Annotated in this window: 44 protein-coding genes (1 of these 44 only partly in view); 14 read left to right on the forward strand and 30 right to left on the reverse strand. The window is 62.6% G+C overall.

Annotated elements, in window-relative coordinates:
• Window positions 1-133 precede the first annotated feature (133 nt).
• The 5 genes from DM806_RS27885 to DM806_RS24630 all read right to left on the reverse strand — a co-directional run bounded on the left by DM806_RS27885 (window position 134) and on the right by DM806_RS24630 (window position 7,020).
• Window positions 134-457, reverse strand: a complete 324-nt coding sequence (locus DM806_RS27885) for an alpha-L-fucosidase C-terminal domain-containing protein (RefSeq protein WP_179045881.1) — start codon at window positions 455-457, stop codon at window positions 134-136.
• 173 nt (window positions 458-630) lie between these two features.
• Complete coding sequence (locus DM806_RS24615; RefSeq protein WP_179045785.1) at window positions 631-1,425, reverse strand: Crp/Fnr family transcriptional regulator; 795 nt, start codon at window positions 1,423-1,425, stop codon at window positions 631-633.
• 226 nt (window positions 1,426-1,651) lie between these two features.
• On the reverse strand, window positions 1,652-3,649 hold the full coding sequence (locus tag DM806_RS24620; RefSeq protein WP_179045786.1) for a hypothetical protein: 1,998 nt from the start codon (window positions 3,647-3,649) through the stop codon (window positions 1,652-1,654).
• Between the two features lie 349 nt (window positions 3,650-3,998).
• Entirely contained in the window at window positions 3,999-4,706 is a 708-nt protein-coding gene (locus DM806_RS24625) for a response regulator transcription factor (RefSeq protein WP_179045787.1), read from the reverse strand.
• A gap of 70 nt (window positions 4,707-4,776) precedes the next feature.
• The gene (locus tag DM806_RS24630; RefSeq protein ID WP_179045788.1) at window positions 4,777-7,020 is read right to left on the reverse strand and encodes a GumC family protein; all 2,244 of its coding nucleotides are present in this window, start codon (window positions 7,018-7,020) and stop codon (window positions 4,777-4,779) included.
• A 215-nt stretch (window positions 7,021-7,235) separates the two neighbouring features.
• Here DM806_RS24630 and DM806_RS24635 point away from each other — a divergent pair, with 215 nt between their 5' ends.
• On the forward strand, window positions 7,236-8,684 hold the full coding sequence (locus DM806_RS24635) for a lipopolysaccharide biosynthesis protein (protein WP_179045789.1): 1,449 nt from the start codon (window positions 7,236-7,238) through the stop codon (window positions 8,682-8,684).
• Here the strand turns inward: DM806_RS24635 and DM806_RS24640 are convergent.
• From DM806_RS24640 to DM806_RS24680, 9 genes are all read right to left on the reverse strand, one after another.
• Window positions 8,581-9,312 carry a LuxR C-terminal-related transcriptional regulator gene (locus DM806_RS24640; protein WP_256869481.1) on the reverse strand — a complete coding sequence of 244 codons (732 nt, stop codon included), beginning with the start codon at window positions 9,310-9,312 and terminating at the stop codon, window positions 8,581-8,583. The genes DM806_RS24635 and DM806_RS24640 overlap by 104 nt on opposite strands.
• 327 nt (window positions 9,313-9,639) lie before the next feature.
• Window positions 9,640-10,719: a glycosyltransferase family 4 protein gene (locus DM806_RS24645; RefSeq protein ID WP_179045790.1), complete on the reverse strand. Its 1,080-nt coding sequence runs from the start codon at window positions 10,717-10,719 to the stop codon at window positions 9,640-9,642.
• Window positions 10,716-11,426 (reverse strand): HAD family hydrolase, encoded by a 711-nt coding sequence (locus tag DM806_RS24650; protein ID WP_179045791.1) that lies wholly within the window; start codon window positions 11,424-11,426, stop codon window positions 10,716-10,718. Before DM806_RS24650 ends, DM806_RS24645 begins: the two co-directional genes overlap by 4 nt.
• Window positions 11,423-12,370, reverse strand: coding sequence for an ATP-grasp domain-containing protein (locus tag DM806_RS24655; RefSeq protein WP_256869482.1), 948 nt, complete (start codon window positions 12,368-12,370; stop codon window positions 11,423-11,425). The genes DM806_RS24650 and DM806_RS24655 overlap by 4 nt, the downstream gene beginning before the upstream one ends.
• Window positions 12,371-12,438: 68 nt before the next feature.
• On the reverse strand, window positions 12,439-13,125 hold the full coding sequence (locus DM806_RS24660) for a PIG-L deacetylase family protein (RefSeq protein WP_179045792.1): 687 nt from the start codon (window positions 13,123-13,125) through the stop codon (window positions 12,439-12,441).
• Window positions 13,126-13,127: 2 nt separating this feature from the next.
• Window positions 13,128-14,036, reverse strand: a complete 909-nt coding sequence (locus DM806_RS24665) for a formyltransferase family protein (protein ID WP_179045793.1) — start codon at window positions 14,034-14,036, stop codon at window positions 13,128-13,130.
• The gene (locus DM806_RS24670; protein WP_179045794.1) at window positions 14,008-15,768 is read right to left on the reverse strand and encodes a sugar transferase; all 1,761 of its coding nucleotides are present in this window, start codon (window positions 15,766-15,768) and stop codon (window positions 14,008-14,010) included. The genes DM806_RS24665 and DM806_RS24670 overlap by 29 nt, the downstream gene beginning before the upstream one ends.
• Window positions 15,765-17,009, reverse strand: a complete 1,245-nt coding sequence (locus tag DM806_RS24675) for a glycosyltransferase (protein ID WP_179045795.1) — start codon at window positions 17,007-17,009, stop codon at window positions 15,765-15,767. The genes DM806_RS24670 and DM806_RS24675 overlap by 4 nt, the downstream gene beginning before the upstream one ends.
• Window positions 17,006-18,241 carry a glycosyltransferase family 4 protein gene (locus DM806_RS24680; RefSeq protein WP_179045796.1) on the reverse strand — a complete coding sequence of 412 codons (1,236 nt, stop codon included), beginning with the start codon at window positions 18,239-18,241 and terminating at the stop codon, window positions 17,006-17,008. The genes DM806_RS24675 and DM806_RS24680 overlap by 4 nt, the downstream gene beginning before the upstream one ends.
• A 379-nt stretch (window positions 18,242-18,620) precedes the next feature.
• On the opposite strand from DM806_RS24680, the gene DM806_RS24685 reads away from it, so the two are divergent.
• From DM806_RS24685 to DM806_RS24715, 7 genes are all read left to right on the forward strand, one after another.
• The gene (locus DM806_RS24685; RefSeq protein ID WP_179045797.1) at window positions 18,621-20,609 is read left to right on the forward strand and encodes a polysaccharide biosynthesis protein; all 1,989 of its coding nucleotides are present in this window, start codon (window positions 18,621-18,623) and stop codon (window positions 20,607-20,609) included.
• Window positions 20,593-21,861: a DegT/DnrJ/EryC1/StrS family aminotransferase gene (locus DM806_RS24690; protein WP_179045798.1), complete on the forward strand. Its 1,269-nt coding sequence runs from the start codon at window positions 20,593-20,595 to the stop codon at window positions 21,859-21,861. The genes DM806_RS24685 and DM806_RS24690 overlap by 17 nt, the downstream gene beginning before the upstream one ends.
• Window positions 21,862-21,876: 15 nt before the next feature.
• Window positions 21,877-22,716: a sulfotransferase family protein gene (locus DM806_RS24695; RefSeq protein ID WP_179045799.1), complete on the forward strand. Its 840-nt coding sequence runs from the start codon at window positions 21,877-21,879 to the stop codon at window positions 22,714-22,716.
• Window positions 22,716-24,008 carry an O-antigen ligase family protein gene (locus DM806_RS24700; protein ID WP_179045800.1) on the forward strand — a complete coding sequence of 431 codons (1,293 nt, stop codon included), beginning with the start codon at window positions 22,716-22,718 and terminating at the stop codon, window positions 24,006-24,008. The genes DM806_RS24695 and DM806_RS24700 overlap by 1 nt, the downstream gene beginning before the upstream one ends.
• A 207-nt stretch (window positions 24,009-24,215) precedes the next feature.
• Window positions 24,216-24,764: a polysaccharide biosynthesis/export family protein gene (locus tag DM806_RS24705; protein WP_372859756.1), complete on the forward strand. Its 549-nt coding sequence runs from the start codon at window positions 24,216-24,218 to the stop codon at window positions 24,762-24,764.
• 9 nt (window positions 24,765-24,773) lie between these two features.
• On the forward strand, window positions 24,774-26,039 hold the full coding sequence (locus DM806_RS24710; protein ID WP_179045801.1) for an outer membrane beta-barrel protein: 1,266 nt from the start codon (window positions 24,774-24,776) through the stop codon (window positions 26,037-26,039).
• A 21-nt stretch (window positions 26,040-26,060) separates the two neighbouring features.
• Window positions 26,061-27,482: a pectate lyase family protein gene (locus DM806_RS24715; RefSeq protein ID WP_256869483.1), complete on the forward strand. Its 1,422-nt coding sequence runs from the start codon at window positions 26,061-26,063 to the stop codon at window positions 27,480-27,482.
• A gap of 54 nt (window positions 27,483-27,536) precedes the next feature.
• Here DM806_RS24715 and DM806_RS24720 read toward each other — a convergent pair whose 3' ends face one another.
• Window positions 27,537-28,385, reverse strand: a complete 849-nt coding sequence (locus DM806_RS24720; RefSeq protein ID WP_179045802.1) for an ATP-binding protein — start codon at window positions 28,383-28,385, stop codon at window positions 27,537-27,539.
• 166 nt (window positions 28,386-28,551) lie between these two features.
• Here DM806_RS24720 and DM806_RS24725 point away from each other — a divergent pair, with 166 nt between their 5' ends.
• Entirely contained in the window at window positions 28,552-30,162 is a 1,611-nt protein-coding gene (locus DM806_RS24725; RefSeq protein WP_179045803.1) for a hypothetical protein, read from the forward strand.
• Here DM806_RS24725 and DM806_RS24730 read toward each other — a convergent pair whose 3' ends face one another.
• From DM806_RS24730 to rfbF, 6 genes are read right to left on the reverse strand one after another with little or no spacing between them, the layout of a single operon-like run.
• The gene (locus DM806_RS24730) at window positions 30,163-31,212 is read right to left on the reverse strand and encodes a glycosyltransferase family 2 protein (RefSeq protein ID WP_218647645.1); all 1,050 of its coding nucleotides are present in this window, start codon (window positions 31,210-31,212) and stop codon (window positions 30,163-30,165) included.
• Window positions 31,173-32,117 (reverse strand): NAD-dependent epimerase/dehydratase family protein, encoded by a 945-nt coding sequence (locus tag DM806_RS24735; protein ID WP_179045804.1) that lies wholly within the window; start codon window positions 32,115-32,117, stop codon window positions 31,173-31,175. The genes DM806_RS24730 and DM806_RS24735 overlap by 40 nt, the downstream gene beginning before the upstream one ends.
• A gap of 17 nt (window positions 32,118-32,134) precedes the next feature.
• Window positions 32,135-33,355 (reverse strand): class I SAM-dependent methyltransferase, encoded by a 1,221-nt coding sequence (locus DM806_RS24740; protein WP_179045805.1) that lies wholly within the window; start codon window positions 33,353-33,355, stop codon window positions 32,135-32,137.
• Window positions 33,356-33,379: 24 nt separating this feature from the next.
• Window positions 33,380-34,591 (reverse strand): DegT/DnrJ/EryC1/StrS family aminotransferase, encoded by a 1,212-nt coding sequence (locus tag DM806_RS24745; RefSeq protein WP_179045806.1) that lies wholly within the window; start codon window positions 34,589-34,591, stop codon window positions 33,380-33,382.
• Window positions 34,582-35,736, reverse strand: coding sequence for a CDP-glucose 4,6-dehydratase (gene rfbG / locus DM806_RS24750; RefSeq protein WP_179045807.1), 1,155 nt, complete (start codon window positions 35,734-35,736; stop codon window positions 34,582-34,584). The genes DM806_RS24745 and rfbG overlap by 10 nt, the downstream gene beginning before the upstream one ends.
• Window positions 35,729-36,544 (reverse strand): glucose-1-phosphate cytidylyltransferase, encoded by an 816-nt coding sequence (gene rfbF / locus DM806_RS24755; RefSeq protein ID WP_179045808.1) that lies wholly within the window; start codon window positions 36,542-36,544, stop codon window positions 35,729-35,731. The genes rfbG and rfbF overlap by 8 nt, the downstream gene beginning before the upstream one ends.
• Window positions 36,545-37,049: 505 nt before the next feature.
• On the opposite strand from rfbF, the gene DM806_RS24760 reads away from it, so the two are divergent.
• On the forward strand, window positions 37,050-37,619 hold the full coding sequence (locus DM806_RS24760; protein WP_179045809.1) for an NUDIX domain-containing protein: 570 nt from the start codon (window positions 37,050-37,052) through the stop codon (window positions 37,617-37,619).
• On the opposite strand, the gene glgX is transcribed toward DM806_RS24760, so the two are convergent.
• From glgX to DM806_RS24790, 6 genes are all read right to left on the reverse strand, one after another.
• Window positions 37,600-39,480 carry a glycogen debranching protein GlgX gene (glgX, locus tag DM806_RS24765; protein WP_179045810.1) on the reverse strand — a complete coding sequence of 627 codons (1,881 nt, stop codon included), beginning with the start codon at window positions 39,478-39,480 and terminating at the stop codon, window positions 37,600-37,602. The genes DM806_RS24760 and glgX overlap by 20 nt on opposite strands.
• On the reverse strand, window positions 39,477-40,925 hold the full coding sequence (gene glgA / locus DM806_RS24770) for a glycogen synthase GlgA (RefSeq protein ID WP_179045811.1): 1,449 nt from the start codon (window positions 40,923-40,925) through the stop codon (window positions 39,477-39,479). The genes glgX and glgA overlap by 4 nt, the downstream gene beginning before the upstream one ends.
• Window positions 40,926-40,933: 8 nt before the next feature.
• On the reverse strand, window positions 40,934-42,193 hold the full coding sequence (gene glgC / locus DM806_RS24775) for a glucose-1-phosphate adenylyltransferase (RefSeq protein ID WP_179045812.1): 1,260 nt from the start codon (window positions 42,191-42,193) through the stop codon (window positions 40,934-40,936).
• Between the two features lie 50 nt (window positions 42,194-42,243).
• Complete coding sequence (gene glgB, locus DM806_RS24780) at window positions 42,244-44,403, reverse strand: 1,4-alpha-glucan branching protein GlgB (protein ID WP_179045813.1); 2,160 nt, start codon at window positions 44,401-44,403, stop codon at window positions 42,244-42,246.
• A 19-nt stretch (window positions 44,404-44,422) separates the two neighbouring features.
• On the reverse strand, window positions 44,423-46,891 hold the full coding sequence (locus DM806_RS24785) for a glycogen/starch/alpha-glucan phosphorylase (RefSeq protein WP_179045814.1): 2,469 nt from the start codon (window positions 46,889-46,891) through the stop codon (window positions 44,423-44,425).
• A gap of 108 nt (window positions 46,892-46,999) precedes the next feature.
• Entirely contained in the window at window positions 47,000-48,211 is a 1,212-nt protein-coding gene (locus tag DM806_RS24790; RefSeq protein ID WP_179045815.1) for a serine hydrolase domain-containing protein, read from the reverse strand.
• A 134-nt stretch (window positions 48,212-48,345) separates the two neighbouring features.
• On the opposite strand from DM806_RS24790, the gene DM806_RS24795 reads away from it, so the two are divergent.
• The 4 genes from DM806_RS24795 to DM806_RS24810 all read left to right on the forward strand — a co-directional run bounded on the left by DM806_RS24795 (window position 48,346) and on the right by DM806_RS24810 (window position 55,575).
• Window positions 48,346-48,858 carry an RNA polymerase sigma factor gene (locus DM806_RS24795; protein ID WP_179045816.1) on the forward strand — a complete coding sequence of 171 codons (513 nt, stop codon included), beginning with the start codon at window positions 48,346-48,348 and terminating at the stop codon, window positions 48,856-48,858.
• 55 nt (window positions 48,859-48,913) lie between these two features.
• Window positions 48,914-49,852, forward strand: coding sequence for a FecR family protein (locus DM806_RS24800; RefSeq protein ID WP_179045887.1), 939 nt, complete (start codon window positions 48,914-48,916; stop codon window positions 49,850-49,852).
• The gene (locus DM806_RS24805; protein ID WP_179045817.1) at window positions 49,836-52,268 is read left to right on the forward strand and encodes a TonB-dependent receptor domain-containing protein; all 2,433 of its coding nucleotides are present in this window, start codon (window positions 49,836-49,838) and stop codon (window positions 52,266-52,268) included. The genes DM806_RS24800 and DM806_RS24805 overlap by 17 nt, the downstream gene beginning before the upstream one ends.
• A gap of 97 nt (window positions 52,269-52,365) precedes the next feature.
• Entirely contained in the window at window positions 52,366-55,575 is a 3,210-nt protein-coding gene (locus DM806_RS24810; RefSeq protein WP_179045818.1) for an autotransporter outer membrane beta-barrel domain-containing protein, read from the forward strand.
• A 155-nt stretch (window positions 55,576-55,730) separates the two neighbouring features.
• Here the strand turns inward: DM806_RS24810 and DM806_RS24815 are convergent, their stop codons facing one another.
• The 3 genes in view from DM806_RS24815 to DM806_RS24825 are tightly spaced (at most 2 nt apart) and all read right to left on the reverse strand, a layout consistent with a single transcriptional unit that may run on beyond the window.
• Entirely contained in the window at window positions 55,731-56,342 is a 612-nt protein-coding gene (locus tag DM806_RS24815; RefSeq protein ID WP_179045819.1) for a hypothetical protein, read from the reverse strand.
• A 2-nt stretch (window positions 56,343-56,344) separates the two neighbouring features.
• Window positions 56,345-57,526, reverse strand: coding sequence for a M48 family metallopeptidase (locus tag DM806_RS24820; protein WP_179045820.1), 1,182 nt, complete (start codon window positions 57,524-57,526; stop codon window positions 56,345-56,347).
• Window positions 57,523-57,671, reverse strand: the final stretch of a protein-coding gene (locus tag DM806_RS24825) for a hypothetical protein (protein WP_179045821.1). Its footprint extends 595 nt past the window's final position; 149 of the gene's 744 nt are visible here — the last part of the coding sequence; the start codon falls outside the window, past its right edge — the gene reads right to left on this strand; the stop codon is at window positions 57,523-57,525. Before DM806_RS24825 ends, DM806_RS24820 begins: the two co-directional genes overlap by 4 nt.

Here is a 57,671-nt window from a genome sequence, read left to right on the forward strand (position 1 = left end):
GTTCCGTTGTCGTGGGAAGGCATTAGCAACCGTGGCAGTTAGGCGCAGTGACCAGATGCACCAAGGCCCGATCTTGCCATAAGCCACAGTTTAGCGTGCTTAGCGGAGGCGACAGTTAAGTCCCTGTTGGCGCCTACCGATGTCGATCCTTATCGGCCGCTATCCTGAAGCCCATGGCTATGTTGTGGCCATGGTCACGAGGCACTTCAATCTTAAGCCCATCCCCATCCTGGCTCCAGTTGAGGTCACGTTGACGACCGAGCAGATGGGCTGATTTCACCTTCTCCGCCTTTTTACCCGCAAAGCTCCGAATAGTGAGGATGGTGCCGGCATCAGGCGCTACAAGGCAAAAGGCGTAGACGGCTCCGTCACGCCCCTGCGTAAAGCGGAAATCCCGCTGGTCGAACGAGACCGCATGTTGACGTTCGCCCAGCGCGCCCTTTCTCCAGATATCGATGCTTCATTCTCGGCCCGGCGGCACGAGATGAGCGGATGAAATCTATCGTTAAGGGCGTCACTTCCGAATTCGATGCGGTAGGCGTCAAGGCCCATGCCTTTTCGTCACCACATATTGCTCACCACGCGAACTGCCCAGAGGCCCACCAATGGATGGTACATAGGGCGGAGGCATCATCTGAACAAAGGAAGCGTGTCCTGCCCGCCCGTGCCGGAACGGCTGCGTCGAGCATCCCCCCCATCTCGGGCAAACAGACTATCGACATGCCCGAGATAATGAGGGTTGAACATGCCCATTTTCGCCAACGCTCCAAGGTCGACAATTTCGAGCGAGCGATGGCGCCAATAGAGCAGCCCGGTCGATCGGAGCAAATTGATGCTGCGGTTAACCTGCACCAAGCTCAGACCCGTGCAATCAGCGATATCGCGTTGGGCCATTGGAAAGTCGACCGCCCGCTTCTCCTTCGCGCTTTCGAGCAAAAGCGCGCGCACATAGAGTTCACAGATCAGATGAGCGATCCGCTGTGTGGCACCGAAGCGGCCAATAACGGATATCCATTGGCGCTGGATGGCCTGCACCATGCTCAAATCCCATCTTAACGCCCTTTCCATTCCAGGAAATTGCGTCACTGCCGCCATGAAATCGGGATAGGGGAGTTGCGCGAAAACGACCGGTGAGATGGAGCAGGCGGAATGATCCTGATAGGCGTGCGCGGTATCATGCCCCATTATATCGCCGGGCATCAGTATCTGGACGATCTGCCGCGTCCCATTTTCAAATTGATGATAGCGGCAGGCCCAGCCATCCAGGATAATCCTCACATAGGAAGCCGGATCGCCATCGACATAAATATCCTGCCGCGCCTTAACGTGGCGCAACTGACGTTGCACCACATCCGCCAGCGATTGCGCCTCTTCAGCAGAGACCCCCAGCTTCCACCCCAACTTCCTGACAAACCCATCCAGCACCACAAACCTCCACGGCCTGACTCGCGCCAGACTCGGGCCGTCGGAGAGTTTTAATCGATAAATTCAACAAAGTATCTACACCATTAGGGATAGCCCGCATCCCTAATAGAGAAAAAGCCAGAACGCCCTATACTGGCAGAGAATATATTCTCGTGACGTGCGAAATTGACTTAAATCAATATATCGATCGGTATGATTATCATTATCAAAATCGAATCGTTGCCGATCAAAACATGGGCCGACCGCAGTTATAGGCAGGAATAACGCCAGTCCCCTTTCCGACCATATTATCGTAACGAACGTGGTCCTGCGCCAGCGCGTTCAGATATTCCTCGATATTGGGATAGCCGTCTCCATCGCGATCGTCATTCGCATCCCAGACATGGGGATTGCTGTTCCTGAACTTCTTTTCCCAATCGTCCGGCATACCGTCATTGTCACTGTCCAGTTTGGCCGCACGCTGCGTAAGTCGCGCCCAGCCCCCCGCTTCGGAAACCGTCGATGGCCAGTTCTGGTCGAACAGATAGGGAGCGGTATCGCATGTCCGAACATCGTCGATATACATGGCATCCACATTGTCCCGGCACGCACCATAAAGACATTGGTTCGCGCCAGCGAAGGTCATGACGTCACGAAAGGCTTGTTGCGCCGACGTGACCCGCGCGACGTCGAAGGAAGGCGTGGCGAGGCCCGGCATCAGGGCATAGGTGATGTTCTGCACCACGGTCAGCCCGAAATGGCTGCAATCCTGAATGCCGGCAATGGTGAGGCCGCACACCGAATTGGCGCTGACATGGGCGATATAGCCCGCGCTATTCTGGAATGAGTCCGTCGTCGTCGAACCGAACTGCCCTGCAATGCGCGTCCGCGGCGTCACATTCCCCTTAGAGAAAATATTGAAGCCAAAGGCGTAGCGGCTCGCATTGGCATAAAGGCCGATCAGATAATTGCCATCCGAGGCATTATATTTGGGGCCACGCAGATAGACGTTGTTGAGGTAATTTGCATAGACGCTGCCGAACTGGTTCGAAACCAGCCCTGCCTCGGCAATGAAGTTGTAGAGGACGTTGTTGACCACGTCGAACTGCCCCTTCGCACCTGCCATCGCCGGATTGGAACCCGCGGCAATATTGATTCCACGCTGCTCCCCATGCTGCGAAAGATTATGCGCAATGGTCACACGGGTAGCAGGCTTCAGGAAGAACGTCTTGCAGTGCAGGGACGAAGTATGTCCGGCGTTGCGGCAGATATTCGGTCCAATGATCGACCATTGCACGGTGCAATCGGTACAGGCCATGTCCAGACTTTCGTCGGTCCCGAACATCGTCGACACATGATCGAGTATCTGGTTGTTGGTGCCCGACATTCTGATCGGATCGCCATTCTGGGATTCACGGCCTAGATGGGGGCCGGTGCGCGTCCGCACATGGCGCAAGATCATATGATTTCCGCCGCGACGCGTATCGATCAGCGAATCCACCGGATTATATTTCTGCCCCAGCCGAAACTCGATCCCGCCGGGCGATGTCTGGCCGGCGATATAGATTTTGGGCTGAGTGATGAAAGCCGGCGATTGCAGAATGATGGCGCCGGCTACATCGAACACGCAATAGCGCGGACGATCGGCTGGAATAATATAGGGATTCGTGATTGGTAGCGCCAGAGCACATTCGCGATAGCTGATCTTGCCATCTGCAGGATCAGCGACATCTTCGCGGGTATTGATCTTATATACGACCGCATCCGGACTGCGCACGCTGCTATTCTTGCCAAAGCCGGTTGCGGTGGGAAATGCCAGCGGATGCAGCGCGCGGTCAGGAATGTCTCCGTCATCGGGATTGGCGAAGGCAGCGGCAGTACCCGTTGCCGCAGCTGCTACAGACACAGTAGGAACCATCAGTCCCCGCGTCGAAACGAGCGCAGGCGCAGGCGCCACGGATGAAAGATGGGTGGCAGCTCCTGCATTCTCCACCAGGGCCGCTTCCTTGACCCAGCCATCCGCGCCCTGGGCGAAATCAACTCGCCACCAGCGCTCACCATTTCGAGACAAAGGGCCGTCCACAATGTCCCCGTCTGCCGAGGCTGACTGGATCCCGGCGCCGGTCCTGAGATCGCTCTCCATCAACCAGAAGTTAGTGGTGAGTTTCACTTTCGCGCCGATGTCGATCGCCCCCGCACGAACCCCGACCGCGGTCGCGACTAGAACTGCAATCGTGACAGTCAAGAATATGAGCTTCGCTTTTGAACTTGCAGAACCCCACATTTATTTTCGCCCCCCGGATTTTTTTCGAAAGGCAATATTCCAGCCTGACCCAGAATTATTTTCTGGATCATAGAATTTTCATTGCCCTTTAAAATTCACCCCTTGAAGGCGCAAACCAAAAAACCGCACCCGAAATGAACCCGGCGCGGTTTTATCTCCTGCGAAATTGCAATCAAGTTAACTCATCGCATATTTTCAGTCGATTTGCCTCATAATTTCATTATTACACAAATATATTGTCCGAAAGAACATGTTCTTTCGGACAATATATTTTATTCTTAGTTAGCCAATGTATTATGAATCAGAATATTCAAAGCAAATTACTCGCAATCGCGACCACCTGGGTTCGATTACTCGCACCGAGTCGGCGCATGAGTTCCTTTACATGTGCCTTCACCGTCCGCTCGCTGATCACCAGCCTGCCTGCGATCTCTCGATTGGTCATCCCACGGGCAACGCCTTCAAGCACTTCGCGCTGGCGCTGGGTAAGCCGCTCATCATGGGTGAGCAAGCCGACGGTCGATGCCGCCGGCGGTCCCAGCCCAGGTCCCGCCAGCACGGAACGGGGATAAATGATGCACCCGCGCCCTACGATGCAGATCGCATCCTTGGTCAGTTCGAACGACATTTCACTATTGAGATATCCATCGATACCCAGTCGCAACGCGGCACCGGCATGGTCCGTATCCGTATGCGTCGTGAGGATCAGGATACGCCCGCCGGGCGCTGCGACTTGCAGCGGATCGATCATCGTCGACAGGCTGGCCTGATCGAATGCATCAGAAGCGAGATTGAGCAATACCGCATTGATGACACGACGGTCCCGCAAGATCGTGGTCGCTTCCCACACGCTGGCGGCAGCTGTCACTGACCGGATTTCAGGCGTATCCTGAAGCGCAGCCAGCAGACAATCACGTGTGAGCGAACGGGGGTCAATCACAAGCAGGTGCAACTCGCGGAACGTATCACGCCCCGCAGTCCCCAACCCTCCCTCAATAGCTATCAGATCAGGGGGCAACGGCCTGCCCTTTCTAGAAAAACGGTTGCCTGCCCACCGCTGCCGGGTGGGTCGGGTTATTGCTTCAATCCTACCCCGCACGGCGGCCGATCAACCGCATGAGAGGCGCAAGTCGATTGGGACTCTCCTCCTCGCCATAGGTATATTTGCGATAATGCTGGATGCTGTCGCCGTAGCGAAGCTGCGCATGCTTCCGATATTGCACACGATTGAACGCGGCGCCGGTGATCGGCTCGCCGAACTGCAATATGGCGGACCGCAGAAGATCCGGCGTCGTGCGGCCCCAGCGAAGCACCATCACCGTCTGGTCGGCATAAGGAGCAAGCTCCTGCGCGTCACCTACTGCCAGCACGGGCGGTGTATTGAGGACAATCACGTCATACCGCGCGCGCAAGGCCGCAATCAGCGTTTCGACCCTTGGCGAGGCGATCGCCGCGCCAGGATCGGGTGCCGAGCGAAGCGCCCTTATGCCATGGATGGCAGGCGTCGACGCGCTGGTCAGGATAATCTCGTCAAGCGTGGCGTTGCCGGCGAGATAATCGAGCAGGTCCTTGCCCGACGTACCGCGCTGCAAGGTGCTGCCAAGGCCAGGGCGGCGCAGGTCGAAATCAATCACGATCGCGCGCCGGCCACGGGCGATGGCGGCAGCCGCCAGACCGATGGACAGCGTCGTCTTGCCATCACCCGGCAAGGGCGATGTGACCATCACCACGTTACCGGCGGCGCGACCGGAGGTGCGTGCAAGTCGGCTTTCGATCGACCGCACCGATTCGGCAAAGGTCGAATAGGGGTGATCGATCACGCGCTGATGCGTGGCGATGCGCTGTTCCCGACGATCCGAAAGACGCGGGATCAACCCAAGCGTCGGCAAGCCGGCAATCGCCCAGATTTGCGCCGCACTGCGAACCTGGGTATCGAGTGCTTCACTCAACATGACGACGATCAACCCGAACATGATCGCAGCGACGGCGGCCGCAGCCATGATTTGCGTTCGACGCGGGAAGCTGGGCTGGGTCGGCTGCAAGGCGACAGATGCGATGGAGGCATCTGCCTTCACATTTTTCTCGTCCCTGCGGATTTCATTGAGGCGACCAAGCGAAGCGAGATACACCGTCTGCATTGCCTGGGCGTTGCGTTCCAGATCGGCAAGCGGGACGCCTTCGACAATATTGTTCAGCGAGCGCGCCCTCAACGAAGCCACGTCGCCAGCCAGTTGCGCCTCGCGCGACTGCTGCGCCGAAGCTTCATTGGACAGTTGCGACCGCACCCGCGCGGATTCAGTGGCAATATTGCCGTCCAGCTGGGCCAGTTCGGCATAGGCCTTCTTCACGTCGGGATGACCGTTCCCGTAAAGCGTGGCAAGTTCGCCGAGGCGGCGCTGAACGCTCGCCTGCTGACTGCGAAGCTCGGCGAGCAGCGGCGACATCAACTGCCCCGCCGAACCGGACCGCCGCTGCGCCTCTGCGCGCTGACCACGTGTCGCGGCGAGTTCGGCGGCCGCGCGGCCGAGTTGCGCGGAATTGGCATCATTGCCGGCTCCCGGATCAAGACCGCGCGACCGGCGATAGGACGCGATGGACTGTTCGGTGGACACAAGCTGCCCACGCAGTTCTGCGACACGCTCGCCCAAGGTCTGGATGCGGCGCTTGATGGCGGACTGCCGCTCATCAACTTGCGACTTCACATATACGCGCGTGATCTTGTTGGCGATCCGGGCCGCCTTGTCGGGGCTGACCGACGTTACCGTAACGTCCACAAAGCTCGACTGCCCATCCTGATCGACCTTGAGGGCGTCGAGAAGGCGGTCGGTGGTCCGTTCGATCAGTTGAGGCGACGTGCTTCCCTTGACCGATGCCTTTGCCAGCGCCCGGTCGTCCACGTTCCAGAAAGTAAGACGATCCAGGAAATTATCCCATGACGTCCGCTTGTCAGGATTGGCATAGGGATTGAATTCGGGATCGTCGTGCAGGGCCAGGTCGCGAACCACCTGCCGCGCCAGCGGCCGGGACTGGAGGAGCTGTATCTGCGTTTCGATCTGATGTTCGCGTCGCAGTTCGGCATCACGGATCGATGCCGCAGTTTCTTCCTCTGCCGGAAGCACAGTTTCGCCCGTATCCACGCGCATGACAGCCGTAGCTTGATAGCGCGGCTCGATGAAGGCCAGCGCAATGGCCGCCAGGACGATGACGACTAGAAAGGTGATAGCCAGCCGCCTTTGGTGACGCCGCAGCACCCTCAGAAAATCGACGCCCGATGCCTGCTGCGGCACGGAGGGAGGGGGTGGCCGCATATCCGCCAGCGCACGGTCCTGCATATTCCATCACTCCGAATCGATAGACCATTGAACAATGTGGAGCCTTGGACCTTACGCGGGTCGCGATATGCGGCTAGAAACCAGAAGGGTGTTTCCCAGCGATTTTGGGTAGCATCCCCCGCCTCTACTACCGCCGGCCGGGTTCGCCATACCTCTACTGAACTATCCCTCTTTGCCGCCTAGCATTCAGCCAGCGGAACCGGCACGCCACAGTCATGAATCAAGAGCCACCGTCATCGCCCAGCTCCGTCGCGTCGATCGGCGGGGATATCGAAACCATGGCCCTGACCGGCATGGAGGAGTCGTCCCGCGGCGCTCGTCCCGAAGGGCGCGGCCGCGCGCAAATGGGATGGATGCTGAGGCAGGTCGCCCATCTGGCGACCGGAAATGCCACCGCCATCGGCATCGGCATGGTGACACTCGCGTTCATGGCCCAGATGCTGGGGCCGGCCTTGCTGGGCATGCTTGCCATGGTCGAAGCCTATGGCCGCCTGATCGACCAGATCATCCGGCTGGAATCCTGGCAAGCGATCATCCGCTACGGGTCCGCTGCGATAGAAAGAGGCGATCGGCGGGGTTTCATGCGCCTCGTGCAATTCGGTGTCGCGCTGGATGTGAGCGGTGCGCTGGCCGCAGGTGCAATCACGTTGCTGGCGGCACCCTATGTCGGCGCATGGCTGGGGTGGGATATGGAAACCCAGGAGATGGCACGCTTTTACAGCATCGCCGTTTTCTTCGGAATCTCTTCGACCCCGATCGGCATCCTGCGCCTGTTCGATCGGTTCGCCGTCATCGCCTGGGTCGAGCCCGGTCTCGCGTTGCTGCGTCTTGCCGCCGTGGCGCTGATCTGGGCAACCGGCGGATCGATCTGGGAATTGCTGGCGACCATGATCGCCGTTCCCTGCCTCCAGCGGATGGCACTCAGCTTCGCTGCCATCGTCGAATTACGGCGTAACGACTATCGCTTCACCCCGCGGATCGACGGCCTGGCCCTCGCGCCCGAGTTCGAGGGAATCTGGCCGCAGATCCTGTCCGCAAATGGTACCGTATTGGTGCGCAAGGCAACCCAGGAACTCGATATATTGGCCGTCGGCGCAATCGCCGGGCCGATCGGCGCAGGGATTTACCAACTGGTTCGCAAATTCACGCTCGCGGCGATGAAGGCTGGCGCAATGTTGCAGCAGGTGGCGCTGCCCGATCTGGCGCGCCTCTGGGCACGGCGGGACATCGACAATTTCGTCGCCGCCATCCGGCAGGTCGAACTCCTGACCTTCAGCGTGGCGATATGTTTCGTGCTTGGGGTGTTGTTCGTCGGCGATGACGTCATCCGCCTGGTCGCGGGACCGGATTTCGAGGATGCCGGACATCCGCTGATCGTACAGTCGATCGCCGCATTGCTGTTCCTGGCCGGAAGCGCGCTCAGGCCCGCCCTGATGACCATGGGGTTCCAGCCCCAAGTCTTCCGCGTTGCACTGGTCGCCGGCGCCGTTTTCTTCATCACACTCTATATTGCCACGCCAAGGCTTGGCGTGGTGGGCGCCGGCGTGGCGCACATCATGTTCAATTTGATCTGGCTACCTTCATGTCTGCTAATATTCCTGAAGGCGCTAAAGCAGGAACGGGCATCGGCATCTCAGCCCCATCGCTCGCCAGACCCCGACTGACGGCCCAGATGGCGGCCTGGGTACGGTTGCGCACGCGCAATTTCCGCAAAATAGCCTTGATGTGGACCTTCACGGTCGCATCGGCGATCTGCAAACGACGGGAAATCACCTTGTTCGGCTCCCCATCGACCAGACATCTGAGAATGTCGACTTCACGCGTCGAAAGATTATTGCCAGCCGCTCCAACGCTCCAGTATTTCGATATGGAGCAGGGCTGCGCACTGGCGAGCGATTCAGCGATCTGCGACGGCAGAACCTTTTCGCCCAGCGCCGTCAACCGAAGCGCGCCCGCCAAGGGCCGACAGGATATCTGCTTGACGATATAGCCATCGACGGCACCTGTCATGAATGCGCGCGATACATCCTGCACGCTATATTCATCAGCCATGATGACGATCCGGGCTTCAGGATAGCGCATACGTACTTCTTCGCACGTCGCCAGACCTTCATCTATGTCGATCGCATCGACAATGATGACTGTCCCTTGGTCAATTCCGTGATCCAGTTCCATCGGTCGTGAAACGGTATCATCGACCAGAAAATCTTCTTCTATGAGAATTCGCTTTAGACCTTCACGAATAATCTCGTTCTTGCCTACAATAGCTAGATGGATGGGCGCGTCTGTCATGTCCAATATCCCCCTCATGGATTAGGGACGGATCGTGCGACCAGTTGTCGAAGATATTATCGATCCTCGTTGATTAATTTTATGTTCACCTATTTACGTCCGAAAGGGGTATAAAAAAAATATACCAGTTTAACATCGGCGGGATAATTATAAGATTTTAAAATAGTGTCCGAAAATGCAACATGATGCATCAGCGTCGTTTCGGACAAAGATGTGATCCCACCACAATATACTTGATGCAGGTTAGATTTACTGTCCTTGCATCGCAGCATAGATCGACATGATCGACGATCGGCTGGTCGTGATCAATATTGCTGCTCTCCGGAATCAGGCGTGCGCGTTTTCGATCACCTGCATCCAGCGCGACAGCACGGCGCTTTCCCGGAACATCTTCACCCGTTCCACGGCGCCGCTGCCCAGCCGTTCGCGATCCGCGGGTGAAGACATGAGTTGGGCCAAGGCGTTAGACAATTCATTGACATTTTCGGGAGGTACGAGCAGCCCACTGACATTGGGTTCGATAAGGTCCGATGGTCCGAAGTCGCAATCATAGGCCACAACGGCCAGGCCCGCCTGCATAGCTTCGCCAACAACATTGGCGAACCCTTCGTAGCGCGAGGACAGGACGAACAAAGTCGCCGATTCGATCCATTCGCCATGATGTGCAGTGCAACCAGGCAGGCCGATGCGCCGCGTCAATCCGAGCGACGCAACCTGCGCCTCAAGCGCCGACCGATCCGGTCCTTCACCGAAAATCACCAGGTTCCAGTCTGGAAAACGCTCCGCTAGAGAGGCGAAAGCGGCGATCAGCAGGTCAAAGCCCTTTTGTTCGTTCAGTCGCCCGACCGCGACAAGTTGCGGCGGCCAGTCATGCCTTGGCCCATAGGGCAATGGACATACCGGGTTGGGAATGACAACCGCCCGTTTTCGCTCGACCGGGCGCAGGCGCTCTCGTCCCTTATGGGTTAGCATGACGATCGAGGCTGCGCGCGGATAGAGATAGCGCAACGCAAAGCGCCACAGGGGATGCGCCGGCTGCCGATCCGGATTATTCCGCTCGGACACGATTACCGGCATTTTCCCGCCACGCGTCGCCAGCAAGGTCAATACATTGACCTTTGTCAGGAAGGATATGACGACGTCGAACCGACCCTGGAGCGTCCGGCGAAGCGCCCAGCAGCGTCGGACGGCCGCAATCCATGCGCTCAACCCTCGTCCTTTGGTGGGCAATGCGAGACGAATGAGCGAGACCCGGGGATCGATCGGATGGAAGATCGGATCGCCCGGTCGGTCGAAGGTCACGATCGTCACCTCCCACCCCCTTGCCAGGGATCCAGCGGCGAGTTTGCTGATGACGCGCTCGGCGCCACCTGCACTAAGGCCGGCCAGGACGAAAGCGACCTTCATCCGATCTGGCTCCTTTCAACGATAGAATCGAACAGTGCCAGGATGCGCTCATGGCTCCATTGGTCGAACGACGCGATCGCCATGTCGGCCCGGTGCATGTCGCTCGGCGCGGTTCGCGGATGAATGGCTTCAGGTCGGTCGATCTGGACCGTGCCCCAGCCCAGCGCGCGCGGCGCGAGAAAGTCCTTGGTCGGATTGTCCGCCACATAGATGAACCGGGTGGAACGCCCGGCATGCGCCGCCTGCACACCTTCATAGGCGCGACTGTGCGGCTTCCAATAGTCCCGCCCCCAATCGTCGGTACAGATGATCGGATTGATACCAAAGCGCGGCAGATCAAGCGCATCAACCTTGCGATGCTGGGCCACGCTGAAACCGTCGCTGATCAGTGCGAAGGCATAATCATGCCCGGCCGACAGGAAGGCCCGCGCATCCGGCGCAAGTTGAATGTCCGGCACATGCCCGCGATAGACCGAAACCATCTGTAGGATCATTTGCGGGTCGACAGGCACGCCCAGCATGGTCAGGGCAGTGTCGAACAATTTGTCATATCGGCCGGATTCAACGAGCCTGATCGCGGCATCGGCCAGACCTTTCAGCCCGATCGCCGATCGCGCCCACAGGTCCACGGCGCGGATGCCGCTGCGAACATAATCGCGCTCCAGATAGAGCGTGTCGTCCAGATCGAAAACCAGGGTGATAGTCACGGCGAAACGAAGATGGCAGCATCATAACGCAGCATCATGACGCCGGTGGTCCAGTCATTGCTTGCGCTGCTCGGCAGGCTCAACCGCTCCTCGATCAGCCATTGGGCGAAGGAGGCCCCGGCGGATTCCGCCAGCGGATAGCCTCCGCCAAAACGGGCATTGATTTCGAACAGCTTGGCCGTGCCATCGGCGGCGATGATCGCCTGATAGCAAAGCGCACCACGCGCACCCGGCAAAGCGGCCGCCAGCTTCTCGGCCATATCGAGAAGCTGGATCGGCCGGCCGGTGACGCCCTTCTCCACCTCGCCGGCACGCACCTGCACCCGATGATGCGGCACCACCGAATGGAGCAAGCCCTTGCCATCGAAATAGAGATTGACCGTCCATTCCTCGCCCAGCAGCAGTTCCTGGACAATCATCGGCTCCGGCACGGAGGCCGGCAATTTATCGATGGTGTCGATCTTCAGGATCGAACGCCCTGCGCTGCCGCCACGTGGCTTGACGATAGCCGGCCCAGTCCATGCTGCAGGATCGATATCCTCCCATGCCGTCGTACGGGGCACCGGGATGCCATGCTCGGTCAGGAAGCGGGCGGTCAGCAGCTTGTCCCGGCAAATGGCAACCAGCGCCGGATCGCTGACCGACACCCAGACCCCCAGCGTCGCGAGCCGGTCACGGGCATCGGCCAGGGGCTGCAACTCCGTATCGATCGTCGGGACGACCAGCCCCACCCCATTGTCGCGGCAGATCGCCTCGATCGCGGGCACATAATCCGGGTCATCCGCTCGCGGCACCCGGAATGACTTGTCGGCGAAGCGACAGGCGGCGCTCCATTCGGGCTGGATGTCGCAGGCGATGATCTGAAGATCGACGCCCAGATGCCCCGCCGCGCGCCGGAAGGCAATCAGCAGTTCGACCCTGCGACCGGCTGAACAGATCAGCATCGTCAGTCGCTTTCTGGACGCAGGCTGCGACTTGATTTCTCCCATCCGATCCCCCGTCATCTGATGCATCAGATTACCTCCCGGATTAGCATAAATGCCTCGGCTGCATAGCGATGGACGGTCGCGCCGCGCAGCATGGCCAGCGCCCGCAACGCCTCGGGCGACCGTTCGTTTGGAAAGATACCGCATTGCGACTGGAAGCAGGCGAAGGCGGCGAGCTTGCGCTCCAGCGTCTCATGAATGTCGATGAAGATGTTGGGCGCAAAGCCCGGCTCGATCTGCGGCGCGGCCCAGTTGGTTTCCGACAATGTCTCATAGGCGTAAAGCCGGAGCGGATAGTGCCAGCTGCGCGGCCGGGCAGCCACCATGGCGGACCGGAAGATCAGTTGATGGTCGAGATGGATGTCGCCCAGAAACGGCAGGAAGACCGTATCGGGCTTAACCTCTTCGAACAGCTGCCCCATTGCGCCGTTCAGGTCGGCATGGGGCACCTGATCCAGTTCGGCAGCCGGCTGGTCGAGAAAATGGGTGCGCGCCACGCCAAGCAGTTCGTGCGCCGCAAGCGCCTCGTGGCGCACGCGATCGGCCCCTTCCTGTGAATAGCGTGGCGCCCTACCCCGCGTGACGATCGCCACATGGACATCGCGCCCCGCGTCCGCGAGCCGCGCCATCACGCCGCCGCAACCCAGAACCTCATCGTCCGGATGCGGCGCGATCACCAGCGTCACCCCGCTGTCGATCATCCTGTCACTCATGCCTACGCCCCCAACATGCTGTGCAAGGCGGGCTTGCGTTCCCGCGTGGCTTCATAGTCCGTCACATGGAGCGCACGGCCATCGCCGCAACAGACAGCAAATCCCTGTTCGTCGCGCAGGATCACTTGGCCGGGACTGGCATGTTGCCGCTCGGCGCATGCACAGGCGCGCGCGGCCCATATCGTGATCCGGTCTTCGCCCGCCCCGGTGAATGCGCCCGGATAGGGGCGTCCCACTGCGCGCACCAGCCGCTCGATCGCTTCTGCCGGCTGACGCCAGTCAATCTGTCCGTCGCTCGGCCGCCGGCGCGTGGCATAGGTCGCCACCTTTTCGTCCTGAAGCTGTGCCGACATCTCTCCCCGAAGCAAGCGCGGCAGCAGTTCGCGCAGCATGGCGTCGAGCGCAACCATATGCTTGGCATAGAGTGTCGCGGCGGTTTCATCGGGCGCGACATGGAAATAATGCTGCGCGAGCAGCGGGCCACTGTCGACCCCCTCATCGATCCAGAAGAGAGTGGATGCCGTGATCTTCTCGTCCAGCAGGATCGTCCAGGGTATGACGGCCCGGCCCCGCAACCGGGGCAAAGGCGCAGGATGATATCCAACAACGCGTCCGCCCGCCGCTGCGCGAAAGTCCGGCCCGCATATCTGCGACCAGCCGATCACGAAGACGATGTCGGGAGCGATCGTCCTGATCTGGTCAAGAAAATCGACCGCATTGCAGGCTGCTACGGGGATCAGCGCCGCGCCGGTCCGCGCGGCAATAGGCGCCAGATCGACGAAATCCGAATGGCGCGACGCCAGTTCCGGCGGCAATGTCCCGATCGCCGCCAGCGTCCAGCCGGGCGTGTCGGCGATGGCTTCGGCAGCGACGCGTGTCCCTTCAACCGCGCCGATCAGCAACGCTCGCATACGCCCTCCGAATATGCATCGGGCTGATTCGTTCGCCCCCGAATATGGTCCCCACCGTCCTGAGCGCAATCCAGAGATCCCGGCCCAGCGAGCGGTGCTCGACATACCAGAGGTCCAGCGCCAATTTATCGGCGTCGCTCAGCAACGCATTACCGTTGACTTGCGCCCATCCGGTCAGCCCAGGCCGCACGCTGCCGCGCCGCAATCCCCTCTCGCCCATCATCTCCACCGTTGCAGGCAGAAGCGGGCGCGGCCCGACGAAGCTCATCTCTCCGCGCGCGATGTTCCAGAGTTCGGGCAATTCATCGAGCCGGCTGCGGCGCAGCAGCCTGCCAAAGGACGTCAATCGCGCCTCGTCCGGCAACGACTGTCCCTGGGCATCGCGCAAATCGCCCATCGACCGAAATTTGACGAGGTCGAAGGCCTGACCGCCACGACCGGCGCGATGCTGGCGGAACAACACGGGACGACCCAGTATCAGGGCGACCACCATGCCCAGCAGCAGCATGACCGGCAGCAGGGCGATCAGAGCCAGTCCAGCGAGCGTGCGCTCGACCAAGGGATGGTCGCCAAGCGCGCGGCCGTCCGGGCGCCGGGGCGAAGGGCCGATCAGACCCATTTCCTTCAGGAGCAGGCCATTGACCTTGTCGACATGATAACGATCTTCCGCCAACTGACGGGAGCAGGCTCCCATGGCGGTGATCCGGTCGGGATTGGCTGCCAGTAGCGCCATGGCGCTTGCCAGTGCCTCGGCATCGCGGGGCGGCACGAGCAGGCCGTTTTTACCCGGTATAACCGTCTCGCGGCATCCCGGCGTGTCGGTCGTGACGATCGGGCGGCCCACCGCCATGGCTTCCAATATAGTCCGCGGCAGACCTTCACGATAGAAGGTCGGGAGGACGAAGACGCTCGCCGCGGCCAGATGAGGCCGTACGTCGCGAGTGGAACCCAGATAGTCGATGCCCTTCGCCTGCCAGCTTGCCATTTCCTCTGCGCTGAACCCGGCCTTGCCCGGTTCCTGCGGTCCCAATATCCGAAAGCGGGCGTCCGGACATTGCCTGCGCACCTTCACCGCTGCCTCGACGAACTCTCCTATGCCCTTGTTGCGCATCAGGCGCGCGACCAGAAGGAAGATCGGCGGTCCGTCCGGGATCGGCTGCTGCGTGAACTGGGCGGTATCGATGCCCGATCCCGGCACTTGCGTCGCCCTCTGTCTGGGAGAGAGGATCGCGTGACGGCGCATCTCAGCCTCGTCATCGGCGTTGAACACGAAAATGCCCGCCGCTCGCGCGATCGCCATGCGATAGAGGAAGGAAATCAGGGGCCGAAGGAAACGGCGCTTCCCACTGGCCGGCTCGTCATCCGAATAGACGTGCCCAAGTCCGCTCACCATCGCGAAGAAGCGGGCGCGCGGTGCGGCAGAGCGAGCTGCCATGCCGCCATAGATGATCGGCTTTTGCGTATAGGCCAGGATCACGTCGGGCGCCTCGCTGCGGATGATCCGCCCCAGCGCCCATAAGGTGCCGATATCACGCCAGGGATTGGTGCCGATGCGATCCATCGGCACGCGCCGATAGCCAATGCCCATCCTGTGCAGTTCAGCATCCGTGGCCGGGTCTTCATCGGGCGCGCATGCAACGACCTCATGCCCCTCCGCGACCATCCGCCGCAGCAGCGCGCCCCTGAAATTGACCAGTGAATAGGCCAGGCTTGCCAGCACCAATATTTTCATAGGCTGTGCGCTCCAGCCTCGCTTGCGAGTGCGCTGGCGCTGACGGAGCCGCTGCCCTGCATGGCATGACGAACGGCGCTGGCATAGAGGCGACGATAGCGGACGGCGATGTCGTTTATGTCGAAATGGGCGACCGCTCGCGAACGCCCGGCCGCGCCCATCGCCCGGCGCGCATCATCGCCAAGATCCGCGAGACCTGCCAACGCCGCCGCCATGGCGTCGGCGTCACGCGGCGGCACGCTGCGTCCCCCCTCGCCCATCACCCAGGCACTATCCCCGACATCGGTAGCGACACACGGCACGCCGCAGGCCATCGCTTCGCCCAGGATATTGGGGAAGGCCTCCCCCCAGGCGGAGGACAAGGCCACGATGTCGACACCCGGCAACCAGTCGGCGACATCTGCCCGTTCACCAGCGAACGTCACGGCATCGGGCGGCAGGCATTCGCCGATCGCCTGCATCAGCGCGGCACCCGGCGCATCCATGCCCGGTCCCACTAGCAACAACCGGCAGTCGCGGCCAGATGCGCGCACCTTCCCGATTGCCCGTACCAGCATGACATGATCCTTCATGGGATGATTGCGCGCGACCATGCCGATGACCATCCCATCGTCTGCCATACCGAACAGCGACTTCAGCCGCTGACGCGCATGGGCATCGGGGCGATAGCGGGTCAGATCGAACCCGTTGGGAATATGGATGGCGCGCGAAGCGTCAAAACCGAAGGCGGCATGCTCGTTCGCAGCGGTCCGCGAATTATAGATGATACCATCGACATTGCGCGAGAGGCGCGCACTGAGCGAAAGCAGCGCCCGGCTGGTCCATTTCTCGACCTTCGGATCAGCCAGCGAATGACGCACGTTCCAGAGCAACGGCACCCTTCGCTTGACGGCCAATTGCGCCATGCTGGCGGCAAGATTGCCATGATACATCCATCCCTGCAGCAGGTCGGGCTGAAGCATGCCCGTGATGCGCAGGAGCCGAAGCAGGCCAATCGGTCCGGGATAACCGCGCGCCATGCCGAGCGTGTAGGTGGGGCAGCCGCTCTGCCGCAATCGATGCGTGAAGCTGCCGGGGCGCATGAGCGAAAGCACCGCCGGGCGAACGCCGTTGCGCTTGGCGGCGGTGGCTTCGACCAGCTTGACCAGCATCGATTGCGCACCACCAACGTCGAGGCTGGTGGTGATATGTTGGACCAGTCCCGGCATGGCGGATATTGCGGCGGGTGTAGGCGCATTCATATGGCGAGTGCCTCCCGATAGATTCTGGCGATTTTGTTTACATGGGCTTCGACGCTGAACTTCTGCAGCGCCTCCTGGCGTGCACGATGCGCGATCGTCATCGCCATCCGGGGATCGTCGATAACGCCCAGCACATGATCGGCCAGGTCATCGGGATCGTCCGGGTGGGCGAGCAGTCCCGTGCCCCTGTTGCGGATCGCCTCGATATTGCCTCCGGACGCAGCGGCGACCACCGGCGTGCCGACCAGCATGGCCTCTATGACGGTGCGGCCGAAAGGCTCCTCCACCGCCGGAACGAGCAGAACGTCGCTGGCTGCGAGCCAAGGCTCGACCGGCTGCAGGAATCCCATCATGCGCACGCAGTCGGCGACGCCCAGTTCCTGAATATGCTGTCGTATCCGCGCTTCGATCCCGGCTTCATGCTCTTCGCCGAACATCAGCCCGACGATGGGCCGGTCGGGTCTTGCCCGTCGCATCGCGGCGATCGTCTCGACGAAGATCAGCGGACGCTTGCGCGTTGAAAAATGACCCAGGAAGGAAATAACGGCCGTATCCGGGGCAATGCCCAGGCTTGCCTCTGCCGTGGATCGCGCTGACTTGCGATCCACATGCGCGATCGCGGTATCAAAAGGGCTATAAGCGACCGTGGACTTGCCGCGCGCGGACCAGAATCCTTGCGGCGGAGACGCGAAGTTCGACACACATATCACGCGATCGGCTACCAGCGGCGCCAGAAGGCGCAGGCCGGCCGCACGCGGATTGCCGCGATGATGCCAGATATGGCGGGCGCCCGCGAGCCGCGCGGGCATGCCCCATGTCGCATGCATCGCGCCTTCATTGGTATGGACGATCTTGATTTTATGCGCGCGTAGATAGGCGCGCATCCGGGCAATATCGGCAGGCATGGTGGGAAGATCGCGGAGCGCGACATGCCCTGCCTGCCAATAACGCGGGATCGGCGCGCGCTCAAAGGCGATGCCGGCATTTGCCAGAAAATCGGGCAACGGACCGTCCAGGCTATGCAACAGCACTACCGGTTCGAATTGCGTGTGGTTAAGCCCCTGAATGAGTTGCAGGGCCGAAATATGACTTCCGCCAATCAGGCCGCCGGCAAAGGGGAAGCAAACACGGCACTTGTCCATGCTCGTCGGACGGATCCGGCCCATGTCCTGCGGCGCGGGAGTCGATGCATATTCGACCTGCGATACAATATGGCTTTGTAACTCTAGCATCTGGGAATCATTGCCCCCTCACCGTCTGCCGCGAGGCATAGTCGTCACTCGACCGAGACGCCGCCACAGCAACTACGGACACTATCCAAAGGGGGGAGCTGCAAAGGGATCAATGCCCTTCGACCTCGATGAAATGCCAGGCCGGCGCACAAGGCTTAGACTGGCATCCCGCGAAATCACCGCCTTATCCTAAATAAATCATTAAGGGTTAGACGCGGGCAGAACGGATATCACCTATTGTCCCTTAGGACGAAACCTGATGCCCGACTTAATGAGGCTCGGGTTCCTGTCTACCTTTGCTGCAGAACATCGCCACGAAATGTCGCCACGGGAAGAGGTCGCGCTGAGTTCACTACTCGAACTGCATAGGGGGCCGAAAATGGCAGCAGCATTTCAATATCGCTTTTCGGCTCCAAGCCGGACATTGTTGATCTACGCGATTGACGGCCTGATCGCCGGTCTTTCCTTCATCTTCGCCATCAGCCTGCGGGTTGGTTCCATACGCGCGGATACCTTCCTTTCGGACCACAGGCTGGCGCTTCCCCTTTTCGTCGCCGTCGCCGTGGCGACCTTCGCCCTGATGCGGCTGCATCGGAGAGTCTGGCGCTATGCGTCGACAGGGGACATTTTCGTGGTGATGAAGGCGGCGACCGTCGCGATCGGCATCTTTTCGGGGCTGCTCCTCGCCATCGGTGGCGAGTGGTGGCTGCCACGGTCGATCCCGGTCATCCAGTGGCTGATCCTCGTCGTGTTGATGGGCGGCGCACGGATGACGCGGCGCATGGTCGGCGAATATTTCGCCGGCCGCTTCCATCCTCCTGCTCTCGCAGACGATCCGCTCGACGTCGGACGCCCTGCCCTGTTGTTCGGGTCCAGCGACGACATCGAACAGCTGCTGCGCCAACTGGAGCAGGAATCCCATGCCAGTTTCCGCCCGGTGGGTATTCTGGAAGAAACCGGCAAGCATGTCGGCGCCTGGCTGCGCGGCATACCCATCGTCGGTCGGCCAACCGACCTGGCCCAGATCGTGGGAAGGCTGAGCGCGGACGACAAGCGACCCACATGCCTCATTTTCGCCGGCGCGGTGGAGCGTCTTCAGGGAATGGCGATGGTCGATCTGGTCGCTCAGGCCCAGATGCTCGACCTCGACATCGCCTATCGACCCGGCTTCACTGGCTTTTCTCCGGAGAAGGGGATCAAGCTCGACTTCCGCTTCCTCAACCTGGCCGATCTTCTGGGTCGACCGCAGGCACCGCTCGACGGCCGCGCCGTCGCCGACATGATCGAAGGGCGACGGGTCCTGATTACCGGTGCGGGCGGGACCATCGGCCGCGAACTGGCGCGCCAGATTGCCGCCTTCTCCCCCGCCCATATGGTCCTGCTCGACGCAAATGAGTTCAATCTCTACGATGTCGACTTGGAGATGCGGGAAAATCATCCGCAGATCGCCCGGACGCCGGTCCTCTGCTCGATCCGCCAGCGCAACCAGCTGATGCAGGTCTTTGCCGAGCAGCGCCCCGAACTGGTCTTCCACGCCGCCGCACTGAAACATGTGCCTCTGGTTGAAACGCATCCGGTCGCGGGCATCCAGACCAATGTGCTGGGCACGCGCAACGTGGCCGATGCGGCACGCCGCTATGGCGCCCGTGCCATGGTCCAGGTGTCCACCGACAAGGCGGTCAATCCGGTCGGCTTCATGGGTGTCACCAAGAGATTGGGCGAACTTTATTGCCAGGCGCTCGACCTGGAGGGGCGAAACGATCCCGATGCGCCGCGTTTCATCACCGTCCGCTTCGGCAACGTGCTGGGATCGAGCGGCTCGCTCATCCCGCTGTTCCAGCGGCAGTTGAGCCATGGCGGCCCGCTCACCGTTACCCATGCGGAGATCGAGCGTTTCTTCATGACGGTGCACGAAGCCGTGCAACTCATCCTCCAGAGCGCTTCGCGCGGCCTGCGCGACGGGGTGCGCCACGGCCGCATCTTCGTGCTCGACATGGGCGAACCGATCCGGATCATCGAAATCGCGCGCCGCATGATCCGGCTCGCGGGCCTCGACCCGGATATCGATGTCGGGATCGAGATCGTCGGCCTTAGACCGGGCGAGAAGCTGTTCGAGGAACTGTTCGACATCGAGGAGGAGCGACTGCCATCGTCGATCCCGGGCGTGTTCGAAGCAGAACCCCGCCCGATCCCGCTCCAGGTCCTGACCGAGGCATTCGACATACTTCAGGAAGCCAGCAACGATTCGGACGATGACGCCTGCCGCTTCATCGCCAAGGATCTGCTCAACCGCAAGGCCACACTTGTCCAGGGCTATGTCCCGGTGACGAGCCGTACAAATGGTGCTGCCCATGTTCACGCCAATTGAACCCGCCCTGACGACCGCCGCCACGGTCCGCTTTGACGATCTCGCGCCATTGACGGCCCCCGTGTCCAACCACGCGGGCGACCCGATCCGGTCACGCTGGCCGGTCTATGCTGAGGACGAAATCACCGCTGTCGCAGCCGTGCTGCGCAGCGGCCGGGTCAACGCGCTCCATCATGGCGACCAGACCCGTGCCTTCGAACGCGCTTTTGCCGATCTGTGCCGCGCACCGCATGCTATCTCCGTCGCGAACGGGACGCTTGCGCTGGAACTTGCACTGCGTGCGCTGGGTGTTGGCCCGGGGGACGAGGTCATCGTTCCCGCGCGCAGTTTCATGGCCTCGGCAAGCTGCGTCGCGGCGATCGGCGCGATCCCCATCTTCGCCGATGTCGACCCGGACTCGCAGGCGCTCAACGCCTGCACCGTCGCGCAGGCGATCACATCCCGCACCAAGGCGGTGATTGTGGTCCATCTCGCCGGATGGCCCGCACCCATGCACGAAATCATGGTGCTCGCCCGCGCCATGGGCCTGTACGTGATCGAGGATTGCGCTCAGGCCCATGGCGCGGTGCATGATGGCGATCCCGTCGGGTCCCTCGGCGATGCCGCCGCCTTTTCCTTCTGCACCGACAAGATCATCTCGACCGGTGGCGAAGGCGGCATGCTGATATTGCACGACAAGAAGGTCTGGGAACGGGCATGGGCCTATAAGGACCATGGCAAGCTGCCCGAGCCGGTGGACCAGAATGGCGCCCCGGGGACATTCCGCTGGCTGCACGCCAGTCTGGGCAGCAATTATCGCGCGACCGAAATGCAGGCGACGCTAGGTTTGTGCCAGCTCGGCAAGCTGGCCGGCTGGGTGGAAACCCGCCAGCGCAATGCCCATATTCTGGATGCCGCTCTGGCGCCGCTGCCTGCCGTCCGGTTGACCGTACCGCCCGCCGACGTGCGACATGCCTACTATAAATATTATGCCTTCGTGCGGCCGGAATTGCTGGCACGGGGATGGAACCGGGACCGCATCATCGGTGAATGCATCGTCGCCGGCGTACCCTGTGGCGCCGGCAGTTGCCCCGAAATCTATCGGGAACAAGCCTTTGTCGGTAGTCCGTCCGCGCCATTGAACCGGCTGCCCGTTTCCTGGAGGCTGGGCGAAACCAGCCTGATGCTGCCCGTCGATCCGACGCTTGATGCCGGAACGGTCGAGCGGATGGGCATGATCGTCGCGTCGGTGATCGCCAACGCCACAGCCTGAAGAGTGACGAGACAAATGAATGCAGCGCCCCTTCCGCGCCTGATCGTGATCGGCGCCGCCAAAGCCGCTACGACCTGGATCGCCCGGCAGCTTCGCACCAGGCCCGACGTCTTCATGCCCGGACCGGAGCCGCATTATTTCAGCCGCGATTTCGATCAGGGCGAAGGCTGGTATCGGTCGCTTTTCGCGGACGCCCGACCACATCAGCTGGTGGCGGAAAAATCGGCAGACTATCTCGCCCACCCGCAAGCGCCGGCCCGGATCGCCGTGCTGCTGCCCGCGGTCCAGTTGATCGCGCAATTGCGCAATCCGGTCGAACGGGCCTATTCCGATTATTGCATGTTGTTCCGCCGGGGGACGGTCGATGGCGACGTTGCTCGCCATCTCCACCGGGCAACGGCGAGCGAACCACGCTTCCTGGACGACGGCCTTTATGGCCAGCATATCCGGCGTTTCCTAGACCATTTCCCGGCCGAGCAGTTGAAGATCATCCTGCACGAGGACATCAAGCACGATCCAGCCGGCGTAACGGCCGATGTGTTGCAAACGCTCGGCCTGCCAAAAAGCCCCGACGCCGCGCACATCGAAGCCCGCGTGAATGACGGCGCATCGCCGCTTGTCCCGCTGGCCCTGCGCAGGCTGCCATCGCCGATCAAGCGGCTGGTCGCCCCCCTGCGCGGCAACCCCATGTTCGAAGGGGCGCGGAACCTGATTGCGCGGCCGGTTCGCTACCCGCCTCTTCCCGACGATGTTCGACGCTATCTGTTCGATTTCTATCAGCAGGATATCGAGGATCTGGCCCGCATCCTGGGCCGCGACCTGCCCGGCTGGACCGTGCCGGCGATGGCGGCCTGATGGCTCAGGGCAACGCCATCTTCGAGCCGGCCTGGGCGACGGAGGACCAGGACCGGACGCCCTATCATTATGCCATGCTTCGCTTGGCAGAACCGGTGCTGATGCTGGCGGTGTTCCTGGTCCCCTACATCACCTGGCGGATCGAGCCATCCTATCTGTTCACGCTCAGCGATGCCCTCTTCTGCATCGCCGCCGTTCTTCTCCTGGCCGGGCGCGGTGTCGCGATCTGCCCGCTCGGCGAATGGTGGGTCGTCTGGCTTTCGGGTATCGCGGCGCTGCTGTTCGGGTTCTTCATGGGCAGCATCGTCAATGGCGACGCGCTTCGCTGGATCATCGTTGCAGGGCAATATGGCTTTGCCTTTGCCGTGCTGCCGTCCCTGCTGCTGCGCGAACACCGCGCCTCTCTGCTCGGCTTCGCCACCGCGCTGGTGGCAGGCGTTACCGCGATGGAGCTGTTCGGCACGATCGTCTATCATGTAACCGACGGATCGTACGAACAAGCGAAGCGCTTCAGCTTCGAATTCATAACCGGCACGCATCGACTCGGCGCCTTCATGGCCGATGCCAACTGGAATGCGGCAATGATCGCCATGACGGTGCCGTTCGTCCTCTATCTGGCGCGGGTCGGGCGGTTGAACTGGATCTTCACCTTCGGCGCGCTCGGCGCGCTATGCTCGGGCTTGCTATTGTCCGGCTCATTCTCCGGATTCACCAGCACGGCCCTTGGTGCATTGATCTTCCTGCTGCTCGACTGGGGCAAGAGGTCGGCGGGTACGCTCGTCATCATTATCTCGCTGGCAAGCGCCGCACTTTCAACCGGGGTTGCCCTGCCCTCGGCATTCCAGAACCGTGTTGCCAATGCTCTGGAACAAGGCGACCTCAATCAGGCGGGCACCTTCACCGGCCGGATGGAGCTTATCCATGAAGCCTGGGGCATGGTCGGCGAAACGACCCTGGTCGGGCTGGGCGTGGACCAGTTTCGGGTCGTCAGCGTATCGAAAGCGCCCGTCCACAACATGTATCTGCTCGTATGGGCCGAAGGCGGCATCATCTCTCTGATCGGCTGGCTGCTCATCCTGTTCGTGCCGCTCGGGGTGGCCATGCGCCGCTTTGCCTTCGACCGCTCGGCAGCCGCGCTCGTCGTGGCCGTGTTCGTGCCCTTCGTCGTCTTTTCCAATGCATCGCCCCATATGTACTCGCGCAGCTGGGTGGTGCCGCTGGTCCTGGCGATCGGCATCGCAATCACGCGACCGGGACCGGGCAAGCCGGTCGTCGCCGCGTCGATGGAATGATATCGCTGCACCCTGTCGCACACGGGCATGCCTTGCCCAAGCCGGTTCCCACTTTTGCGCGCATCGCCCTAATCCTTCGGGATAGTTCCAGCTCCCGGAAGGGTCAGTCCTTTTGAGGACCATCCTGCCTCAGATGCGTACACCAACGGACAGGACAGACAGGCTAGCATCAGGTCCATGGAATCGACTAAAGCTGGGGGAACTGCCGTGAATCGCCGCAATATGCTGATCGGCTTGATCGCGCTGCCCGTTGCGGGCTGCACGAATGCCTATTCCAACCTTCCTGTCGCCAACGCCGCCGCGACGGATCACTATACGCTCGGACCCGGGGATTCCGTTAAGATTGCGGTCTATGGGTTCGACATGATGGCCGGCAGCTATCTGGTGAGCGACGCCGGAACCATTTCGTTGCCCATGCTGAGCACTGTCGAAGTCGCGGGCAAGTCCGCGCCGGAGCTGGAAGCGTCGCTTGCGGCCCTGCTGCGCGCCAAGGATCTTGCTCCCAATGCCAATGTCAGCGTGCAGGTCGACAAATATCGTCCCTTCTACATATTGGGCGAAGTGCAGAAGCCCGGCCAATATGACTATGTGCCCGGTATGACGCTGCTGACCGCAGTCTCCATAGCGGGCGGCTATACTTTCCGCGCCAACAAGCAGATGGCGGCCGTCAACCGACAGCGGGGCAAGGCAAAGCTCGATCCGGACTCGCCAGTGCTGCCCGGCGACACTATCACCATCCCCGAAGCCTGGTTCTGAGCGCGCGCCGTGACGAGCTTTCGATCCGCCGTGGCAGGCGGCGCAGCGCTGGCGGCCCTCTGGGCGCCATCGCTGGCGATCATCACCCTATTCGGCGCCAGCGCCGGCTATGCCCAGGATGCGCGTCGGGGCGCCTCTCCACGCGATCTGCCGCGTCCAGGCTATGACCGACAACCGATACGCGTGGGACCGACGGAAGTCCGGATCGACCTCGACATGTCCGCGCTCTATGACACCAACGTCTATGCGACGTCGCGGGATGCGAGCGACGATGTGGCGATCTATGCCGAACCCAAGGTCCAGATCGATCTGCGCGGCGCCAACACGCAAATCCATGGCGAAGCCTATGCCGAAGCACGCCGTTTCGTCGACACGACGCGGGAAAACGCGACCAGCTTCGGCGGAGCGCTGTCGGCACAATTGAACCCCGGCAAGGCACATAATCTGTCGACCGAAATACGGTATGACCGCGCGATCGAAAGCCGCGCCGATCCCGAAGCACGCGCCAGCATTCTGCTGCGCCCGCGCAAGATCGACATTTTTGCCGGGGAGGTGAATTATGGTTTCCGCGGTAGCCGGATTGGCCTCGACCTGACGGGAGGCGTCCAGAAATCAGACTATCTCGATCCGAATGAGGGGGATCGCGATTTCACCATGTTCCGCGGATCGGCGCGCGTCACATGGCGGCCGGCCGCGCCCGTCGCCCTGTTCACCGAAGCCTATATCAATCGCCGCAACTTCCGCACTGCCGTCGACGTCAGCGGCTTCAACCGCGATGCGTCGACCTATGGCGTCCTGGCCGGCGTCAGCCGGGAGATCAGCGGGCGCCTCACCGGCCGGCTGGGCGCCGGCATTTTCCGCTTCGATCCGGATGACAAGCAGATCGCTTCCTATTCCGGCCTTGGCTTCAACGGCGACATCACCTGGACCCCGCGTCCGCGCACGATGATGACGGCGCAATTCTTTCGCGGCGACGTGGCGACCGCACGGATCGGATCGACCGGCCGCACCGATACACGCATCGCCTGGAATTTGCAGCAGGAGGTTCGCCACAACCTCCTTCTCTACGGTCGTGCCGGATGGACCAGGACGCGATATCGCGGCGTCGGCTCCGACAAGTTGAACACCATCACGGTGGGTGCGGAAGTCGAGTATCTCATCAGTCGCAGGCTCTCGTTCTTCACGGGCGTCGACTATTCAAACCGGTCCTCCGACGACCCCCTGAGGGAATTTTCCCGCGCGCGTTTCCAAGCGGGTGTTCGCACAAGATTTTGAATCGGGATGGAAAAATCCACCATGACAATCCATGTTCGTAATCCGTCCGTCTCCCGGTCCAGCCTCGCAGGTCTGGCCGGGGTTCCTCTCCTTGCCCTTACCGTGGCCATCGCCTCCTGCAGCATGACCGCCGCCTGCCGGGAAGAGCCTGCCAAGCCCTTCGTCGTCCGCCCGCTTCAGCCCGTCGAGCCCGACAAGCGGACCAGCTTTCCCGGCGCGGAAGGCTATGGCCGCTTCGCCCGCGGCGGCAGGGACGGGCGGATCATTCCCGTGACAACCCTGGCGGACGATGGCGACGGCTCGCTGCGCGCCTGCATCGATGCGGAAGGACCGCGCGTGTGCGTATTCCGCGTGGCGGGCGTCATCCGCTATATGCGCGAACGCCCGATCATCCGGCATCCCTATCTGACCATCGCCGGAGAGACGGCTCCGGGCGACGGTATATTATTGACCCATGCAGGCGGCAAGACAGCCTTCACGCCGCTGGTCATCAAGAATACGCATGACGTCGTCGTCCGCCACATTCGCGTGCGAACCGATCGGCGCGGCGAACAGCGGGGTTCCAACAGCGGTTTCATCATTGAAAACAGCGACAATGTCATCCTCGACCATGTCAGTTCCTCCTGGGCGCTGGACGAAAATGTAGGCGGCTATGCGCAAAATGACGCCATCACCATTTCCTGGTCGATCTTTGCCGAAGGCGTCCCGCGCCACGACAAATGCGCTCTGCTATCCAGTGACCCCAGGGGACCGCAACGGCTGAGTTTCATCCGCAATCTCTGCGCGCACAATGGCGATCGCAACCCCGACGTCAATGTGCCGCCCGGCTCCTGCGTCGATGTGCTCAACAATGTGATGTACAATGCCAGCTCGCAGTTCACGGAGGTCTGGGAAAGCTATGGCGGCGCCCGCGTGAACATCGTGGGCAATTATTACAAGCAGGGACCGAGCACGGCGGGACGCTCCTATGCGATCGACCGCCCTCTCGTCGGTTCGACCGGCAAGGCGCAGATCTACCAGACTGGCAATGTCATCGACGGAGACCGTGTCACCATCGCGCCGATCGCCGAAGAGGCGATGGTAAAGACGCCTGTCTGTCCGATCGAAGGCCAGGTCATGAGCGCGCGCCAGGCCTATGGGCGCGTTCTCGCCGGCGCGGGAACCTTCCCCCGCGACGCCGTGGACAGCCGGGTCGTGCAGGAAGTGGAAACGCGAACCGGCGCGATCGGCCGGGACAATCGCGTGCTGCCCTATCTGCGCGAAGGTGCCCCCTATGCGGACAAGGATGAAGACGGCATGTCGGACGAGTGGGAACTCCGCCACGGCCTCGACCCGAAGCGCAACGACGCATGGGAAGACAAGGACGGCAATGGCTGGACCAATTTCGAGGAATTCCTCAATTACGCCCACGAGATGCGGCTTGCCGGGCAGACGATGCGCTAAACGCGAATAACCTTATATTGATCTGAACCGTCATGGCGAGCGCCGCGATGCCGGTCAGCCGCTACTCAGCTCCATCACAAGATCCTCGACCTCCGATCCCGAACCATAGCGATCCATGATCGCCAGCATGCCATTTTCCTGCATCTGAAACAGCGTTCCGCGATGATCCGCCGCGCCATGCGTCCGCACGACCAGCAACCATGCGCCCGGCCCACTCATATAGGCGATCGCATTGCCGACGGCCCGGCGCAGCACCTCCGGCTCGAAATAATGGCGGTTCAGCAGATTGGCAGCCCGCACAAGATCGAAACGGCCGATCAGGGCGGCGCTCCGCCGCGTGATATCGTCCTCCAGCCACTGGAAGGCATGATTCTCCCGCAACCGCGGGCTGATGAGCGCAACCTCTGTTCCCTGCCCGGCCACCGCCTGGGCAATGGCGGGCTTGCGCAACTGCCCCTCCACCAGCTTGCGGACGAGGTGCATGCCCGTCCAGCGATCCAGCCGTCGCGCCCATGGACGCACGGCGCGCCCCATCACCTCATACTGCAAAACATGACCATTGGGTTCGACCAGCGCTTGGCAGCCAAAGGGAAGCGGGACGAGCCGCGCCCGCACCGACCGGTCCGTGCCGGTCATCTGCACCTCATGCCCGGTCGCACGGAGCCTCTCCAGCAGTTCGAGCGTCGTGACCCCGGATGAAATGCCCAGATCCAGCACCGCGTGAATTGGGCTATCATACCGTGCCAGCGTTTCGATCAGCGCCGCATCGATCGCCGTCAGGCGCGACGGTTCTGTTCGCTTGAACGTATTGTTCGCGGTCTTGAGCAGCCCGAAGAAGCGCGCCTCATCGCGCGCGCTGATACGATCCGGAGCGACGGAAAAGAAGGAACTGGCGCAATGCACGGCGGTAAGGCCTCCCTTGCGGCGCCGACCTGGCTGGCCGCGCCTACAGCGGGTCTAGCATTGCTGCGCAGGATGATGGTGAGGACCATGGAGGTACCTCTCCTGCCCACAGCCTCCCCCCTGCCGGTCTGGGTTATTCAGATTGTCGAACGGCGGGATGACAGACATGACGGCAATCGACATTCGTTCACGCATTGAAGTTCCGGGGGAAAGCGAACGGACCCACATCGGTCGCCACGTCGTGCACGGCGCTGTCGCGGCGCTCATACTGTGCCTGCTCGCCTTGTTCGGGCGGATCATGACCTATCCCCTCCAGCATGATGAGCAATTCTACGTGTCCGCGGGCGTGCTGCTCGATCGATATTCGCTCTATCCCGATCTGGGCTTCAGCCATTTGCCGAATGTCGCGCTGCTCTTCTCGGGTGCATTCGCTGTGCTGGGCGACGGCCATTATCTCCTGGTCGGCCGCCTGATCGTCTTTGCGTCCTGGATCGCGACGATCACCGCCTTGCTGATGATCGCGCGCGACTATGCGCGCAGCATGCTGGTCGGCGGGCTGATGGTCGGTTTCCTGCTGCTCAACCCCATGTTCCTCAATGCGACGGGCATGGCGGCGACCAACAATTTCCTGCCCATACCCTTCGCCCTGTTCGGCCTCTATCTGTTTCTGCGCGCTGCCGATGCAGAGCAAATGTCATCGATGCTTGCTCTGGCGAGCGGCTTCCTGCTTGCCGTCGCCGCCGGCTTCAAGATCAACTATGCCCTGCTGGTGATGCCGGTCGGGCTGGCGGCGCTGCTGGCGCCGCCAGCCATGCCCCTGGCGGAGAGGCTGCGGCGGATCGCCCTGCCGATGCTGGTCGGCGGCGTGATCGGGGGGCTGCCGACGATCCTCTATGCCATGAGCGACATCAGGGGCTTCATCGTCCATGTCATCGATTTTCAGCGTGGACCGCAGCTCGGCTATTGGGCGGCGCATAGCGACCCGGCCGATCCCAAGGTGATCGGCATGGCGGACAAGCTGCTGCTGGCGCACCGGCTTTGGCTGTCCGGCGTCACGATGCTGATGATCGTCACCCTGCTGTCCTTCGTCGCGATCGCGATTACCCGACGGTCCGCCTTCATGCGCTGGCCGGTCATGCTGGTGGCGGCCATTTGCGCACTGGGCGCGCTGCTCGCTTTCGTTCCGACGCCGTCCTTTCCACAATATTTCACGCCCGCGCTGCCCTTCCTCGCCATATTGGCGGGGCTGTTGTTCGGCACCTTCGATCAGGAGGGTCGCAGGCTCGCGCAACCGCTCATGGCGGCCGTCCTGCTGCTCACCGTCATCACCGGCGCGCCGCTGCTGCTGCCTTCGCTTACAGGTCTGGCCAAGCCGGCCGGCTGGACCGGCCTGCGGGTTGCGCGCGACGGTGCCGCCATCGCCGCCATCGTGCGCGAAAGCCGGTTCGCAGGCCGGCCGATTGCAACGCTGTCCCCGCTCCATGCCCTGGAAGGTGGAATACCCATCTATCCGCATTTCGCGCTGGGGCCGTTCGTCTATCGCGCGGCTCCGTGGGTCCGTGAAGATCAGCGCCGCTATTTCGCGCACTTCGTGACGGCCGACGATATCCCCGTCCTGCTGAACAGCCGGCCGCCCGCAGCGATCCTGACAGGTATCGAAGGCAATGCGGACGCAGCACTCGACCGCTTCGCGCAGGCGAAAGGCTATCGTGCAATTCCCATGTCACTGAAGAAAACGGAAAATGGGGAGGCGGTTCGCCTCTATCTTCCCAGATGATCAGGCCTGCATACGCCGATCGCGACGTCGGCCCGGATGAGGAAAGGCGCCATTTTCTATTGTTGCGGGAGGCGCAGCGCAGTTGAGTTCTGTCTCCACGATCGGCGCGATCGATCCCTTCACCTGAAGGAATATACGTCCGAGATATTCGCCGATGATGCCAAGGAAAATGGCGTTGAGCGTAATGCCCATCAAGATCAGCATCGTGGTGGTCGCAAAGCCCGCCGGCCATTGTTGGCCAAACACCAGCCGCCCGGCAAGATAGCCAAGCGTCAGCACGAAAGTGCAGGTGCCGACCGCCAGCCCGGTCATTGATGCGATACGCAACGGAACGAGCGAATGGTTGAGCAGGCCATCGAGCGCCAGGCTAACCATCTTGCTGAACGGGAATTTGCTCTCACCCGCCTGCCGCGCTTCCCGGTCGTAGGGAAAGCCGACCTGAGAGAAGCCCATCGCGCTGATCAGGCCACGCAGATAGGGCGTTGCGTCATCCACCTTGCGCAGCTCCGCCAGGACACAGGCGTCCACCAGCCGGAACTCACCTGCGTTGACCGGCAGTTCGTCCTCGCTCAGCGCGTTGAGACCCGCATAAAAACCACGCCGCAGGCTGGCGACCACTGGCCCGTCGGGCAACTTGCGGCGCACGCCATAGACGACCTGGTGGCCCTGTCGCCACATGTCCAGCATTTGCGGGATCAGTCGAGGCGGGTCCTGGAGATCGCAGTCGATCTGGATCGCACAATCCCCCCGGGCACGCTGATAGGCGACCAGCAGAGATCGCTGATAGCCATTATTACGCGAAAAACGCACCACGCGCACGCGCGGGTCCGCCGCAGCGATGGCCTTGAGCTTCGGGAAGGTCGCGTCGGTCGAATGATTGTCGGTGAAGATCAGTTCGAGCGCATGGCCCGGCAGCGTATCAAACACAGCCGCAATCTCCCGATAGGCGCGCTCTACGGTCGCTTCCTCGTTGAAGGCCGGAACGACCACGGAGACCAGTGTCATATCGGTCACGCTGCGACCTGCGCCCGCATCTGCTCGACCATGCATCTTACGCCCTCCTCGAAGATTGTCGTTGCAGTCCAACCCAGCAATTCCGTCGCGCGGCTGGGGTCTCCTCCGACCACATCTGGCTGCGATGGCATGCGCGCATCCGCTGGATATTGGATCAGCGTCGTCGAGGTCGACGTGGCGGCGGCGACGATGTCGGCCATGGCACGCACGCTCAGCAGGCGTCCCGTACAGAGATTGACGATCGTCCCGCCGGAAAGGCTGCTAGCGGCAAGCACGCGCAGTCCCGCAACGCAATCCTGCACGGCCAGCATATCGCGCATGCTGTCGGGGGATCGCAGTTCGCTGACCTCGCCATTCAGGCAGCGCCGCATCAGCCATGGTAGCAAAAACGCCTCCGATTGGCCGATACCATAGGTCAGCGCCAATCGCGCCGTCAGCACCGGAAAATGCAATTGCGGCTGAATTGCTGAGACATAATGGGCGCCTGCCGTTAGCGCCAGCGTATAGGAATTTCGCGGTTCCTCGCGTGCATCTTCAGACTGGCGGCCGATGGCACTCCCATATTCAGCGAGGGAGCCGGTGCGAACCAGGACGCGCAATCTATCGATCCGCGATGCGGCGGACAATAATATGAGGAGATTATGGAGATCGCCAGTCAGCGAAGGCCATTCACATGAAGACGACATCCGGGCGTTGCGCCCTGTGTCGGTCGCAAGATGATAGAGAATGGTCGGTCGCACCTGCTTCAGGCACTGTTCCACCGCAACGGCGTCGGATAGTTCGACGCGATGTACGACGGCGCCGTTCAACATCCTTTCCGACCTGAGCTGGTGCCGCGGGCGAACGAGGATATGCACCTCGTCGCCCGCGGCTATATGCTCGGCGGCAAGGTAGGAGCCGATAAAGCCTCCGCCTCCGGTTACGAGCACATGTTCAGCCATATTTTACGTCCCTGCAATCAGCTGACGAGCATGGGCTGCGGCAACGGCACTAGGAACCGGCCACCCCGTGCCACGAAGTCGGATTGCTGTTCGCGGATTTCGTCGAAGAAATTCCAGGCCAGCACCATCAATATGTCGGGACTTTCCGACTCGATCGCCTCGGGCGACCGCACGGGAATTTTCATGCCCGGCGAAAAAAGTCCCTGTTTCAGGGGATTCCGGTCGACCAGAAAATCCAGCTCGTTCGGCCCGATGCCGAAATAGTTGAGCAGCGTATTGCCCTTCGCCGGTGCGCCATAGCCGGCGATCTTCATGCCATCCGCCTTGAGTTCGCTCAGCATGTCGAGCAACTGGATGCGAATCGCCTCGATCCGGGCAGCGAAATGCTGATAGGTTTCCGGCTCCAGCATGCCCGCTTCGCGCTCCTCGCGCAGCATGGTGTGCACTTCCTCGCTTGGTACGGCGAGGCCCTTTGGACGGAAGAAGACGCGCATCGACCCGCCATGGATCGGCAGGCGATGCACATCCACCAGTTCCAGATCGAAGAAGGCGCCCAGCTTCTGCAACGACAACAGGCTGAATTCGGACACATGCTCCTGATAGACCGTGTCGAATTCATTGCGTTCCAGCAACTCCTTCGCCCAGGGCACTTCGACGACAAAATGACCATCGTCGGCCAGCAACCGGGTCACGCCCTCCATGAAATTATGGAGGTCGCCAATGTGGTTGAAGGTATTGGTCGTGACGATCACCTGTGCCGGGCCATGGGCGTCGCGCACCTCCAGCGCCGTGTCGGGATCGAAATAGGCGACATGCACCTGCACGCCCCGTTCTTCGGCGATGTCCGCCAGATTGGCGGCGGGGTCTATTCCCAGCGTGCGCTGGCCACGTGCCTTGCAGGCCGTCAGCAACAGTCCGTCATTGCAGCCGATGTCCACAACCAGGCCGCCATCGGCCGCCTCTCCCAAGACGTCCGCCAGCTTGTCGAAATGATGGTGCATCGTCGTCGCGCTCGACGGGACGTAGAGATAGTGGCGAAAGAAGTCGGCCGGAATCTGGTCGGCGATCTCGATCAGCCCGCAGTTCAGGCAGACTTCGGTGTTGAGCGAAAAGGCAGGCTGGCTATCGCCATGCTCCTCCGGCCGAACGAACATGTTGGCCGGCGGATGCTGTCCCATCGGCAGAAAAAGATAGGGATTGGGCGCCAGGCAGGCGCGACAATGCTGAAGACGTTCCATTAAATTCTCCCTTTTGACGACGTGTCAGGCCGCGTGCCATGTCGGCGCCGCGTGATGGTCCGCAAACTCGCGGAAACGATCGTGGATATGGTCGATCTGGGCGTCGCTCAGCCCGTGATGGCAGGCGATCAATATGCCCCCGCGCGTGACCGCATCGGCGACCGGATAGCCATCATCCCCGACATGCGTCCTGATCTGCGCCATGGCCGGTTGCCGCAAGATATTGCCGGTAAAGACGACACGCGTCTGGATGTCGGCCTGCTCCAGCCAGATTTGCAGATCGCGCCGGCTGAAAGGCGCGTTCGGACGAACCGTCAGCGGGAAGGCGAGCCAGCCCGTACGGGCTTCGGGCAACTGGCGCGGCAGGATGAACCAGTCCTCATATTGCGAGAAGAAACTCAGGTGCCGGGCGAAATTATATTCCCGCAGGCTGATGTTCGTATCCAGCTTGTCGAGCTGGACCAGGCCGAAAGCCGCACCCATTTCGGAAGGCTCCATATTATAGCCCAGTTCCTCGAACAGGAATTTGGCATCATAGGGAATGTCGCCCAGCGTGACGTCGAAGCGGCGCTCTATCGCTTCCGAATCGACGAAGATCGACGATGAACGCCCCCAGGACCGCAGCAGCAGGGCGCGGCGATCCCATGCCTCGTCATTTACGCACAACATGCCGCCATTACCGGCTGCGTTGATGACATGGGAGCCGTAGAAGCTGGTGGTGCTGATGTGCGATCGCAAGCCGGTCGGCCGCCCGCGCAATGTCGCACCGAGCGTATCCGCGCTGTCCTCGACCAGGATGAGATTATGCCATTCGGCAATTTCGCGAAGCCGGTCCCAGTCCGGCAGGTTCCCGATCAGCGACGGGATCATCATTGCCCGCGTGCGCGAGCTGATCATCGACTCGAGAAGATCCTCATCGATATTATAGGTACCTTCCCGCACATCGACGAAGGCCGGTACCAGACCATGGCGAACGATCGGCGCTACCGTCGTGGCAAAGGTCAGCGCGGGCGTGATGACCTCGCTGCCGGCCGGCAGGCGGAGCAGCTCGATCGCAAGGTAATTGGCCGAGGAGCCGGAATTGACCATGATCCCGTGCCGCTTTGCAAAGAGCGCGGCAACCCGTGCCTCCATCTCGCGAACATGGGCGCCCATCTGGGTCGATCCGCGCAGGACGGAAACGACCGCGTCGATCTCCTCTTGTCCATGGACGCTCTGGCCATAGTTCACGCGCATGCGGCGACCTCCCGAAAGACCGGATCGAATTGCGGCAATGCGGCAGGGCGCACGCCCAGCACGTAGCGGGCAATCTGCCGCTCGCTGAGGAGGCGCAGGTCGCATCGCGCAGAAAGCGCAGCCCGGTACCATTCGACCGTCATGGCGACGGCATCCGCCAGGCTGAGGCGCGGTCGCCAGCCAAGCTGTTCGCGCGCCTTGCCGCTGTCGAGCCGAAGGATCGCCGCCTCGGGCGGGGACTGCCCCGGATCGCCGAAAACGAAGCTTGGAGCGCCCCGTCCCCAGGCGCTTTCCACCATCCCGGCCAGCGTCGCGACATCCACGGTCGCCTCCGCATCGGGACCGAAATTCCACGCGCCGCCAACGCTGCGATCCCCCTCGATCAGTCGCGCCGCCAGCATCAGATAACCGGCAAGCGGTTCCAGCACATGCTGCCAGGGCCGCACGCTGGCGGGATTGCGGACCTGCACCGGCTTGCCGGCTTCCACGGCGCGGATGATGTCGGGCACCAGCCGATCGACGCTCCAGTCGCCGCCGCCAAAGACATTCCCTGCCCGCACCGATGCCAGCACCGGGCTGTCCGCCTCCCCGAAGAAGGACCGGCGATAGGCTTCGACCACCAGTTCGGCGCACCCCTTGGACGCGCTATAGGGATCGCTGCCACCCAGCCGATCGGCTTCGCGATAACCCCAGGACCAGCCCTGATTGTCATAGCATTTGTCGCTCGTCACGACGATCACGCCCTTGAGCGAACGAAAGCGGCGGGCGGCGTCGAGAACGACCGCCGTCCCGACTACATTGGTCTGGAACGTCTCGATCGGGGAAACATAGGATGGCCGCACCAGCGCCTGGGCGGCCATATGAATGACGAGATCGGCGTCGACATCCTCGACCGTCTTCGCAAAGGCAGCCTCATCGCGAATATCGCATAGACGATGATCCACCAGGCCATCGACGCCGATCGCCTTGAACAAGCTGGGTCCGCGGTCGCACGGGGGTAGTGCGACCGCGGTAGTGTCGGCGCCCAGCCGCCGGAGCCACAACGCCAGCCAGCCGCCCTTGAACCCGGTATGCCCGGTCAAGAGTATGCGGCGACCTGCCAGCGCGCGGCTCAGCCGCTCTTCGTCGAACCGCTGATCAGGCATCAGCGCTTGCCCTTTCATATGCGGTAGCGACGGGCCGTGCTTTGGTCGGAAGCCACGGCGGAGAGGCGGCTGCACATAGCTGGTTCAGATGATCGCGATCGCGGATCGTGTCCATCGGATGCCAGAAGCCGGTATGCTTGTACGCGAACAGCTCGCCATCGGCCGCAAGCCGCGCCAGCGGCGCCTGCTCCAGCGGCTCTTCGTCGCCACTCAGATAATCGAGCACGCCCGGTTCGAAGATGAAGAAGCCGCCGTTGATCCAGGTCTCATGCTTGCGGACCTTCTCGGTGAACTCCACGACGCGGCCGCCATCCAGTTCCAGATTGCCGAAGCGCGCCGGCGGCTGCACCGCCGTCACGGTCGCCAGTCCGCCATGGGAGCGGTGGAATTCCAGCGCCTTCCCGATGTCCACATCGCCGACGCCATCGGAATAAGTCACCATGAACGTGTCGTTTTCCAACCATTCGCGCAGTCGCAACAGGCGTCCGCCCGTCATGGTCAGTTCACCTGTATCGACCACCGAAATGTTCCAGTCGACCGACCGACATTGCTTCAAGTCGATATGGCCGTTGCCGACCTGAACGGTGAAGTCGTTGTTCATGAAATGAAGGTCATGGAAGAACTTCTTCATCAACATCATCTTGTAGCCGCACGCCACGACGAAGTCGGTGAAGCCATGCTGGGCGTAGATATCCATGACATGCAGGATGATCGGCTTGCCGCCGACCTCGACCATCGGCTTGGGAACGTGAACCGTTTCTTCCGCCAGGCGCGATCCCAATCCGCCGGCCAACAGCACGATTTTCATGATGATGCTCCCTGCCCTAGACGTCATCCGTCTCGTCACGACAGTAAGCGAGGTTGGGTGAGAAGCGATTTGGGCAGAGGAGTTACCGCGTCGCTCAAGCGGAGTATGCTGGGCGGATTAAAGGGAGCGTTTGCAGGCCATGCCAATGCTCCGGCGCAACGAAATCCGGTTCGATTTCGCCGACATGTCCTCCCACCGGCCCGCCGCCTTGCTACCGCCTGTCGTGATTCCGATCGAACTATCCGATGCAGCGTCAAGGAAATGAGGATGTTGGCCGACAATGGCCTTTTGGACGATGAGTGCCCTAACCCTTTGGGTCATGGCGGCAGTCTCCAAATGTCATGGCCTTGTCCGAGTGACCAGGAGGATCGATGCCTGCATTTCCCTCCCGCAAGGCAGGTCAATCATGCCCTTCCATCCCATTGCCATTGGGAGCAATTCAGCCGCCGCCTTGGCGTTTGCAGCCGACTGCCCTAACCTTCAGGCATATTCACGGGGAGTGCCCATGACGAAAATCCTATCGACCCATCTTATCTATGAAGACTGGCTGAACCTGCGCATGGCGCATGTCCAGGCCGACAGCGGCGATGAATTTGAGCGTCATATCGTGGAGATGCGTCCAGCCATCTCGGTACTGCCCTATGATCCTGCACGACGCGTCGCGCTCACCGTCTCGATGCCGCGCGCGCCCGTAACCCAGGCGGGCCTGCCCGACATGATGGAGGCGATCGCCGGGCTGATCGACGAGGATGCGGAAAGCTGCACCCGGCGCGAGGCGCTGGAGGAGGCTGGCGTGCGGCTGGGCGACCTCACCCATGTCGGCCAGATCTGGAGCATCCCCAGCGTCGTCACCGAGAAGATCGACTATTATCTCGCCGAATATCGCGAAGAGGACAGGATCGAGGAAGGCGGCGGCCATCCCGACGAGCAGGAGAATATTACCGTCTACGAATTGTCGCTCGACGCGCTCTGGACGATGATGGCACGCAAGGAACTGGCCGACGGCAAGCTGGCGATATTGCTCATGGCGTTACGGCTGCGACGGCCGGACCTGTTCAGCGTGCCGGTGGACTGACCGCTATGCTGCGGGCGGCGACCGTGACGGCGCCGTCCGACAGGTGGAAGGCGCAGTCCTCAATACTGCCGTTGATGCAGATGGCGAGGCCGGTCGCACGATAAAGCAGCACCAGCCGGCGACGATGCGGGTCTTCCCACTGAGCCACCGTCAACGACTGGCCTGCCTCATCCAGCCAGTCCACATCCGCATCGGTCAGCAAGGCGACATCGCGCAATGCGGGCGTTCCTGTCCGTAGCGCCGCCAGCGCGAAGGCATGCGCCTCCAATTCCCCGTCGCGCGCCGCCCAGTCGATCCAGCCGATTACATTGTCCTGCGCATAGGCGTTATTGTTGCCCTGCTGGCTGCGGCCGAACTCGTCGCCGGCGGTCAGCATGATCGTCCCGCGCGACAGGAAGAGCGTGGCGAGCAGAGCCTTCACGTCCCGCCGCCGCGCCGCTGCAATCGCCGGATCGTCGCTCGGCCCCTCGGCGCCATTGTTCCAGCTGAAATTCTCGCCATGGCCGTCGCGATTCTGCTCGCCATTGGCTTCATTGTGCCGCGTTTCATAGGCGGTGAGATCAGCGAGGGTAAAGCCGTCATGCGCGGCGAGAAAGTTGACGGTCCGGGTCGCCGTGCCATCGAAAATATCCGACGATCCGGCCAGCCGCGTCGCAAGCGCGCCCAGCGTTCCGGCATCGCCGCGCCAGAAACGACGCACATCATCGCGATAGCGGTCGTTCCATTCGAGCCAGCCGTCGCCGAACCGCCCAAGCTGATAGCCGCCCGGACCGATATCCCATGGCTCGGCGATCATCACCCGGTCGGCGAGAATCGGATCGGCGCGCATTTCCTCCAGCAGGGGCGCACGCGAATCGAAACCATGCGGCATCCGACCCAGCGCCGGGCCAAGATCGAAGCGAAACCCGTCCACGCCCGCCTGCGTCACGAAATATCTGAGCGAATCGAGGATCAGCCGCCGCACGACCGGTGCGTTGCAGGCGATGCTGTTGCCGGTGCCGGTATCGTTGATCAGCCGCCCGTCGGCCTCATGCCGGAAATAGCCCCGCGCATCGAGACCGCGCAGGGACAGGGTCGGCCCCAGCCGGTCGCTTTCGCCATCATGATTATAGACCATGTCAAGGATGACGCCGATCCCCGCTTCATGCAGCGCCGCCACCGTCGCGCGCAGTTCGGCCATGCCACCCGGCGCCAGCCGTGGATCGATCGCGAACCAGTTGACCGGATTATAGCCCCAATAATTGGTCAGCCCCAGCGGCCCCAGATGCCGCTCGTCGATCCACGCGTTGATCGGCATCACCTCCACGGCCGACACATGCAGCGCCTGCAAATGCGCGATGACCGCCGGATGGGCGAGCGCGGCGATAGTGCCGCGCTGCGCCTCCGGCACGTCGGGATGCAGTTTGGTGAAGCCACGCACATGGAGTTCGTAGATCAGGCCACCGGGCGTGAAGCGAAGCGGCTGGACTGCCAGCGGAGGCAGCGGCGCTTCGACCACCCCCCTGGGCATCAGAGGCGCGGTATCGCCGCCCTGCCCGCGCGGCGCGGCCAAGGCAGGATCATAGGCAAAGGCCCGATCGATCGCAGTGGCGTAGGGATCGAGCAACAGCTTGCCGGGATCGAACCAGAGGCCCGCGTCGGGATCATATGGGCCATCGGCGCGATAGCCGTAGCGCACGCCTGCACCGACGCCGCCTGCCTCAACCTGCCAAAGCCCGTCGGCGTCCCGCTGCATCGGCAAGCGCGTTTCCCGTTCCGCCTCATCGAACAGGCAGAGCCAGAGCCGTTCCGCATCGGGTGCCCAGACCGAAAAACGGGCGCCCGCGCCGGTAAGCAGCGGTGCGCCCGGCCCGTCGCTCACGCCGCCTCTGCGAGCAGCGCGCGATAAAGCGCGGCGTAGCGGGTCGCGCTATGATGCCAGGACACGTCGGACCGCATCGCCGCGCGCTGCATCGCCTGCCACACGGCCCTGTCTCGATGCAGTTCCACCACCCGCGCGATCGCGCCATGCAGCGCCAGCGGATCGGACGCGGCGAACATGACTCCCGTCGCTACGCCAGCGCTCACCGCCGCCTCATTGGCGTCGATCACCGTGTCGGCCAGTCCACCGACCCGCGCCACCACCGGCAGGCAACCATAGCGCAGCCCGTAAAGCTGGGTCAGGCCGCACGGCTCGAAGCGCGAGGGGATCAGGATCGCGTCGCCGCCCGCCTGCATCAGGTGCGACAGCGGTTCGTCATAGCCGATCTGGACGCCCACCCGGCCGCGATGCCGATCGGCCGCACCCAGGAACGCGCCCTCCAGCGGATGATCCCCCGATCCCAGCAAGGCAAGCTTCGCCCCCAGCCCGACCAGATGGTCGATCGCCGCGATCATCAGGTCCATGCCCTTCTGCCAGGTCAGGCGGCTGACGATGATGAAGATTGGTCCATCATCCCGGTCCAGCCCGAACTTCTTTTCCAGCGCGCGGCGGTTGGCGGTACGCCCTGACAGAGTGCGCGCGCCATAGGGCTTGGCGATCAGCGGATCGGCCGACGGGTTCCAGATATCGGTGTCGACCCCGTTCAAGATACCATGTAGCCGTTCGACACGTCCGTTGATCAGGCCGTCCAGTCCCATGCCATGGACGGGCGAACGGATTTCCTGCGCATAGGTCGGGCTGACCGTCGTGATCGCGTCGGCGGACACGAGGCCCGCCTTCAAATAGCCGATCCCGCCATAATATTCGACGCCATCGACGCCCCACGCTTCCGGTGGCAAACCCAGGCCCGCGAAGACATCCGCGCCGAACCGCCCCTGAAAGGCGAGATTATGGATGGTCACGACCTTGGGCACCGCCGCAGCCGGACCGAAACGCATGTAGGCGGCCGTCATCGCCGCCTGCCAGTCATGGACATGGACGATATCGGGCCGCCACCCTTTTAGCGTGCCTTCGGCAATGTCCGCCCCGACGCGCGACAGGGCCGCGAAACGGCGCCAATTGTCACCCCAGTCATTGCCGCCATGATCGCCATAGGGGCCACCTTCGCGCGCGAAAAAGGCCGGCGCGTCCAGCACCAGCAGGTCCAGCCCCTCGACCTTGGCGGAAAGGACAGCTGCGGGGACGCCGAACAGATCGTCATAGCGACGCACCGCCTTCGCCTTGCCCAGCCGCGACAGGACGGATGGATAGCCGGGCACCAGCGTCCGGCTCGATATCCCTTCCTCCACCAGCGCGCCGGGCAGCGCGCCGACCACGTCGGCCAGCCCACCGGTCTTGATCAGCGGATAGATTTCGGAGGCAACCGACAGAAGCTTCATCGTCATCCTTGCGCTTAGGCCGCCAGCCGGTCGAGCATCGTCTGGGTGACGAGGCACACGCCGCTGTCGGTCCGGCGGAAACGCTGCGCGTCATATTCGGGATTTTCGCCGATAATGAGGCCTGAGGGAATGATGATCCCCGAATCCACCACGCATTTGTGCAGCCGCGCCCCGCGCCCGATCTCGCAGTCGGGCATGATGATGCTTTCCGTGACGGACGAGAAGCTGTGCGTTCGCACCCCCGAAAAGAGCAGGCTGCGATGCAGCGAGGAACCCGACACGATGCAGCCGCCCGCCACCAGCGAAGAAGTGGCCGAGCCGCGCCGGCCATCCTCATTATGGACGAACTTGGCGGGCGGCGTGACTTCCGAATAGGTCCAGAGCGGCCAGCTGCGGTCGTAAAGATCGAGCGACGGCACCACGTCGGTCAGGTCGATATTGGCCTGCCAATAGGCATCGATCGTGCCGACGTCCCGCCAATAGGGCACCAGTTCGCTTTCCGCACGCACGCAGCTGCTCGAAAAGCGATGCGCCACGGCTTTGCCATGCTTGACGATGTAGGGGATGATATCGCCGCCGAAATCGCGCTTGCTGTCCTTCTCGTCCGCGTCGCGCAGCAATTGTTCGATCAGGAAGCGGGTGCGGAAGACGTAGATGCCCATCGACGCCAGCGCCATATCGGGCTGGCCGGGAATGGCGGGCGGGTTCTTGGGTTTTTCTACGAAGTCGGTGATGATGTCCTGTTCGTCGACATGCATGACGCCAAAGCCGACGGCTTCCTTGCGCGGCACTTCCAGACAGCCGACGGTGACGTCCGCACCACTGTCGACATGCTGCTGGAGCATCAGCTCATAGTCCATCTTGTAGACATGGTCGCCCGCCAGGATGACCATATATTCGGGCGCATAGCTTTCGATGATGTCGATATTCTGGAACACCGCGTCGGCCGTGCCCTCATACCATTGGCTTTCAGAGATACGCTGGCTCGCGGGCAGGATGTCGAAACTCTCGTTACGTTCGGGGCGCAGGAAATTCCAGCCGCGCTGCAAGTGCCGGATCAGCGAGTGGGCCTTGTACTGCGTAGCAACCCCAATGCGACGGATGCCGCTGTTGAGCGCGTTGGAGAGCGCAAAGTCGATGATCCGCGCCTTGCCGCCGAAATGGACCGCTGGCTTGGCCCGGCGGTCGGTCAGTTCCGCAAGTCGACTGCCGCGTCCCCCCGCCAGCACATAGGCCATGGCATCACGCGCGATCGGCTGATATTTTGTCTGCATTGGGCCTCTCCCTGTCTGCCCGCTCGTCGCCTGCACGCGCCCGTCGGTATTCAATAATCCAGCTCCAGCATCAAGGTTGCGAAGGGTGGGATGGTGATGTTCGCCCAGCCTTCCTCGTCCGCCTTGACCATGCCCAGATTACCGGCCCCGCTGCCGCCATAATCCAGCGCATCGCTGTTCACTATTTCACGCCACTGCCCGCCCGACGGCAAGCGCATCCGATAGGCATGGCGCAGCACCGGCGTGAAATGGCTGATGACGACGATCGGCATGGCGCCGGGTGCGCGACGTACCCAGGCGAAGATCGAATCCGCCGCTGCGTCCACCAGCACCCATTCGAACCCCTCCGCCTCGCAATCCCGGGCATGAAGCGCAGGCCGATCCCGATAGAGGCGATTAAGTTCGCAAAGCAGCTTCTGCACGCCACGATGCGGCGCATGATCGAGCAGATGCCAGTCGAGCGCACGGTCTTCGTTCCATTCGGCGCGCTGCGCGAATTCCTGCCCCATGAACAGCAGCTTCTTGCCCGGATAGCCCCACATCAGGCCGTAATAGGCGCGCAGGGTCGCGAATTTCTGCCAATCGTCGCCCGCCATCTTATGCAGTAGCGACGCCTTGCCGTGCACCACTTCGTCATGGCTCAGCGCCAGCACGAAATTCTCCGTAAAGGCGTAGAGCAGGCCGAAAGTAATGTCGTCATGATGATGGACGCGGTGCACCGGATCGCGCTGCAAATAGCGCAGCGTGTCGTGCATGAAGCCCATATTCCATTTGAAGCCGAAGCCGAGGCCACCGCTGTGCGCGGGCTGTGACACGCCCGGCCAACTGGTGGATTCCTCCGCGATCGTCATGACGCCGGGATGCGCGCCGTAGAGCGCCTTGTTCATCTGCTGGAGGAAGTCGACCGCCTCCACATTCTCCCGCCCGCCATGGTCGTTGGGGATCCACTCCCCCGCCTTGCGCGAATAATCGAGGTAGAGCATTGACGCGACCGCATCGACCCGCAGGCCGTCGACATGATAGCGCTCCGCCCAGAACAGTGCGTTGTTGACCAGAAACTGCGCCACCTCGCGCCGCCCGAAATTATAGATGGCGGTGTTCCAGTCCGGATGGAAGCCCTTGCGCGGGTCGGCATGTTCGTAGAGCGCGGTGCCGTCGAACTGCGCCAGCCCATGCTCGTCGGTCGGAAAATGCGCCGGCACCCAGTCGAGGATGACGCCGATCCCGGCCTGATGCGCGCCGTCGACGAAGCGCGCGAAGCCGGCCGGATCGCCGAAACGCGCGGTGGGCGCATAGAGGCCCAGCGTCTGATAGCCCCAGCTCGGATCATAGGGATATTCGCTGATCGGCAGGAACTCGATATGGGTGAAGCCCAGACCCACGACATAGGGGATCAGCCGTTTCGCCAGTTCGTCCCAGTCCAAGAACTGACCATGTTCGTCCCGCTGCCATGACCCGGCATGGACTTCGTAGATCGATATAGGTTCGCGGCGCGGATCGGCCTTCGCCCAATGTTCGGCATGACGCGCATCGCCCCACACATGATCGAGCGGTGCGGCGACGATCGAAGCGGTCGAGGGGCGCAGTTCCGCAGCGAAGGCGAAGGGGTCGGACTTGAGCGGCAACACCACACCGTCCGCGCCGACAATCTCATATTTATAACGGCTGCCCGCTCCCACTTCGGGCAGGAAGATTTCCCACACGCCCGCATCCGCCCGATGCCGCATCGCACCGCGCCGGCCATCCCAGCGGTTGAAGTCGCCCACCACCGACACGCGCTGCGCATTGGGCGCCCAGACCGCAAAATGGGTGCCGGTCACGCCTTCATGGCTGATAATATGCGCACCCAGCTTGTCGAACAGCCGGGCATGCGATCCTTCCGCCAGGAAATAATCGTCCATCGGTCCCAGCACCGGGCCGAAGCCATAGGGATCGACCAACGCATAGTCGCCGCCATCGGCATAATGGGCAACGTAGCGCAGCGGCTGACGCTTGCGTACCGACACCTTGCCGAAGAACAGCCCGTCGGGATGGATGCGCTCCAATGTGCCGACCGGCTTGCCTGCCAATGTCTGCGCGCTGACGCCGACCGCTTCGGGCAGCATCACGCACGCGGTAAACCCCTTCTCCGCAAGATGGACGCCGAGCGTGGCAAAGGGATCATCCTCGCGGCCCTGAACTAGCCGGTCGATCTGCTCCGGCGTCAGCACGCGCCGTTTCTAGCCTCGTTCATGCACCCATCTTCCAGATATCTTTCGCATATTCTCTTATGGTGCGATCCGACGAGAACCACCCCATGCGCGCGACATTGTGGATAGCCTTCTTCGCCCAGAGCGCCTGATCCTCCCAGACCCGGTCGACCTCCCGTTGGGCAGCGGAATAGCTGTCGAAATCGGCCGTGAGCATGAACCAGTCATGGTCGTAAATGCCCTGGATCAGATCTCGGTAGCGATCCGGATCGTCGGGCGAGAAGACACCACCGGCAATGGCGTCCAGCGCCTGGCAGAGTTCGCGGCTTTGCCCGATCACGTCGCGCGGCACATAGCCGTTGGCGCGGCGCTCGTTCACCTCCTGCGCGGTCAGGCCAAAGATGATGATATTGTCTTCGCCCACATGGTCGCGCATCTCGACATTGGCGCCGTCGAGCGTGCCGATGGTCAGCGCGCCATTGACCGCGAACTTCATGTTGCCGGTGCCCGACGCTTCCATGCCGGCAGTCGAAATCTGCTCGCTGAGGTCGGCGGCGGGAATCATCATTTCCGCCATCGAGACATTGTAGTTGGGCACGAACTGGACCTTCAACAGCCCCTGCACCGCCGGGTCGTGATTGATCGCGCGGGCGACGTCGTTCGCCAGTTTGATGATCAGCTTGGCATTATGATAGCTGGGCGCGGCCTTGCCGCCGAACAGCTTGACGCGCGGCACCCAGTTCTTTTCGGGATGCGAGCGTATCTGGTCGTAGAGCGACACCGCTTCCACGATGTTGAGCAACTGCCGCTTATATTCATGGATGCGCTTGATCTGGATGTCGAACAGCGCGGACGGGTCTATCCGCGCATTGAAGCGTTTGCGCAGCAGGTTCGCCAGCGCCACCTTGTTCGCGCGCTTCACGCCCAGGAATTTCTCCTGGAACGCGCTGTCGTCAGCAAAACGGTCAAGGTCGCGCAGCGCCTCCGCATCATCCATGAACCGGTCGCCGATCGCCTCGCGGATCAGTTCGAACAGGCCATGGTTGCACTGCATCAGCCAGCGGCGGAAAGTGACGCCATTGGTCTTGTTGTTGATCCGCGCCGGGTAGAGTTTGTGCAGGTCGGCAAACACCGTAACCTTCATCAGGTCGGTATGCAGCGCCGACACGCCATTGACGCTGTGCGATCCGGCAAAGGCCAGATTGCCCATGCGCACCCGCCGTCCGCCATGCTCGTCGATCAGGGAAATCGCCCCGATCGCGCCGTCGTCAAACTGTCCGGATTTGCGAGCCTCCGCCAGCAGGCGGCTGTTCACCGCATAGACGATCTGCATGTGCCGGGGCAGCAGACGCTCGAACAGCGGCACCGGCCAGCTTTCCAGCGCCTCGGGCAGCAAGGTGTGGTTGGTATAGCTGAAGGTGCGCCGGGTGATGTCCCACGCCTCGTCGAAATCCAGCCCATGATCATCGAGCAGGATGCGCATCAGTTCCGCGACCGCCACCGCCGGATGGGTGTCGTTCAGCTGGATCGCCGCCTTGTCCGGCAGGGTCTTGATGCTGCCGAAATATTGGATGTGCCGCCGGACGATGTCCTGCAACGACGCGGAGGAGAAGAAATATTCCTGCCGCAAACGCAGTTCCTGACCGGCGGGTGAGCTGTCCGCCGGATAGAGGACGCGGGTCAGCGCCTCGGCCCGGTTGCTTTCCGCCAGCGCGCCCAGATGGTCGCCGGCATTGAACTTGTCGAGCAGGATCGGATCGATCGGCTGCGCTTCCCACAGGCGCAGCGTGTTGACCCGCTTGCCCCGCCAGCCCGCGATCGGCGTGTCATAGGGGGTCGCGATCACCCGTTCGCCTGGCTTCCAGAGCATCTGGTGCGGTCCGGCTTCCTCGCCCTCGGCCGGATCGACACGCCCGCCAAAGCCGACCTCATAGCTTGCCTCGCGCCGCTCGAATTCCCAGGGATTGCCATGCGCCAGCCAGTTTTCCGGCAATTCCACCTGCCAGCCGTCGCTGATCTCCTGCCGGAACATGCCGTTCACATAGCGGATGCCATAGCCATAGGCAGGCACATCGACCGTCGCCATGCTCTCCATGAAGCAGGCCGCCAGCCGCCCCAGGCCGCCATTGCCCAGCGCCGCATCCGGCTCGAGCGCGGCGATCAGGTCAAGGTCGACGCCCAGCGAGTCCAGCGCCGCCTGCAAATCGTCCAGCATCTCCAGATTGGACGCCGCATCGCGCATCAGCCGGCCGATCAGGAATTCCAGGCTCAGATAATAGACCCGCCGGCCCTGTTCCTCATAGGTCTTCTGCGTGGACGCGATCCATGCATCGATCACCCGGTCGCGAATTTCGAGGATCACCGCATGCAACCAGTCGTGCGGCTTGGCCGCGGCGGCATTCTTGCCTATGCGATAGGTGAGGCGCTCGACAATCTCCTGCGCCAACACTTCCGGGTCCACCTGCCTCGGCGCGGGCTGAGGAAGTCTGGTCTGGCCTTGGAGAGTCATCGCGCGGTCCCCCTCTTGAGTCACCGCGGATGATGGCACAGCCTCATAGCCCGCGCCATGGCCATTTTGCGGCGCAGCAATAATGGCCGGAGGCGCAATTCGATCCCGTCAGCCGCGCCGTGTCTGGACGATCGCGTCGGCCACGCCCTGCCGCAATTGCGCCCGCACTGGATAGGCGCTGGACGGCAGCAACTGGGTCATGAAGATGCCGATCAGCCGCTCGACCGGGTCGATCCAGAAATAGGTCGAAAACACCCCGCCCCAATAATATTCGCCGCCCGCCAGCCCCATGGCGAAACCAAGGCCGAAGCCCACGCCCTGATAGTCCGCCTCGCTGAACATGCCGCTCGACATAGTGGACAGGTCGCCCCCGCCCGGCAGCTGGTTGCTGCGCATCTGTTCGACCGTCTCCGGTCTCAGCAGCCTTGCTCCATCCAGTTCGCCGCCGCGCAGCAGCATCCGCGCAAAGCGGTGATAGTCCGCCGCACAGGACACAAGGCCGCCGCCACCCGACAGAAAACGCTCCCGCCGCCAGCCGCTGCGCGCGCCATGGTCGCCCACCGTGCGAACGCCGTCCGCCCCCAGCCGCCATGCGTCGGTCATGCGATCCGCCTTGTCGGCCAATAGCAGAAACCCCGTATCGGCCATCCCCAGCGGGCCGAAAATACGCTCCCGGAAGACCGTCTCCAGATCGAGTCCCGTCAACCGCTCGACAACCACGCCCAGCACATCGGTCGACACCGAATAATTCCATCGCTCGCCCGGCGAAAATTCTAGCGGCAATGTGGCGAGATCGGCGATGAACTGGTCGGAGGTCCGCTTCTGCTGGAACTCGTCCAGCCCCAGCTTGCGATAGCGCGCGTCGATCGGCGTCTGGCGTTGCAGGCCGTAGGTCAGGCCCGACGTATGACGCAACAGATCGATCATCTGCATCGCCCGCTTCGGCCGCGCGCGATTGGCCCGCCCGACTCGCAGGTAGGCAAATTCGGGGATCACGTCCGTCACCGGCGTATCCAGCGCCACCTTGCCCTGCTCCACCAGCATCATGAACGCAACCGACGTCACGGGCTTGGTCATCGACGCAATGCGGTAAAGCGCATCATCGCGCAGCGGATCGCCCTTCGCCCGCGCTTCGCCGCGCACGACCGACAGCAGCGGGACCTCGTCGCGCGACAGCAGCAATTGCATGTGTGGCAGCTTGCCCGACGTAACATAAGTCCGGTCCAGAAAATCGACCAGCGCCTCCAGCCGGTCCGGGTCCATCCCCGCCGCCTGCGCCGCCGCCCTATCCAGTCCTTCAACGGCCAGACCTTCGATCATGCGCGCACTGCTCCTGTTGTTTCACCCGCGCTAGAGCAGCGCTGCGCGCAGGTAAACAGCTTGCCGATTGCCAAGACCCCTTCCTCCCCTCTATGGCAACCCGCCTGATCGCCACGCATTGGACAAAGACAGGCATGGCCACCGGCCTTTCCGCGATATTCATGGCAAATCGTCCCGCCCTGCTGCGCTTTCTGCGCGCGCGCGGCGCGGGCGACGATGCCGAGGATCTTTTGCAGGACATGTGGATGAAGCTGGAGGCCAAGGATCTTGGCCCGGTCAGCGACCCCTTGCCCTATCTCTATCGCATGGCCAACAACCTCATGCTCGACCGCTACCGTTCGGCCACCCGGCGCGAGCGGCGGGAACAGGACTGGGCGGAAGGCGCAGGCGGTGTCATGGCCGATCCGACCGAGGATATCGCGATCGACGATCGCATGATCCTGAACCAGAAGCTGGACGAAGCGCGCGCCGTGCTGCGCGACCTTGGCCCGCGCGTCGAGATGGTGTTCCGCCGCTTCCGCATCGAGGGCGTCGGGCAGAAGGTGATCGCCGCCGAATTGGGCGTCAGCCTGACCACCGTCGAAAAGGATCTGCAAAAGGCATATCGCGCAATGCTGGCGCTCAAGCAGAAAATGGATACGGAATGATCGGGTCGGCGGCGTCAAGCTCTGCAAGGGGCAGAATATGAACAGGGCTGGAGCGATGATGGATCAGGAGGCGCTCGCGTGGGTCATCGCCACGCGCGACCCCCAATTTGACGACTGGGATGCCTTCACCCTCTGGCTGGAGGGCGATCCCGCGCATGCGGCGGCCTATGACGCCCTGATGGTCGCGGACGCCGATCTGGACGCGATCATTCCGCCGGAACCCGTCGCCATGCCCGTCGCGGCGAACGATGTCGCGCCGCGTCGCCCGTGGCGCTGGGTTGGCGGCAGCGCGGTGGCGGCGGCGCTGGTCGCGACCGTCTCCATCGGGACGCTCAACCGTTCCGACATCTATACCGTCACCACCCGGCCGGGCGAGACACGCAGCATCGCGCTCGACGACGGCACGAAGATCGAGCTGAACGGCGGCACCAGCCTGCGCCTCGACCGTAAGGATGCGCGTTTTGCCGCGCTGGACAGCGGCGAGGCGGCCTTCACCGTGCGCCACGATGTCGCCAATCCGTTCCGCGTGACGGTGGGCGACGACATATTCGAGGATGCGGGCACGGTGTTCAACATCGTGCATGCCAGCGGCGCGACCCGCATCGGCGTGTCGGAAGGCAAGGTGGTCTACAACCCGCAGGCCGAAGCGATTACGCTGCCCGCCGGACGCGGCCTTGCCGAAGATGGGCAGGGGCTGCGCGTGATGGATGTCGCGCCGGAATCCGTCGCCAGCTGGCGCCAGGGCAATCTGGTCTATGCCAATGCCCCGGTGACACAGGTGGGCGAGGATATCGCTCGCTCTCTTGGCATCAAAATACATTTCACGCCGCAGGCCGGGGTCAGCCGCTTCACCGGCACGATCCGCCTCGACAAGGATGCCGCGCGCTTTTTCGCGAGCGCGGCGCCGCTGATGGGCCTGTCCGCCGTGCGACAGGGTGACGCATGGTTGCTGAAGGAAGGGCCACTCAAGGAAGGAAATGGGCCGCAGAGCTGATCTTCTTCTCGTCACCGCCCTCACCATAGCGAGCGCATCGCCCGCGCAAGCGGCGGACAGACAGAATATCCGCATCGCCCCCGGCAGGCTGGGCGAGGCGACGATCGCGCTCGGCCGCCAGACAGGCGTCAGCATCGGCATGTCAGACCAGTCGCTGGCCGGCATCGCCACCGCCGGTGTCGAAGGGAAATTGTCGGTCGATGCCGCGCTCCGGCGGCTTCTCAAGGGAACGAGTGCCACAGCCCATCGGATCGACACGACCACCTGGCGCATCGTCCGTGCGAAAATAGCGCCACGCCTGATCGCCGCCGGCCCCGCCCCGATCCAGGCCGCCCCGGCGCCCGACCAGCCGCCTGCCGAGATCATCGTCACCGCCTCCAAGCGCGATACGCCGCTGCTCCGCTATGCCGGCATGGTCGAGGCGCTGGACAGCGGCGTCTTCACCAGCGGCGAGGCGGCGAACGGCACTGCCACGCTGCTTGCGCGGGTCGCCAGCCTCAGTTCGACCCATGCCGGTAATGGCCGCAACAAGCTGTTCATCCGCGCCATCGCGGATTCGGGGGTCGCCGGACCGACCCAGGCGACCACGGGTCAGTATCTGGGCGAAATGCGGCTGAACTATGCCGCGCCCGATCCGGACCTGAAGCTCTACGACATCGGCCGGGTCGAAGTGCTGGAAGGTCCGCAGGGCACGCTCTACGGCGCAGGATCGCTGGGCGGCATCATCCGCATGATGCCCAACGCACCCAATCTCGGCGAATATAGCGGCCAGGCATCTGCGGGGGTTTCCGCCACCCAGCATGGCGATCCCGGCGGTGATCTTTCCGCCACGCTCAACATTCCCATCGTTGCGGAAAAGCTGGCGCTGCGCGTCGTCGGCTATGGCGTGCAGGAGGGCGGCTATATCGACGACGTCAATCGCGACAAGGACGACGTCAACCGCGTGCGCACCTGGGGCGGGCGCGCCGCGCTGCGCTTTGCCCCCGACGAAAATTGGACCATAGACCTGAATGGGGTCTACCAGCATATCGACGGCGACGATGCCCAATATGCCGCGCACTCGGTCGGCCGGCTTCAGCGGGCATCAGCCGTCGCCCAACCCTATCAGTCCGACTATCTTCTCGGCAATCTGCGCATCGAACGGCAATGGGACAGCCTGCGCTTCGTATCCTCGACCGGCTATGTGCGGAACGAACTGGCCGAAAGCTATGACGCGACCCAGCCGGGCGGCGCGCCGGCCCTGTTCCGCCAGACCAACCATGTCGACATCTTCTCGACCGAAAACCGGCTTGTGCGCGATCTCGATAACGGGCTGGGCTGGATATTGGGCGTGTCCTATCTGCAAAGCACGTCGCGCCTCAACCGCTCGCTCACATCCTACGGCACCGCTCCGGCGCCAGAGGTCATTCCAGGCGTCCCCATGTACGGCATGGGCATGCCGGCCGCCGCGACCGGCGTGCGCAACAGCATCAAGGAGGCTACCCTGTTCGGCGAAGCCTCGTTCGAACCGATCCGAGGCCTGATCGCTACATTTGGTGGACGCCTGACCAACAGCCGCCTGTCGGGCGAAGCGCTCGATCCGATCGCCGCCCTCTCCTTCGCGGACGTCGCGCGGGCGGAAGCGCAGGCGGACCGCAGCGAGACGGTCTTCCTGCCCTCCGCCTCGCTGCTGACCGATGCCATTCCCGACGTCACCCTGTACGCCAAATTCCAGCAGGGCTTCCGCCCCGGCGGCCTCGCCGTCGACGATCAGCGGATCCGGCGCTTTCAGAATGATCGCATCTCGACCTTCGAACTGGGCTTCCGCAAAGGGATGCCCGGCCGAGACAGGTTCGCGATCAGCGCCAATGCCGCCTATACAGACTGGCGCGATATCCAGGCGGACGTCACCGACCGGATCGGCTTGCCCACCACCGCCAACATCGGCGACGGCCGCATCTACACGGTGGAGGGACGCATCGTCGTCCGCCCGCTCCCTGCCCTGACCCTCGACGGCAGCTTCATCTACAATGACAGCCGCCTCAGCCAGCCAGCCCAGTTCCTGCGCGCGCTGTCCTATGACGGCCGCTCGCTCTCCCTCCCCAATGTCGCAAATCTGGGCGGACGTCTCGCCTTCGACTATCGCACGCCCCTTGCGAATGAGCTTGATTTCCATCTGAGCGGTTCCGCCCGCTATGTCGGCAAGTCGCGTCTCGGCGTCGGCCCGATCCTGGGCCAGACCCAGGGCGATTATGTCGACACAAGCCTGACCGCCAGCCTGACACGCGGCCCGGTGCAATATTCGCTCTCGCTCACCAATCTGCTCGACAGCAATGGCAATCGCTTCTCGCTCGGCACGCCGTTCGACCTGCACACCGACTATTACACCCCCCTTCGTCCCCGCACGGTACGCATCGGGATCGATTTCGCTTTCTGAACAAAATCATCACACTGCCTGACGGAATACACCGTTCGGCGTCGTCTCAAGCGCACGCGCGCACAGAACATTCAGCGCGTCACGCAGAGGAGACATCATGCGACATCTATTGGCCTGCACGGCCATCGCCCCCGTGCTGGCGGCCCTGACGGTGGCCGACGCGGCTGCCGAAACCAAGATTTCGACCGCGACCACCGCCGCCGTCAAGACCTCCACTATCGCCAGTGGCGCAGCCGATTCGATCAACATCACTTCGGACGGATCGATCAAACTGACCAGCGGCACCGCGGTCACGATGGACAGCAGCCACGCCGTCACCAATGCCGGCACCATCACCATCAACGATGCCGACAATGTCACGGGCATCCTCGTCGCGCCCGGCACCAACGGTGTCGTCACCAACAGCGGCACGATCACGCTGACCGAAGACTATACCGCGACAGACAGCGACAGCGACGGCGATCTCGACGGCGCCTTCGCCAAGGGGACCGGGAAGAACGCCATCTGGCTGCAATCCGGCGCTGCGCACACCGGCGACATCATCCACAGCGGCACGATCTCGATCGAGGGCAACCAGTCGGCTGGCATCCGCCTCGACGGCGCGCTGACCGGCAACCTGTCCACCAGCGGTACGACCACCGTGGTCGGCGACAACAGCTATGGCGTCCTGGCCAATGACGTCGCCGGCAATGTCACATTGCGCGGCGCGACGTCCGTCACCGGCGCCAACAGTATCGGCGCGGCGCTGCTGGGCGACGTCAGCGGCACCGTGAAGATCCAGGGCGGCATCACCAGCACCGGTTATCGCACCACCACCCGCCCGAGCGACGCGACGAAACTGGATGCCGACGATCTGCTCCAGGGCGGATCGGCCGTCGTGATCGCGGGCAATGTCGCTGGCGGCGTCATCTTCGACGTGCCCCCGACGCTGGATGACAAGGACACGGACGTCGACGACGACGGCCTGACCGACAGCACGGAAGGCACCGCCGCCGTCATCACCTATGGCAAGGCCGCAGCCGTTCAGGTGGGCGCGGCGGATACCGATACCGTGATCGGCGCCGTGACCGGCGACAGCACCGGCTATGGCCTGATCGTCAATGGCGGGATCGCCGGCTATGGCATCTATGACGGCGTCGACGCCAATGGCCTCGCCATCGGCGGCCTGGGCGGCGACGTGTCGATCGCCAAGGGCGTCCTGGTCAAGGGCACCGTTGCAGCGGTTTCCTACGACAGCAACGCGACCGCACTGCGCCTTGGCTCCGGCGCAAGCACAGATACGGTCGAGGTCAGCGGCACCGTGGGCGCGACCGGTTCGTCGAAGGACGGCACATCCACGCGTGGCCTGGTAATCGATGCCGGAGCGTCGGTCGCGTCGATCAAGGTCAGCGGCACGGTCAGCGCAACCGCCCTCAGTACCGAAAAAGGTGCAGCGGTCGCGATTCTCGATTCTTCGGGCACTGTCTCCAGCCTGTCCAACACCGGCAAGATCATAGCGACCGGCGGCAAGGACGGATCGAATATCGCGATCGATCTCAGCGCCAACGGCAGTGGCGTCACCCTGACCCAGGCGCTAGCCTCCTCGACTGCGACGGCGCCGTCGATCGCGGGCGACATCCGCCTGGGTTCGGGCAATGATGTCGTGACGGTTTCGGCGGGCGCCATCGCCGGCGACGTCAGCTTCGGCACGGGCAACGACAGCCTCGCTTTGTCCGGATCGTCCATCCTGACCGGTGATGTCGCCTTCGGTACCGGCACCTCGACGCTGACGCTGGCAGACACGGCCAAGATCACGGGCGCGGTGGATTTCGGGGGCGGCACCGGTAGTTTGACGCTCGGCGGCACCTCGTCACTGTCCGGCGCAATCAGCAATGGCGGCAATGTCGCTGTGGTGCTGAACGGCGGCACGCTCAACGCCACCAATGCGGGCGCCGTATCGCTCGCGTCGCTCTCCGCCAGCGGCACGTCCACCATCGGCGTGACGATCGACGCGGCCAACGACACCCATACCAGCTATGACATTGCGGGTGCGGCAACTTTCGCCAGCGGTTCGAAGGTGAAGGTAAACCTGACCGAGGTCAGCGGATCGGAAGGCGACTATGTCATCGTCCGCGCCGGATCGCTGAACGGATCGCCGACCCTGTCGAGCACCACCGACCTCCCCTATATGTTCAAAGGCTCGGTAAGCAGCGACAGCACGGCCGGCACAGTGACGCTATCGGTTGCCGCGAAGAGCGTGTCCGAACTCGGCCTCAGCGGCTCGGTCGCGCGCGCCTATTCGGCCATCTTCAACGCGCTCGACAACGACAGCGACATAGCCGGCGCCTATCTGGCGATTGCCGATGGCGGCACGCTGAACGCCAATCTGCGCCAGATGCTGCCCGACCATGCCGGCGGCACGTTCGAGGCGGTGACGGCGGGTTCGCGGGCGACCGCGCGCATCTTGTCCGACCCCAATGGCGTCTACCGCACCAAGGATGGCCGCCTCGGCTTCTGGTTGCAGCAGGTCGCCTTCGGCAGCGCCAAGAGCGTCGGGAGCACCGCCTCCTATGACATCAACGGCTGGGGCGCTGGCGGCGGTGTCGAATATCTCACCGATCTCGGCGCGTTCGGCGGATCGCTCGCCTATATCCATGGCAGCGATTCCACCGGCAGTTCCAACAATGCAGTCGATTCCGACCAATATGAACTGGCGGCGCATTGGCGTGGCCAATGGGGTCCGCTGCTGGCCTTCGCGCGCCTGTCGGCGGCGGCGATCAACTTCTCGGGCACCCGCCATTTCGAAAATGGCGACGTCATCCGCACGGCCAATGGTAAGTGGGACGGCAAGCTCTACTCCGCCACGGCCGGGGCGTCCTACCAGTTCCAGATGGGCCGCTTCGGCCTGCGTCCGGCGGTGGGTATCGACTATTATCGCCTGAAGGAGGACGGCTATGCCGAAACCGGCGGCGGCGATGCCTTCAACCTGACTGTCCTTGGCCGCACCAGCGATGAAACGACCGCCAACGGCACGGTGACGGCAGGCTACGACTTCGGCGCGCTCAACCCGGCTGACGGCTGGCTGCGTCTGGAACTGGAAGGTGGACGTCGTCAGATCATCGGCGGATCGCTTGGTTCCACCACCGCCTATTTCAAGGGCGGCGATCGCTTCACCCTGGTGCCCGAAGACCGCACCAATGGCTGGACCGGCCGCGCGCGCCTCTACGGCGGCACCGACAGTTTCCGCATCGGCGGAGAGTTCGGGGCGGAGGAACAACAAAATCACGTCGCCATCTCATTCCGGGCGACGGTTAACTTCATCCTGTGACGTCTGACTGATGAACAGGCGGGCCACACCCCACAGACCCTCCCGGTCCGCCCGTTTCGCTCCGGCAGCAAACCCTCCCCAAGGGCGCCGGGCATAAAAGAGGGGCGTCGCTGGTCCCCCCGGCGGCGCCCCTTATTTCTAATGCGTAAAGAATCTCAGCGCTTGACCGGTACCAATTGCGCACTCGCGACCAACGCCTGCGCCGACGCAGCACCTGCATCGAAATAATGGATCACCGGTGCCTCATAGGTGATCATGTAGAGCTTGCCGTCGATGATGGCGCCGTCGGCCACGCCCTTGCGCCGGACCTCCTCGCCCTGGACAACGAAATTATAGGTGAAGTGAAAACCGGGATTGCCAGCGAAACTGGCCGGCTCGATCGTGTCGATCGCCATCAGCGACGTGCCGATCGACACGCGGTAGCTGCTCTCGAACAGTAGGGCGATATCCGGCGCCAGCATGGTCGAAGAAAAGCGCGGCAGCGGATCGGTCTTTTTCTTCGCGTCACGAAACAGCGTCGTGTCGTTGGCGATGCCGCCATAGAAGGTCACATCGTTCAGCGACAGTCCATCCAGTGTCCAGCTTTCCGCATTGCGACCCGGCCGGGCGCCCAGCCGATTCCAGTCGATACCGGGCGTTACCGTCAGACCTGATTTCGCCACGGCGACGGCCGTTCCGCTGGGCATCAGCTTGTAACCGGCAGTCGCCGGCGTGGTGACAGCCAAGGCCAGCAGGGCGGCGGCCGTCCATCCAGATTTCATACGCATCGTCAATTCACTCCCGCCATCATGGCAATCATCGCCCGGTCCGGGGCGTCAGGCTTACGGACAAGATAGGTTTTGAGGGCTTCGCGGCCGCCATCGGCATCCCCCGACCGCAACAACGCAAGTCCCAGGCCGCGCCAGCTTTCGACCGGGGCGCCTGCTTCGGCGCAGGCCTTCCGATAATAGCCCGCCGCTGCCGTCAGGTCGGTCGCGGTCCCGCGCGTACGATATAATTCACCCCGAGCGTAGCTGAGTGCGGGCGTCCAGCCCTGATCGGCCAGATGACCGATCAGATATTCCGTCGCCCCGAAATCGTTGAGCTTGATCTGGTCGTCGATCAGCGATGGCCAGAAACTGGCGAGCGCGGTTCGATACGCATCCCGATGGATGGCCATTCCATGCGGCGTCTTCAACGCGGATGCCTGCGCGCTAAGCGCCGCCACCCTGTCCGCGCTGGGGGGATGCGACGCGAACAGGCCACCGGTCCGATCCTTCCGGCTCTTCATCCGCCGGGCAACCGCTGTCGCGTCCGCCTCCGCCCGGAACTGTTCCCAGATGCGGCTCGCAGCCATGGGATCATATCCAGCCTTCGCCAGCAGCGTCACCGATCCGGCGTCGGCCGCAGCTTCCTGATCGCGGGAAAATTCCATGATCGCGGAAATCTGTCCCAGCGCGACCAGTGCGCCGACGAGTCCGAACATCGCGAAGAACGTGGCCGAAGCCGCTTTATCCCGCGCCTGCCGGAACAGCTGGAGCGAATGGCGGTCCGCATAATGGCTATATTCATGCGCCAGTACGGCCGCCAGTTGCGCCTCGTCGCGAGTACGCAGCAACAGGCCGGACCAGAGCTGCATCATGCCATTGGGCGCGATGTTCGCGTTGAAATAGGGCGTGCGCATGATGTAGATGCGCACCTCTCCGCAACGCGGACCGACCGTGCGGCAGAAAACGTCCCGGACATAGGCGTTGAGCGCTGCGTCACGGATCACGAAATTGGATGTCCTGAGCTTGCGCTCCGCCTCGTCCATCTGCATCCACAGGCCGCGCTCATCCTTGTCCTGCGGCTGGTAGGGACCGGCCGTGACGACGATGGGCGGTTGCTCCGCACCCTGTGCGACGGCAGGCGCCAGAGACTGCGCCAGCGTCGTGGCCAGAGTGGCCGCCTTAACCAGACGGCTGAGCCTCATTTGGTGGCGCTTACCGGCACGGCCGCCGGGACCACACGACCGGGGAAGCCGTCAAGCAACTGACCGACACGCTTGTCGGCGCCTTCGGCCGTCCGCACATCGCCGCCCATCTGGGGATCGGCGTTGAACCAGATCACGTCGCCAC

The sequence above is a fragment of the Sphingobium lactosutens genome, assembly GCF_013393185.1.
In the GTDB taxonomy this organism is placed as follows: Bacteria; Pseudomonadota; Alphaproteobacteria; order Sphingomonadales; family Sphingomonadaceae; genus Sphingobium; species Sphingobium lactosutens_A.

What these genes read in the sequence shown, in the direction of transcription:
- DM806_RS24630 (WP_179045788.1), bottom strand. Translation starts at nt 7,020, where the DNA reads ATGCAGGACCGTGCGCTGGCGGATATGCGGCCACCCCCTCCCTCCGTG.
- DM806_RS24635 (WP_179045789.1), top strand. Translation starts at nt 7,236, where the DNA reads ATGAATCAAGAGCCACCGTCATCGCCCAGCTCCGTCGCGTCGATCGGC.
- DM806_RS24640 (WP_256869481.1), bottom strand. Translation starts at nt 9,312, where the DNA reads ATGACAGACGCGCCCATCCATCTAGCTATTGTAGGCAAGAACGAGATT.
- DM806_RS24645 (WP_179045790.1), bottom strand. Translation starts at nt 10,719, where the DNA reads ATGAAGGTCGCTTTCGTCCTGGCCGGCCTTAGTGCAGGTGGCGCCGAG.
- DM806_RS24655 (WP_256869482.1), bottom strand. Translation starts at nt 12,370, where the DNA reads ATGCTGATCTGTTCAGCCGGTCGCAGGGTCGAACTGCTGATTGCCTTC.
- DM806_RS24660 (WP_179045792.1), bottom strand. Translation starts at nt 13,125, where the DNA reads ATGAGTGACAGGATGATCGACAGCGGGGTGACGCTGGTGATCGCGCCG.
- DM806_RS24665 (WP_179045793.1), bottom strand. Translation starts at nt 14,036, where the DNA reads ATGCGAGCGTTGCTGATCGGCGCGGTTGAAGGGACACGCGTCGCTGCC.
- DM806_RS24670 (WP_179045794.1), bottom strand. Translation starts at nt 15,768, where the DNA reads ATGAAAATATTGGTGCTGGCAAGCCTGGCCTATTCACTGGTCAATTTC.
- DM806_RS24675 (WP_179045795.1), bottom strand. Translation starts at nt 17,009, where the DNA reads ATGAATGCGCCTACACCCGCCGCAATATCCGCCATGCCGGGACTGGTC.
- DM806_RS24680 (WP_179045796.1), bottom strand. Translation starts at nt 18,241, where the DNA reads ATGCTAGAGTTACAAAGCCATATTGTATCGCAGGTCGAATATGCATCG.
- DM806_RS24685 (WP_179045797.1), top strand. Translation starts at nt 18,621, where the DNA reads ATGGCAGCAGCATTTCAATATCGCTTTTCGGCTCCAAGCCGGACATTG.
- DM806_RS24690 (WP_179045798.1), top strand. Translation starts at nt 20,593, where the DNA reads ATGTTCACGCCAATTGAACCCGCCCTGACGACCGCCGCCACGGTCCGC.
- DM806_RS24695 (WP_179045799.1), top strand. Translation starts at nt 21,877, where the DNA reads ATGAATGCAGCGCCCCTTCCGCGCCTGATCGTGATCGGCGCCGCCAAA.
- DM806_RS24700 (WP_179045800.1), top strand. Translation starts at nt 22,716, where the DNA reads ATGGCTCAGGGCAACGCCATCTTCGAGCCGGCCTGGGCGACGGAGGAC.
- DM806_RS24715 (WP_256869483.1), top strand. Translation starts at nt 26,061, where the DNA reads ATGACAATCCATGTTCGTAATCCGTCCGTCTCCCGGTCCAGCCTCGCA.
- DM806_RS24725 (WP_179045803.1), top strand. Translation starts at nt 28,552, where the DNA reads ATGACGGCAATCGACATTCGTTCACGCATTGAAGTTCCGGGGGAAAGC.
- DM806_RS24730 (WP_218647645.1), bottom strand. Translation starts at nt 31,212, where the DNA reads ATGCATGGTCGAGCAGATGCGGGCGCAGGTCGCAGCGTGACCGATATG.
- DM806_RS24735 (WP_179045804.1), bottom strand. Translation starts at nt 32,117, where the DNA reads ATGGCTGAACATGTGCTCGTAACCGGAGGCGGAGGCTTTATCGGCTCC.
- DM806_RS24740 (WP_179045805.1), bottom strand. Translation starts at nt 33,355, where the DNA reads ATGGAACGTCTTCAGCATTGTCGCGCCTGCCTGGCGCCCAATCCCTAT.
- DM806_RS24745 (WP_179045806.1), bottom strand. Translation starts at nt 34,591, where the DNA reads ATGCGCGTGAACTATGGCCAGAGCGTCCATGGACAAGAGGAGATCGAC.
- rfbG (WP_179045807.1), bottom strand. Translation starts at nt 35,736, where the DNA reads ATGCCTGATCAGCGGTTCGACGAAGAGCGGCTGAGCCGCGCGCTGGCA.
- rfbF (WP_179045808.1), bottom strand. Translation starts at nt 36,544, where the DNA reads ATGAAAATCGTGCTGTTGGCCGGCGGATTGGGATCGCGCCTGGCGGAA.
- DM806_RS24760 (WP_179045809.1), top strand. Translation starts at nt 37,050, where the DNA reads ATGACGAAAATCCTATCGACCCATCTTATCTATGAAGACTGGCTGAAC.
- glgA (WP_179045811.1), bottom strand. Translation starts at nt 40,925, where the DNA reads ATGACGATGAAGCTTCTGTCGGTTGCCTCCGAAATCTATCCGCTGATC.
- glgC (WP_179045812.1), bottom strand. Translation starts at nt 42,193, where the DNA reads ATGCAGACAAAATATCAGCCGATCGCGCGTGATGCCATGGCCTATGTG.
- DM806_RS24785 (WP_179045814.1), bottom strand. Translation starts at nt 46,891, where the DNA reads ATGACTCTCCAAGGCCAGACCAGACTTCCTCAGCCCGCGCCGAGGCAG.
- DM806_RS24790 (WP_179045815.1), bottom strand. Translation starts at nt 48,211, where the DNA reads ATGATCGAAGGTCTGGCCGTTGAAGGACTGGATAGGGCGGCGGCGCAG.
- DM806_RS24795 (WP_179045816.1), top strand. Translation starts at nt 48,346, where the DNA reads ATGGCCACCGGCCTTTCCGCGATATTCATGGCAAATCGTCCCGCCCTG.
- DM806_RS24800 (WP_179045887.1), top strand. Translation starts at nt 48,914, where the DNA reads ATGATGGATCAGGAGGCGCTCGCGTGGGTCATCGCCACGCGCGACCCC.
- DM806_RS24805 (WP_179045817.1), top strand. Translation starts at nt 49,836, where the DNA reads ATGGGCCGCAGAGCTGATCTTCTTCTCGTCACCGCCCTCACCATAGCG.
- DM806_RS24810 (WP_179045818.1), top strand. Translation starts at nt 52,366, where the DNA reads ATGCGACATCTATTGGCCTGCACGGCCATCGCCCCCGTGCTGGCGGCC.
- DM806_RS24815 (WP_179045819.1), bottom strand. Translation starts at nt 56,342, where the DNA reads ATGCGTATGAAATCTGGATGGACGGCCGCCGCCCTGCTGGCCTTGGCT.
- DM806_RS24820 (WP_179045820.1), bottom strand. Translation starts at nt 57,526, where the DNA reads ATGAGGCTCAGCCGTCTGGTTAAGGCGGCCACTCTGGCCACGACGCTG.